Origin of the sequence: Streptomyces hazeniae, assembly GCF_031845485.1 — a bacterium.
Classification (GTDB): Bacteria; Actinomycetota; Actinomycetes; order Streptomycetales; family Streptomycetaceae; genus Streptomyces; species Streptomyces hazeniae.
Map to the genome: position 1 here is coordinate 56138 of NZ_JAVREQ010000015.1, position 56623 is coordinate 112760.

Sequence of the window (56623 nt, forward strand, 5' to 3'; positions counted from 1 at the left end):
CTGCCCGGCTCCGCGCTCGCCACCCGGATGGCCGAGCGAGCCCGCTCGTGCGTCGCCCCCGACGGCACGCGGGCGCGGGACGCGGACGGCCGGTCGGCGCCCGACGGCGCCGGGATCGCCGTCGAGGCGCCGCACGAATGCGACACGGCGATGCAGCGGGACGGCGTCGTGCCGAGACCGCCGTCCGGGCGGGGCGAGCGGTCCTGGTGGCTCGGCCAGGTCGTGGAGGCCACCCCGCTGGGCACCTGGACGGACCGCTTCGGCGGCCGTTCGGCGACGGAGATCGTCGCCCTGCCGGTGGCCGACGGCTGGCGTGAGGACCTGCACGCCGCCTGGTGCCGTGCGGCGGTGCGACAGCGGGACGTCGCGTGGGCCCGGGCCCTCGTCGGCGCGCCCGCCGCGCCGCCCGCACAGGGGCCGGGCGATCCGGCGAAGCTGCTCACCGTGCTGCCGGCCGACGAGCGGGCGGCCTGGGCGGCCGGCTTCATCGCGGCGCACGGACTCTCCGACGCCTTCCGGATACTCGGCGTGTGCGCGGTGCCGTGGTCGGGCGGTCTGGGCAGAGCGGTGATGGACGCCCTGGAGATCGCCCGCGACGCGGGCAGCTACCCGTGGAGCTTCAGCGGTGTGCTGGGGCTGGCGGAACGGTGCCTGGACCCGGCCGACGCGGAGCGGCTGGCTCCGCTTGCGGCGATACCGGACGAGCCGCGGGACGGCTCCCCGGGCGCCTGCGGCTACTGGGCGGAGGCGTTCCAGCGGCTCGTGGCGACCTTGCGGATGCGCGCGACGATGCTCGCCGAACTCAGCCCGGTGGAATCCCGCCCCGCGCCCTGATCCCGGGCCCCTCACGCCACGGGCAGGCCGGACTCCAGCCGTCCGGCTCACCGCCGGGCGGCGGCCAGCCGACGCGGCGCGACCGAGGGGGAAGCGCCACGGGCCACCGGAGGCGGGAGCCACCTGCGGGCGGGGCTGGCCTCCCGGGGCGAAGCGTCGGCGAGCAGGGGGCGGTGCTCGTCTCCGCGTGGCGAGCGGTGCGGCCGGAAGGGGCGCCCGGCTTCCGGGAAGCGCTACGCCGCGAGGTCGCGGACGTTGCCGCGGACCCAGGCGACGACGTCACCCGTGGGGGCGCCGGGCGTGAAGATCTCCGCGACGCCCTGCTCCTTCAGCGGCGCGATGTCGTCCTCGGGGATGATCCCGCCGCCGAACACCTTGATGTCCAGCGCGTCGCGCTCCCGCAGCAGCTCGAGGACCTTGGCGAAGAGCGTGTTGTGCGCGCCGGAGAGGATGGAGAGACCGATCGCGTCGGCGTCCTCCTGGATCGCCGTGTCGACGATCTGCTCGGGCGTCTGGTGCAGGCCCGTGTAGATGACCTCCATGCCCGCGTCGCGCAGCGCCCGCGCGATGACCTTCGCGCCGCGGTCATGGCCGTCGAGACCCGGCTTGGCGACCACCACGCGGATCGGACCCGACACACCCATCACTGCCTCCATACTCGCGACGCGCCCCGGGACGGCATCCGGCCCACCCAGGTGAACGAACGTTATCGCCCCTCTCACCCATCCTGGCAGTTTCGCGGCACGGAGGGAGGGGGAAATCACACCAAGGACCGCACAAGATCGCGTATCCGGGGCACTCGTCGTCTCCAGACGGCGCCGAGCCCGAGGGCGCGGATCGGGAGGTGGTTGGCCATGTCGGGAATGCCGTTCCTGCGCGCGGCGACACGCGAGGCGCTGGCACTGACCGGGCACCTGCTGCTCTACCCGACCGGCATATGCCCCGAGCGGGACCCCGACCTCGAGGAAGCACAACCCACCGCGACCCTCTCCACGCGGGGCGTGTCCGCCCCGCCCGTGCTGCTGCTGCACGGCTTCTGCGACAACCGTTCCACGTTCGTGATGCTTCGCCGGTCGCTCCTGGGGAACGGCTGGCCGCACGTGTACTGCCTGAACCACTCCCCGCTCACCTGGGACATCCACGAGGCCGTCGAGACCCTGGACGCACGGGTGAGGGAGATCTGCCGCCGCACCGGTCATGAGCGCGTGGACGTCGTGGGCCACAGCCTGGGCGGCCTCATCGGCCGCTGCTACGTGCAACTCCACGGCGGCGACGCCCACGTCCGCACCCTGGTCACCCTCGGCACGCCGCACACGGGCACCTACACCGCGGCGGCGCTCACCCCGCACCCGGTGGCGCGCCAGATGGTGCCGGGTTCGGGGCTGCTGGAGGAGCTGGCCGCGCCGGTGCCGGGCGGCAGTCGCACCCGTTTCGTGAGCGTGTGGGGCGACCACGACCTGTTCGTGGTGCCGGTGCGAAGCGGCAGGCTGGAGCACCCCGATCTCGCGGTGACCAACGTGCGGGTGCGGGGCGTCGGACACCTCATGCTCCCGGTGGACCGCACGGTCGCCGCCTGGATCCGGGACGAACTCGCCGACGGCCACGGGGCGGAGGCGGGCACCGCCCAGGGGGACGGCGCCGCGGCGGGCGCCGCCGAACCGGGTGGCACCGAACGGGGTGGCACGCACCTCGACACGCCCGCCACCGGAGCCGCCTGACGCCGAGCCCGCCGGGACGCCGCACACACACCGTGACGACCTGCCGGTCGCCGGACTTCGGCCCGTCTGATCCGCCGGGCGACCCCCTGAACTTGCGAGATTCGCGGCACGGGTGGGGCACAACGCCCCGGAACCCCTCCGTACGCTGGCCGAACGCTTCTCGAACGCCCCGCCGAGTACGGACTCCCAGCGCGGCGAAAGGCGAGCGAATGCCCGTTTCACGCCCGCCCGAAACCCGAGGAAGATTGTCGCCGCCGCATACCGCCGGGTACAGTCACCGCACTTGCTCCGCCCCTTGCTGTCGAGGCGAAAGAGAAGTTGGTGGTGAACGACCGTCACCCGGCGGGAGATTCCTTCCCGGCCGACCCCGGTGCCGATTACTCGTCCGCGGGCTACGACTCCGCGCACTACGAGCAGTCGGCATACGGCACCTACGGGACCGCGGCCTACGCCACCGCCACCCAGCACGATGCCTGGTCCACCGGCGCGTACGACACCCACGGCACCGGCTACGCGCCGGGCGCTGGTTACTACGGGGACCCCCTCTACGGGCCCGTCCCCGGCACGGACGACCCCCACGCGGGCGGCTATCCGGCCCCGTCCTACGACGGGACCGGCAACGCGTTCCACGGCGTGGACGGTTACGGCACCGCGTACGACACCTACGGCACCGCCGGCCACGGTCACACCACCGGCGGGTACGACACGCCCGCCTGGACCGACGGCTCCGGAACGGACTACTCCGGCGCGGGTTTCATCCCGCACCAGCCGGGGCCGGACCAGGCCGAATACGGCTGGTCGGTCCCCGCCGAGGGCTCGGTCCAGTGGGACGTCAGCGCGTTCGAGTCGACCGCCCCGGCCACCACCGGGCTCGACAACGCCGTGCTGGACCCCACCGCCTACGGCGCCGCCACCGGTTGGGACGGCAGCGCCTACGGCCACCAGGCCACCGACGCCTCGGGGTTCGAGGCCGGCTACGGCGCGGCCGGGTACGACCAGAACGGCTACCCCGGCGCGTACGACCAGAACACCCAGGCCGCGTACGACGCGACCGCGAACGACCCGACCGCCTACGGCACGGGTGCCTACGACGCCGTCGGGTGGACCGACGGCGCGGCCTACGGCACTCCCGTCGACGGCCACCGGGGCGAGGAGACCGGGCCCCACGCGGCGGAAGGCGCCGACGCGCAGGGCGCCACGGTGGTGGACTTCCACGAGCAGCCCACCGCCACCTTCGACGCGCACCAGACGGGCGAGGAGGCCCCGGCCGGTCACCCGGATCCGGCCGGCGAGCGCGCCCACGCCCCGGCGGACGCGTACGACCCCGTGGACCCGTACGACCCGGCCGACCCGTACGGCGAGCCCGTCGTCACCGTCGGCTCGGAGGCGGAGCCCGAACCCGGGGCGGTGATCGCCGGACCCCAGGGCCGCGGCCGCCGCCGTTCCCCGAAGCCGCGCCGCTCCGCGCTGCTCACCGTCGCCGCCCCGTCGGTCGCGGTGCTCGGCGTGGCGGGCATCGCCGCGGCCTCCGTGATTCCCGCCGGTGACGAGGAGACGGCGCAGGCCGCCCCGGACACCACCGAGGTGAAGGTCTCACCGGCGAACACCAAGCTCGACACGCAGCTCGCCGGACTCCGTGAGGCCGGCGACGACTTCGCCGACCGCGCGAGCCGTACCCAGGAGCGCATCGACCTCAAGAAGCGCCAGGAAGCGGAGCGCAAGCGGAAGGCCGCCGAGGCCGCGCGGCGCGAGGCGCTGCGGCCCAAGTTCGCCCTCCCGGTGGAGGGGTTCGGCGTCAGCGCCTACTTCGGCCAGGCGGGCATCAACTGGATGTCCGTGCACACCGGACTGGACTTCCCCGCCTCGTACGGCACGCCGGTCAAGGCGGCGACGGACGGCACGGTCAGCACCCAGTGGAACCCGGCCTACGGCAACATGATGATCGTCACGGCCGCCGACGGCACCGAGACCTGGTACTGCCACCTCAGCAGCACCCGCATCCGGTCCGGAGCGGTGCAGGCCGGGGACGTCATCGGCTACACGGGCAACTCCGGCAACTCCACCGGCCCGCACCTGCACTTCGAGGTGCGGCCGGGCGGCGGTTCCGCCGTCGACCCGCTCTCCTGGTTCCGCTCGCACGGCCTCGAGCCCAACTGACGCGCGGACACCGGCGCACACGCGCACACGCCGACGAGGTGGGGGCGCGCGGGATGAACCCGCGCGCCCCCACGCGTCGTTCCGGCGGCGCCGGGTCCCGGGCGTCCGGCGGCGCCTCAGAGCTTCTCGACCGGCGCGTACCGCAGCAGCAGCCGCTTCGGCTTCTCGTCGCCGAAGTCGATGGTGGCCTCCGCGTTGTCCCCGCCGCCGCGCACGGCCGTGACGGTGCCCAGCCCGAACGTGTCGTGGGTGACGCGGTCGCCCACGGACAGCGCCACCACCTGCCGTTCCTTCGCCCTACGCGTCGCGAACCCGGTCGGCGCCGCACGGCGGGCCGCCCCGAGAGCCGAGGTGATGCCGGACGTCGGCGACATCCGGCCGCCGCCCGCACCCGCACCGCTCGAGCCGTAGCCGCTCCCGGGCGCCGCCGCGGGTCCGGTGCGCTGCCACTCGACGAACGCCGGCGGGATCTCCTCCAGGAAGCGCGACGGCGGGTTGTACTGCGGCTGGCCCCAGGCGCTGCGCAGGGTGGCCCGCGTGAGGTAGAGCCGTTCACGGGCGCGCGTGATCCCCACGTACGCCAGGCGTCGCTCCTCCTCCAGTTCCTTGGTCTGGCCGAGTGCCCGCATGTGCGGGAAGACGCCGTCCTCCATGCCCGTGAGGAAGACGGTGGGGAACTCCAGGCCCTTTGCGGTGTGCAGCGTCATCAGGGTGATGACGCCGGGTGCGTCCTCGCCCTCCTCCGCGTCGGGGATCTGGTCGGAGTCGGCGACCAGCGCGACCTGCTCCAGGAACTCCGCCAGCGTCCCCGGGTCGTCCTCGTCCCGCTCCTGCTCGAACTCCAGCGCCACCGCGGCGAGCTCCTGGAGGTTCTCGATCCGCGTCTCGTCCTGCGGGTCCGTGGAGGCCTGGAGCTCGGCGAGGTAGCCGGTCTGTTCCAGCACGGCCTCCAGAACGGTGGCCGGGCCCGCGCCGGACTCGGCGACCGTGCGCAGCTCCTCCATCAGCGCGTTGAACCGGCGCACCGCGTTGGCCGACCGCGCCGCCATGCCGTACGCCTCGTCGACCCGGGCCATGGCCTGCGGGAAGGTGATCCTCTCGCGGGCGGCGAGCGCGTCCAGCATCGCCTCCGCACGGTCGCCGATCCCCCGCTTGGGCACGTTCATGATGCGGCGCAGCGGGACGGCGTCCTCCGGGTTCGCGAGCACGCGCAGGTAGGCCAGGATGTCCCGGACCTCCCGGCGCTCGTAGAACCGGACACCGCCGACGACCTTGTACGGCAGGCCGACGCGGATGAAGATCTCCTCGAAGACGCGGGACTGGGCGTTGGTGCGGTAGAAGACCGCGACCTCGCCCGCCTTCGCCTTCCCGGCGTCGGTCAGCCGGTCGATCTCCTCGGCGACGAACTGCGCCTCGTCGTGCTCGGTGTCGGCGACGTACCCGGTGATGGGGGTGCCGCTGCCGGCCTGCGTCCACAGGTTCTTCGGGCGGCGGTTCTCGTTCCGCTCGATGACGGCGTTCGCCGCGGACAGGATCGTCTGTGTGGAGCGGTAGTTCTGCTCGAGCAGAACGGTGGTCGCGTCCGGGTAGTCCTCCTCGAACTGGAGGATGTTGCGGATCGTCGCGCCCCGGAAGGCGTAGATGGACTGGTCGGCGTCGCCGACGACGCACAGCTCGGCCTTCGGGTGCGCGCCGTCGTCGGTCTCGTGGCCCGGCTCCGGATCCGTGCCGACCAGCTCCCGCACCAGGGTGTACTGCGCGTGGTTGGTGTCCTGGTACTCGTCGACCAGCACGTGCCGGAAGCGGCGGCGGTAGTGCTCGGCGACGTCCCCGAACGCCTGCAGCAGGTGCACGGTGGTCATGATGATGTCGTCGAAGTCCAGGGCGTTGGCCTCGCGGAGCCGCGCCTGGTACATCGTGTACGCCTCGGCGAGGGTCTTCTCGTAGCCCTCGCTCGCCCTGGCCGCGAAGTCCTCCTCGTCGACCAGTTCGTTCTTCAGGTTCGAGACCTTGGCGCTGAACGCCTTCGGCGGGTACCGCTTCGGATCCAGGTCGAGGTCCTTGCAGCACAGCGCCATCAGCCGCTTGGAGTCGGCCGCGTCGTAGATGGAGAAGCTGGAGGTGAAGCCGAGCTTCTTGCTCTCCCGGCGCAGGATGCGCACGCACGCGCTGTGGAACGTGGACACCCACATCCGCTCGGCGCGCGGCCCGACCAACTGCTCGACGCGCTCCTTCATCTCGCCCGCCGCCTTGTTGGTGAAGGTGATGGCGAGGATCTGCCCGGGGTGCACGTGCCGCGCAGCCAGCAGGTGCGCTATCCGGTGCGTCAGCACCCGGGTCTTGCCGGAGCCGGCGCCGGCGACGATGAGCAGCGGCGAACCGTGGTGCAGCACGGCGGCGCGCTGCTGTGCGTTCATCCCCTCCAGCAGCTGCTCCGGGTCGATCACCGGACGGTGCGCGCCGTCCCCGTAGTACGCGTCGCCGCCGCGCCCCTGGAACGATCCGGTGAAGAGGCCCTCGGGGACCTCCTCCGGCTCTGCGGGCCCACCGGACTCGGGCGGGGGCGGCGGCGCGTCGTCCGGGGCTCCGGCCGCCGGGTCCGTCGGCTCGAGGTCGGCCAGGAAGCTGTCGTCGAAGAGGCTGCTCATCGTCTACGGAGTCTAGAGCGCCCCACCGACACGTCGGATCCGCCTCCGTGAGGTCACGAAAAGATATCGGACGTTTCGGTCACCGCCTTCACACCGGTCCCACAACTTCGCTACCGTGCCGTGCCAAGCAGGCACCCCCACCCCGCCGGACGGGCCCCTCCGCCGGTGACCGGAAGGAGCCGTGGCCTTGGCGTCCCACCGCAAGCCGCGCACCCGCATCCTCCAGACCGCCGCGTCCCGCAACGGCGCGGTCTCCGTCACCACGGCGGCCCTGGCCTCCGTCACGCTGCTCTCCACGCAGAGCGCCGTCGCCGACCCCCGGGACGACGAACCGACGCTGGAGGAGGTGCGGCAGCGCGTCGACACCCTCTACCGGCAGGCGGGCGCCGAGACGCAGCGCTACAACGCGGCCAAGGAGAAGGCGGACGCGCAGCGCGACAAGGTCGACGGCCTCCTCGACCAGGTCGCCCGCCGGGCCGGCGAGGTCAACGACGCCCGTCGCGCGCTCGGGCAGTACGCGGCCGCGCAGTACCGCACCGGCGGCCTCTCGGGAACCGCGACACTGCTGCTCTCCGAGGACCCCCAGGGGTACTTCACGCAGAGGCACGTGATGAAGCGGATGACCGCGCGGCAGCAGCAGGCCGTGGAGACCTTCGCGGAGCGCAAGCAGGAGGCCGCGCGCAAGCGCGGCGAGGCGCAGCGGGAACTCTCCACGCTCACCACGTCGCAGGACAGGTTGCGGGAGAGCAAGAAGGACGTCCAGGGCAAGCTCTCCGACGCGCGCGACCTGCTGTCGGAACTGACCGCCGAGGAGAAGGCGCGGCTCGCCGCCGCCGAAAGGCGGCGGGAGGCCGAGGCGCGCCGCAAGGCCGAGGAGGCGGAACGGCGCCGCGAGGAGCAGCGGGAACGCGAGGAGGAGGCCGGGGACCCGGGCGGCGGCACCGACACCCCCGCGACGGGTACGGCGAAGGTGATCGCCTTCGCCGAGGCCCAGCTCGGCAAGCCGTACGTGTGGGGTGCCACCGGGCCCAACTCGTACGACTGCTCCGGACTCACCCAGGACGCCTGGGCCGCCGCCGGGGTGAGCCTGCCGCGCACCACCTACGACCAGGTCGAGGTCGGCACGACCGTGCCCCGGTCGCAGATGCAGCCCGGCGACCTCGTCTTCTTCTACGCGGACGTGACCCACGTCGGCATCTACGTGGGGAACGGCCAGATGATCCACGCCCCGAAGCCGGGCGACGTGATCAAGTACGAGTCGATCGACTACATGCCCTTCCACAGCGCGGTCCGCCCGGCCTGAACGGGCGTCCGTCCCGGAGCCGGGCTCCCACGGCCCGGGGCGGCGCGCGCGGCCTGCTACGTCCAGAGCACGGCGATGAACACGTTCGCCGTGGTCAGGGCACCGACGGCGCCGAAGAGCGGTCCCGGGAGCCGCTCCTCGTCCCGCTTGACGTAGACGAGCCCGAGGATCACCACCAGCAGCGCCAGCTTGAGGGCGATCTTCGGATTGTTGACGGTCATGTCGTCCCACTGCTTGAGGCCGATCATCACCATGCCGGTGACCAGCATCAGCAGGGCGCCGTGCAGCATGGCGGGCACCACCCGGGCCTCGCCCGCGGCCATCGCCTTCATCTGGACGAGGAACCCGCCGAGCAGCGCGGCGATCCCCAGAATGTGCAGCCCGACGCATACGTTGATCAGGGTCTCCATGGCCCCGGAGCCTAACGACGCCCCGCCGAGGCGCAGTCGGCGCCCTGTCGAGGGCCCGGGCGGCGCCCGGGCGGCCGGGGGTCCGGCACCCGCGTCTGAACGCCTCCCCTTCCCCTCACGTACTCCGCGGTGGTAGTCCGACGGCAGCAGCGGGCATGACCACAACAGCCGTACCCGGCACCGGCCGGAAGGCGGCGCGGCGGGAAGGCGGGATCGCGATGCCGATGACGACGGACCTGGAACGGGCCGAGGGCCCGACCGGTATACGCGGCGCCCTCGCGCGCTCCGCACTGCTGCCGCTGCGCCTCTTCCTCGGTGGCACGTTCGTCTACGCCGGCCTCGACAAGCTCACCGACCCCGGCTTCCTCTCCGGCACCGGACCCGGCTCGCTGACCGCCATGCTCGAGGGCGTCCGCGAGACGGCCGGCGCGGAGTGGATGGTCGACCTCGCGCTGAAGAGCCCGGAGGGCTTCGGCTACGCGATCGCCTTCGGCGAGATCGCCGTGGGCGCCGGAGCCCTGGTCGGCCTCCTCACCCGCCTCGCGGCGCTCGGCGGCGCGCTGATCTCCCTCTCCTTCTGGCTGACCGTGACCTGGTCGACGGAGCCGTACTACTACGGCAACGACCTGGCATACCTGATGGCCTGGACGCCGCTGCTGCTGGCGGGCGCGGGGCGGCTGTCCCTCGACTCGGCGCTCGCCGGCCGGCGCCGACGCCGGGGCCGCGCCCTCTACGGCTGACGCCCGCCTCGTCGGCCGGGCCCGCGCACCCCGCTGCACGCCCGCGACGGACGTGATCAGTCGGGGGCGGGCGCCCCGGCGCGGCGACGGCGGCGGGTCCGGGCGTGGCGGAGAAGGACGGTGGTCACCGCCAGCACGGCGCCGAGCATCAGCGTGGCGGGCACCATGAGGGCGAGCGGCGCGGGGTGGACGTCGATCACGCCGAGCCCGTCCAGCAGGTACACGACGGCCGCTCCGCACAGCAGAAGCCCCATGGCCAGCCGTGCCGGCTCGAAACGGTGCCGGGTCATCGCGCGCCCTCCTCGCCGGTCCGTGGTCGCTCCGTCCGTTCGACGACGACCTCGCCGACGCCGACGTCCAGGTCGAGTGTCAGCGTGCCCTGCGGCTCCGCGCCGTCCGGCGGCGGCAGCGTACGTGTGGCCGTCACGCCGAGGCCGCCGCCCGTCGCGTCGGCCGGCCCACCGGGGCGGCCGGGCTCCGGCGCGCCGTCCGCGCCGTCGGGGTCGTCGGGGTCGTCGGGGTCGGGGACGGGCGGGGCGGGGGCGGCGGACGCCGGCTCCAGCCGGTAGCCGCCGACCCCGACCTCGATGTCCGCCCGCACCACGACGTCGTCGGGCACCAGCACCCGCAGTTCGCCCGCGCCGAGCCGGGCCCGCGTCCGCAGGCCGTCGCCCTCGCCGGGACGCACCCGGCTCAGGTCGAGCGTCGCGCGACCGGTGCCCTGCTCGTAGTACGGGGCGACGGCGGCCGCCGAGACGGGCACCCAGCGGCGTTCCTCCCATTCGGCGGCGATGTCCTGCGGCAGCAGGGAGGCCGCCGCGAGGGCGAGCCCGGTGACCAGGACCATGAAGAGCGTGCCGCCGCCGACGCGCCCGGTGAAAGCGGTGACGGCCAGCGCGAGGCCGTACACCAGAAGCGCGCAGGAGAGGCCGATGACCAGGCTGTCCGCGAGGAGCCAGCGGCTGCCCAGGGCGATACCGAAGGCCGCCAGGCCGACGACCGAGGCCAGGGCGAAGACCGGCCCGCCGGACGACCGCCGTTCCCGCTGCCGTCGCCGGAAGGCCGCCTTGTCGGCGGCGGTGTACGCGCTCTCGGTGTCCGGTCCCCACAGGTAGCCGCTCTCCCTGGCAGGGGTGCCGTCCTTCGTGAGCGGCTCGCGCCACCACGAGGGCGTGGACGGCACCGGGGGCGCCTGCGTCTCCGGGGGCGCGTCCGCCACGGCATGCGCCGTGGCCGTATCCACGGGTGCCCCCTCCGCGCCCGCCGCCTCCGCCCGGCGCCGCCGCTGCGACCAGTACGCGGCACCACCCACCGCGCCTGCCACCAGCAGGGAGAACGAGGTGTAGCCGGCCCGCAGGGAGGCAAGGAACAGGCCGCAGCCCACCAGGGCGACGAGGATCGCCGACAGCGACGCCCCGTCCACCCGGGCGGACAGCAGGCGACGCAGCTCGTTCTCCCGCTCGCCCTCGGCGGGCACGATGAGCCAGGCGAAGCCGTAGAAGACCAGACCGAGGCCGCCGATCAGCGACAGCACGGCGACCGGCACCCGGAAGACGACCGGGTCGAGGTCGAAGTACCGGCCGAGGCCGCCGCAGACACCGCCGACCACCTTGTGGCGGCTGCTGCGCAGCAGCCGCCCCGGCCGCTCGGGTGCATCGGGCCGGTCCGGCCGCCGCGGAGCGCCCAGTCCGTCCGGGGCCGCCGTGCCGTCCGTCGCCGGCGCCTCCTTGCGCAGGCTCGGGCCCGGCGGGGAGGGCGGCTGCGGATCGTCGTTCATGCGCCCCATGCTCCCCCGCCGCCGCGCCCCGCGGCATCGGGGCCCGACCCGGAGGCGACCCTGAGATCGGCCGGTGCACCGGGGCCGGGCCGGCGCAGGGCCGGGCCCGAACCTCCGGGTCGCCTCAGGGCCGACCCTGATGTCCGGGCGGCCCCCGCGTGTGACCATCGAGGCATGACCTCCGCCGCCCCCTCCGCCCCGGCGCCGCCGCGTCCCGCCCCCGGCGACGACGACGAGCCGCCGCTGCGGAAGCTCTACCGGTCCGCGGAGGGACGGATGCTGGGCGGCGTCGCGCGCGGCCTGGCCGGCCACCTGGCCCTGCCGGTGTCGTGGGTCCGCATCGCGTTCGTCGTGCTCTGCTCGGTGAACGGCCTGGGCGTCGTGCTCTACGCGGCGTTCTGGGTGGTGGTGCCGCTGGGCACGGGAGGCGTCCAGGAGGCGTCCCGCAAGGCGGCCCGCCCGCGCCTGGTCCGGAAGATCGACAAGGGTCCCGTCCTCGCGCTGTGCGTGCTGCTCGCCGCCGTGGTGGTGGTGGGCGATCCGCTGCCGTTCGGCCCGGTGAACGCCTATCTGTGGCCGCTGATCCTCATCACGGTCGGCGTGGTGGTGGTGTGGCGGCAGGCGGACAACGCCCGCCGCTCCCACTGGGCCGAGGTCAGCCGCCGTACCCGCCTGATGCCGTTCGCGCGCAGCGCCGCCGGGGTGCTGCTGGTGCTGGCGGGCGTCACCGGCATCGTCGTGGTCCAGGGCTCGGTCGAGCATCTGGGCCAGGTGCTCCAGGCGTCGCTGGCCGTGGTGGTGGGCATCGCGCTGCTCGCGGGCCCGTACCTGGTGCGGATGATGCAGGACCTCTCCGAAGAGCGGCTGATGCGCATCCGCGCCCAGGAACGGGCCGAAGTCGCCGCGCACGTCCACGACTCGGTGCTCCACACCCTCACCCTCATCCAGCGGAACGCCGACGACCCGCGCGAGGTCGCCCGCCTGGCGCGCGCGCAGGAGCGCGAGTTGCGGGTGTGGCTCTACAAGCCGCAGGGCAACGGCAAGGACGAGTCCGACGAGCCGGACACCGTCGCCGAGGCGGTGAAGGCCACGGCCGCCGAGGTGGAGGACGACCACGGGGTGCCGGTCGAGGTGGTCTGCGTCGGCGACTGCGCCCTGGACGAGCGGCTGGGCGCCCAGGTCCAGGCGGCGCGGGAGGCCATGGTCAACGCCGCCAAGTACGGTGGCGAGGGCGGCGCCGTCCAGGTCTTCGCGGAGGTCGAGGGCCGTACGGTCTTCGTGTCCGTACGCGACCGCGGCCCGGGCTTCGACCTGGACGCGGTGCCGGCCGACCGGATGGGCGTCCGCGAGTCGATCATCGGCCGGATGGAACGCAACGGCGGCACGGCCCGCATCCGCCCCGCCGCGGGCGGCGGCACGGAGGTGGAGCTGGAGATGGAGAGGGCGGAAGCGTGAGCGAGCAGCAGACCACGGCACCCACGACGGAGGGCCGTCGCGCGCGCGTCGTGCTCGTCGACGACCACCGGATGTTCCGGGCGGGCGTGCAGGCGGAGATCGGCCGCACCGAGGCGACCGGGGTGGAGGTCGTCGGCGAGGCCGGCGACGTCGACCAGGCGATGACGGTCATCCAGGCCACCCGGCCGGACGTCGTCCTGCTGGACGTGCACCTGCCGGGCGGCGGCGGGGTGGAGGTGCTGCGGCGCAGCACCTCGCTGATGGGCGCGGCCGAGCAGCCCGTGCGGTTCCTCGCGCTGTCCGTCTCCGACGCCGCCGAGGACGTCATCGGCGTCATCCGAGGCGGCGCGCGCGGCTACGTCACCAAGACCATCACCGGCGCCGACCTGGTCGACGCGGTGTTCCGGGTCGCCGACGGCGACGCCGTCTTCTCCCCGCGCCTGGCGGGTTTCGTGCTGGACGCCTTCGCCTCCACCGACGCGCCGCCGGTCGACGAGGACCTGGACCGGCTCACCCAGCGCGAGCGCGAGGTGCTGCGGCTGATCGCGCGCGGCTACGCGTACAAGGAGATCGCCAAGCAGCTCTTCATCTCCGTCAAGACCGTCGAGTCGCACGTCTCCGCGGTGCTGCGCAAGCTCCAGCTCTCCAACCGCCACGAACTCACCCGCTGGGCCACCGCCCGCCGCCTGGTCTGACGCCCCCGTCCTCTCCGCCGGCCGGCGCGGGCGAGCGGCCTGCCGTCCGCCGAACGGGTCAGGCCGGGGAGCGGCCCGGGAGGGCCCGGCCTAGCGTGGAGGGGTGAGCGGGTCACGGGAGTCTGCGCGGGAGGGCCGGCGGGACGTGCTCGCGGTGAGCCCGATGTTCGCCGCCGAGCCGCCGGTGGTGCCGCGGGACGCGCTGCCCGCCGGGGAGATGGACCCGGAGCTGGCGTACCGGATCGTGCGGGACGAGCTGATGCTGGACGGGAACGCCCGGCTCAACCTCGCCACGTTCGTGACGACGTGGATGGAGCCGCAGGCCGACCGGCTGATGGCGGACTGCTTCGACAAGAACATGATCGACAAGGACGAGTACCCGCGCACCGCCGCCCTGGAGGAGCGGTGCGTGCGGATGCTCGCCGAACTGTGGCACGCACCGGAGCCGGGGGACGCGCCCGGCTGTTCGACGACCGGGTCGAGCGAGGCGTGCATGCTGGCCGGGCTCGCGCTGAAGCGCCGCTGGCAGCAGGCCCGTCGCGCCGCGGGGCTGCCCGCGGACCGCCCCAACCTGGTGATGGGCTCGAACGTCCAGGTGTGCTGGGAGAAGTTCGCGGCCTACTGGGACGTGGAGGCGCGTCTGGTGCCGATGGAGGGCGACGTCTACCACCTCACGCCCGACCGGGCCGTGGAGCGGTGCGACGAGAACACCATCGGCGTGGTGGCCGTGCTCGGATCGACGTACGACGGCTCGTACGAGCCCGTCGCGGACATCTGCACCGCGCTGGACGCGCTCCGGGACCGGGACGGTCTCGACATCCCCGTGCACGTGGACGGCGCCTCCGGCGCGATGATCGCGCCGTTCTGCGACCCGGACCTGCGGTGGGACTTCCGGCTGCCGCGCGTCGCGTCCGTCAACACCTCCGGTCACAAGTACGGGCTGGTCTATCCGGGCGTGGGCTGGGTCGTCTGGCGGGACCGGGACGGGCTCCCCGAGGACCTGGTGTTCCGGGTGAATTACCTGGGCGGCGACATGCCGACGTTCGCGCTCAACTTCTCCCGGCCGGGGGCCCAGGTCGCCGCGCAGTACTACACGTTCCTGCGGCTGGGCTTCGACGGGTACCGGCGGGTCCAGGGCTACTGCCGCGAGGTCGCCCGGGGGCTGGCCGACCGGATCGCCGCGCTGGGCCCCTTCGAACTGATCACGCACGGAGACCAACTACCCGTCTTCGCCTGCACGCTGCGGCCGGAAGCCACCGGCTACTCGGTCTTCGACGTCGCCGCCCACCTGCGGGAACGCGGCTGGCTGGTGCCCGCGTACACGTTCCCGGAGAACCGTGAGGACATCCAGGCGCTGCGGTTCGTGGTCCGGAACGGCATGACGCACGACCTGGCGGACCTGCTGGCCGGCGACCTGGACCGGTCGCTGCACGAACTCCGCCGTCAGGCCACGCCGTTGCGCGGCGCGGACTCCGCCTCGTTCGACCACGGCGCCCGCAGGCCGCACCGCCGCTGACGCCCCGCGGCCGGACAGGGGGCGAGGGGCGTCGAGCCCGGAGCCGGCCCGGGGAGTCCGGCGTCGTGCGACGCATCGTCCAGAGAATGCAGCGCCCCTCGCCGTCGTGAACTGCGCCGACGATGCGCACGACCCGCGTGCCGGGAAATTCCCGAACGGGGACCAATCCGCCCCCTGGGTCGTGGCGAATGAGGGGCACAGGTCGCCCTTCCACGGCCCGGTGGGACGTCGTGAGGGACCCGCCGGCTGCGAGCCGAGGAAGGGCGGCCGCCACACACGGCCCGACGGAAGGTGATCACCCGTGATACTCAGCCGCACCACCCGCATCGCCGTACTCGCCGCACTCCCAGCGGCCCTGACGCTCGGCGTCGCGGGCCCGGCCTCCGCCGCAGACGGCGACGCCCACCAGATCGACCTGAAGCAGCTCAGCGACTCCGGCGCCACCGGCACCGCGTTCCTCAGCGTCGAGGGCAACGAGCTGACCGTGAAGGTCGAGGCCGAGGGCATGACCCCGAACGCGCCGCACGCGCAGCACCTGCACGGCTCCACCGAGGGCAAGGACTTCGCCTGCCCCACTCCGGACGCCGACAAGAACGGCGACGGCATCGTCTCCACCCCGGAGGGCATCCCCTCCTACGGCGACATCATGATCTCGCTGACCACCAAGGGCGACACGTCCATGGACAGCGGTCTGGCCGTGGACCGGATGCCGAAGGCCGACGGCGACGGCAACCTGTCCTACGAGCGCACCATCGAGGTGTCGGACGACGTCGCCGAGCACATCAAGGACCTGCACCTCGTGCAGCACGGCATCGACGTCAACGACAACGGCAAGTACGACGCCGACGCCGGCAAGAGCGAACTCGACCCCAAGCTGCCGCTCGAGGCCACGGCCCCGGCGAACTGCGGCATGGTCAAGGGCGCCGCAATCGGCTCCATGCCGGTCGGCGGCGTGGAGACCGGCGGTGAGGGCACCGGTGGCATCGAGTCCCCCGGCCTGATCGCAGCCGGTGGCGTCGGCCTGGTGGGCGCGGCCGGTGCGCTGGTGATGATGCGCCGTCGGACACGCCTCGACGGCTGAGCCGATGACCGGCACGACGCGTACGCGCGGCTTCGTCGTGGCCGCGGTGGTCTTCGCCGCCGTGGCCGCGACGCTGCTCGTCCTGGGACTGTCCCGGCAGGAGCCGGAGCCGCCTCCGCCGCCCTCCCGGTCCCAGTCCGAACGTGACGTCCCCGCGCCCTCGGACGCGCCGTCCGGCGGTGGGAAGGAAGAGGGCGAGGACGGTGGCGAGGAGGCCCGCGGGCCGGTGCTGCCGGAGTCCGAGCCGGTCCGGATCTCGATCCCGTCGATCGACGTCTCCTCCCCGCTGGTCGACCTGGGACGGCAGAGCAACGGCGCGATGGAGACCCCGCAGGACCACGAGAAGGCCGGCTGGTACACGCCCGGTCCGACGCCCGGCGAACGGGGACCGGCGGTGATCGCCGGACATGTGACGTGGGACGGCGAGCAGTCGGTGTTCTTCGCACTCGGCAAGCTGGGCGCGGGCGACCGGGTGGACGTGCTCCGCGAGGACGGACGAAAGGCGACGTTCGAGGTCGAGCGCGTGGAGCGGTACCCGAAGAACGACTTCCCGACCCTCGAGGTGTACCGGAATCTCGACCACGCCGGCCTCCGTCTGATCACCTGCGGCGGAGCGTACGACGAGGAGGAGCGCTCCTACAGCGACAACGTGGTGGTCTTCGCCTCCCTGGCCGACGGCGCCGCGTAGCCACCCCGCACGGCATCCTGCCCGCGCGCCGCAGCAGGCGGTGCGCGGGCAGGCGGCGTTCAGGGGACGCCGAGCAGGCGCAGGCCCGCCGCCGTGGCCGCGGCCGCGAGGACCACGACCAGGAACGGCGCCCGGCGCCAGGCCAGCACGCCGCCGACGGCCACCCCCGCGGGCCGTGCCCACCCCGCGAACTCGTGTCCCTCCAGCAGGGCCGCCGTCGCGACCAGCGCGGCCAGCAGCACCACCGCCGAGGTGCCCATCAGCCGCTCCACCCGCGGCGAGAGTTCGACCCGCGCGCGCAGCACGGGCCCGGCGAGGCGGAACGCGAACGTGCCCGCGCCGAGTACGAACGCGGCGACCACCAGGGTCATGGACGTGTCGCTCATCGCACCGTCTCCTTCGAGGTCCGTGCCGTCCCGGCCGCGTCGTCGTCCTCGTCGTCCTGGTCGTCCTGGTCGTCCTCGTCACCCTCGTCACTCGGGTCACCGCCGCCCCGAGCACCGCCGCGCAGGGACACGAGCACCCCGAGCAGCGCCAGCAGCACCGGCAGTCCGGCCTGCAGGAACGGCGCCGTGGCCAGCGCGATCGCCACGCCCACCAGGACCGCCCGCAGGGTCGGCCGGTCCTTCAGCGAGGGCAGCACCAGCGCGAGCAGCACCGCGGGGAACGCGGCGTCGAGCCCGAAGGCGTCGGTGTCCGTGACCACCGTGCCGCCGAACGCCCCCGCCAGCACGCCCACGTTCCAGCAGACGAACAGTCCGACGCCGCACGTCCAGTACGCGGCCCGCCGCCGCTCGGGCTCCTTCTGCCCCAGCGCGAACGCCACCGTCTCGTCGATCATCAGGTGACTGCCGACCAGGCGCCGCAGCCACCCGTCGCCCAGCACGTCGCCGACCGCGAAGCCGAACGGCACGTGGCGGGCGTTGACGAGCAGACCGGCGACCACGGCGGCGATCGGGTTGCCGCCCGAGGCCACCAGCCCCACGAACAGGAACTGGGCCGCGCCCGCGAACACCACCAGGGACAGCAGCATCGGCAGCCACACGGGAAGCCCCGCGCTCACCGTGATGGCACCGAAGGACAGGCCGACGAAGCCGTCGGCGACACAGATCAACCCGATGTCGCGCGCCAGCCGCCGGTCGAGCTCGGAGAGAGAGTTCCGCCATATCGAACGCACGACGTCTAGAATGAACACACGAACGGCGGTACGTCAAACCGAACGATCGACCCCTGGAGCGAACGACCCATGTCCCGGAACGACCAGCAGCCCACCGGCGGTGCGCCGCTCGCCGTCATCGCCGGCTCCCTGCAGCGGGAACGCCGCCGCGCCGGGCTCTCCCTCGCCGAGACCGCCCGCCGCGCCGGCATCGCCAAGTCCACGCTCTCCCAACTGGAGTCCGCCACCGGCAATCCCAGCATCGAGACACTGTGGGCACTGAGCGTCACCCTGAACGTGCCGTTCGCCCGCCTGGTCGACCCGCCGCGCCCGAACGTCCAGCTCATCCGCGCCGGCGAGGGGCCCGCGCTCTCCTCCGAGCAGGCCGACTACGTCGCCACGCTGCTGTCCTCCTGCCCCCCGCACGCCCGCCGCGACGTCTACCGCATCTGCCACCAGCCCGGCGCGCCGCGCGCCTCCGACCCGCACATGCCCGGCACGGTCGAGCACGTCGTCCTCAGCACAGGACGCGCCCTCGTCGGCATCGCCGACGAGCCCCACGAACTCGCACCCGGCGACTACACCGCCTACCCGGGCGACGTCCCCCACCTCTTCGAGGCCCTCGAACCCGACACCACCGCGGTCCTCATCTCCGAACACGTCTAGAGCGCCACGTCTAGAGCGCCACGCCGGCCCCCGCGACCAGCGGCGGGTCGAGGCGGGCGAAGCCCTCCTGCCGCCGGTAGGGGAAGTACGGGTACGGCGCCTCCTTCTCGCTCGCCGCGTCCAGGAGCGCGGCGTGCTCCGGCTCCAGCGACCATCCGACGGCGCCGAGGTTCTGGCGCAGCTGCTCCTCGTTGCGCGCACCGACGAGGACGGAGGCGACCGTCGGGCGCTGCAGCAACCAGGCGATCGCGATCTGAGGGACCGTACGGCCGGTGCGCGCGGCGACCTCGTCGAGAGCGTCGACGACGCGGAAGAGGTGCGCGTCCTCGACAGGCGGCGCGAAGGAGGCCGTGTCGTGCAGCCGGCTGCCCGGCGGCAGCGGCTTCCCCCGGCGGACCTTCCCGGTCAGCCGACCCCAGGCGAGCGGACTCCACACGATCGCCCCCACCCCCTGGTCGGCACCCAGGGGCATGAGTTCCCACTCGTAGTCCCGTCCGGCCAGCGAGTAGTAGACCTGGTGCCCGACGTAGCGGGGGCGGGCGTCGCGCTCCGCGGCGGCGAGCGACTTCATCAGCTGCCAGCCGGAGAAGTTGGAGGCCCCCACGTAGCGGACCTTCCCGGCCCGCACCAGGTCGTCCAGCGTGGCGAGCACCTCCTCGACCGGCGTGCCCGCATCGAAGGCGTGCATCTGGAAGAGGTCGAGGTGGTCGGTTCCCAGCCGCCGGAGCGCGTCCTCGCAAGCCCTGATCAGACGCGAGCGGGAGGAGCCCGCCTCGGCGGGACCGTCTCCGGTCGGGAGGCTGGTCTTGGTGGAGATCAGCACCTCGTCCCGCCGCCCCTTGATCGCCTGGCCGAGCACCTCCTCCGAAGCGCCGTCGGAGTAGACGTCTGCGGTGTCGAAGAGCGTCACGCCGGCGTCGAGGCAGATGCCCACCAGCCGGCGCGCCTGCCGCGCGTCCGTCGTGCCCCACGCCCCGAAGAGCGGGCCCCGGCCGCCGAACGTCCCGGCACCGAAGCTCAGCGCAGGCACCTTCAGCCCCGACGCACCCAGCGACCTGTACTCCATGACGACCCCTCTCCTCGCCCCTCTTCACAACTAACGGGATTGTGATCCCATTAATGGCTCCGGGCTTAGAGTAACAGTCGTCCTACCATTAAAGGAACCGGAGTACCGTTATGGCCGCCGATGCTGGAGCCCCGGGGACCGTCCGCCCGGGCGGACGCACCGCTCAGGTCAGGGCAGCGGTGCTGCGGGCGGCGGGAGACCTGCTGTCCGAGTCCGGCTTCGCCGGCCTGGACCTCGCCGACGTCGCGCGCCGGGCGGACGTGGGGCGCACGACCGTGTACCGGCGCTGGGGAACGCCCACCGGCCTGGTGGCCGACCTGCTGCGGGACATGGCGGAGCAGTCACTCCCCCGTACCGAGACGGGTTCGCTCCGAGGCGATCTGCGGGAGAACGCCCTGCTGGTGCAGCGCACGCTGTCGGACCCGCGCCAGGGGCCCCTCTTCCGCGCGGTGATCGCGGCCGCGGCGTGCGATCGGCGCACCTCGGCGGCGCTGCACCGCTTCTACGCGACCCGGATCGCGGAGTGGGCGCCGTGCGTGGTGGCGGCCGTCGCTCGCGGCGAGGCTCCGGAGGGCACCGACCCCGCAGAAGTGATCCGCGCCGTCTCCGCACCCCTGTACTACCGGATGCTCGCCTCCGGGGACCCGGTGGACGAGGCCGCCGCCGTCCGCGCCGCCGAAGCCGCTGCGGCGGCCGCCCGCGCAGGCGCCTACGCGGACCCGACCGGGGAGGGCCAGGACAGGCCCTAGAGGCGGTCGATCTCCGTGAGGTCGATGTCGATCGTGAACGGCACCGACAGCTTGAGCTGGTCGTGGTGGATGCCGGTCGGAACGTAGGCGCGCGTCGCCGGATCCAGTTCGTAGACGTAGACCACCGGGCGACGCCCCTCGCCCTTCTCCACCCGCCAGAAGTGGGGGATGCCCGCCTCGGCGTACAGCTGCGGCTTCCGCTTGCGGTCCCGCTCCTCGGAGTCCGGAGACACGATCTCCACCGCCAGGACCACGTCCTCCGGCACGTGACCCGTTTCCTCGGCCTCCGCGGTGACCGCCTCGGCGCGGACGACCGTGATGTCGGGCTCCGGGCGGTTGCGCCTGCCCAGCACGACGGACATCTCGCGACAGAAGGCCAGTTCCGGTGGGGCCGTCCGGCGCAGGCCCGACTCGAACAGGTACATCGCGAGCGTGCGGAAGTACTTCTGCGGGCTCACGAAGACGAGGCTCCCGTCGATCAGCTCGGTGTGCGGCGGGAGGTCGGGGATTCGGTCGAGGTCGTCCGCGGTGAACCCCCCAGGGGGCGGGTAGGCCCACGAAGGCAGCGGTTCGGCGGTCATGGTTCCTCCCATGGACGGGATTCTCGGCCGTACGCCTCAGAGTAGCGGCGGAAACGCCCGCGCCACCGCTCGAACGAGTGAGCGGTGGCGCGACGGTTTGACCGGGGAGAGGGCGGGCGGCGGCCCGGTCACTCCCACTCGATGGTGCCCGGGGGCTTGCTGGTGACGTCGAGGACGACGCGGTTGACGTCGCGGACCTCGTTCGTGATGCGGGTGGAGATGCGGCCCAGCACGTCGTACGGGAGGCGGGACCAGTCGGCGGTCATCGCGTCCTCGGAGGAGACGGGCCGCAGCACGACCGGGTGACCGTAGGTGCGGCCGTCGCCCTGGACGCCGACGGAGCGGACGTCGGCGAGCAGCACGACCGGGCACTGCCAGATCTCGCGGTCCAGGCCGGCGGCGGTCAGCTCCTCGCGGGCGATGGCGTCGGCGGCGCGCAGGACGTCCAGGCGCTCGCGGGTGACCTCGCCGACGATGCGGATGCCCAGGCCGGGGCCGGGGAACGGCTGGCGCTGGACGATCTCCTCCGGCAGCCCGAGCTCCTGGCCGACCATCCGGACCTCGTCCTTGAACAGCTTCCGCAGCGGCTCGACCAGCTCGAACTCCAGGTCCTCGGGGAGCCCGCCCACGTTGTGGTGGGACTTGATGTTGGCGGTGCCGGTGCCGCCGCCGGACTCGACGACGTCCGGGTAGAGCGTGCCCTGGACGAGGAACGCGTATTCTCCCGCGGCCCCGCTCTGCCCGCCGGCCTCCGCGACGAGTTCGGCCTGGGCCTGTTCGAAGACGCGGATGAACTCGCGGCCGATGATCTTCCGCTTCTGTTCCGGGTCGGAGACCCCGGCGAGCGCGCCGAGGAAGCGGTCGGCGGCGTCGACGACCTTGAGCTGGACGCCGGTGGCCGCGACGAAGTCCTTCTCCACCTGCTCGGTCTCACCCTGGCGCATCAGGCCGTGGTCGACGTAGACGCAGGTGAGCTGCGAGCCGATGGCCTTCTGCACGAGCGCCGCGGCGACGGCGGAGTCGACGCCGCCGGAGAGTCCGCACAGGGCGCGCTTGCTGCCGACCTGTGTCCGGATGGCCTCGACCTGCTCGTCGACGATGCTGCTGGTCGTCCAGGACGGGGTCAGGCCCGCGCCCCGGTAGAGGAAGTGCTCCAGCACCTGCTGGCCGTGCGTGGAGTGCATCACCTCGGGGTGGTACTGCACGCCGTAGAGCTGCCGCTCGTCGTTCTCGAACGCGGCCACCGGCACCATGTCGGTGGACGCGGTGACCGCGAAGCCCTCCGGCGCGGCGGAGCAGGCGTCGCCGTGCGACATCCACACCTGCTGCTCGTCCGGGGTGCCCTCGAAGAGGGTCGAGCCGGACCGGGAGACGTGCAGGTCGGTGCGCCCGTACTCGCGGCTGCCGGTGTTGTCGACGGTGCCGCCGAGCGCCTGCGCCATCAGCTGGAAGCCGTAGCACATGCCGAAGACGGGGACGCCCGCCTCGAAGAGCGCGCGGTCCAGGGAGGGTGCGCCCTCGGCGTAGACGGAGGAGGGGCCGCCGGAGAGGATGATCGCCTTCGGGTCCTTGGCGAGCATCTCCGCCACCGGCATGGTGGACGGGACGACCTCGCTGTAGACCCGGGCCTCGCGCACCCGGCGGGCGATGAGCTGGGCGTACTGCGCGCCGAAGTCGACGACCAGCACGGTGTCCGGGGCGGCGGTCTGGGCGGTGTCGCGCACGGGTGGCCTTTCGGCGGTGGAGCGGGGGTGTGCGGCCCAGTCTAGCGGGGTGGGGACGCGCCCCCGGCCGCCCCGGTGCGGGCCCCGGCGCCGCTCGTACGCGCCCTGCCGTCGCCCCCGGGCATCCCGCAGAGTGAGACGTCCGGTGGGCACGACGCGGGGCGGTGGCATACTGGGGCGCATGCACACGCACACGACCTTCTGGTTTACCTATGGCACCGGCCCGTCCGGCTGCCAAGGTCGCCGCGTGAGCTGATACGCGAACCTGTAGGCGCCCCGGGCCGGCCACGGCCCGGGGCGCCTCGCGTTTCCCGTCCCGGGCCGTGGCGGACGGGGCTCCTCCCCCCGACCGATCCGGGCGCGGGCCCGGAGCGAGGAGCCACCTCGGATGAGCACGACCACCGCCACGACGGCGACCACCACGACCAGGGCGACCGGCACCGCGCACGGGACCGAGCCGCCCGCCGGGGAGATCGACGACGGTCGGCGCCGCATCGACGCCCTGGACGAACAGATCATCGCCCTGGTACGCGAACGGATGACGGTCTCGGCCGGCATCCAGCGCGCGCGCATCGCCTCCGGCGGTCGCCGCGTCCACCTCGCCCGCGAGATGGAGATCCTCGCCCGCTACCGCGACGAACTGGGCAGGCCCGGCACGACCATGGCGATGACACTGCTCGAACTCAGCCGCGGACGCGCCTGATCGCACCGTCCGCTCCCGGCCCGGCGTACACACCGCGCCCCGCGACTCACCCGTACGGTGCGTGACCGGCCCGCGCGGGCTTCGTTGGGCCGGGTGTCCTTGTGCCGACTGGGCCCGGCGGCAGAGGGGCGGTGCCACCGGAGCGATGAGACGCCCGTGCACCCCTGCGGGGGAACGCGCGTCGTGGGACCTCGCTCCGGTGACGTGACCGGACAGCAGGGGACAGCAGCCCGGTCGCGATCCCCCTGCTGCGGCAGGGGTGAAGCGGTCGGTCCCGGGGACGCCCTGGGCCGACCGCTCCGCGGACGACGCTCCGCACACGCCGGTCCGAGAAGCCGGCGGCGCCTCCCCCTCCCCGGCGCCGCCTCCGGCGTCGGCGCCGCCCTGACGCCGGCGCACACCCCAGGGCCCCGCGACAACGGCCACCCCACCCCCCGGCCGTCGCCGCGGGGCCCTGGCAGCTCCCGGCCGGGCGGCCGGCGCGCCGCGGCGGAGGGGGCCGCATCCCGTCGAAGGGGACGACGGCGACGTGACATGAATCACAGGAGAATGCACGGGATCGAGGGCAACCGTCCCGAGTCTCCCGTAATGCCGGGTGCCCGCTCGCACGCACGACGGACCGGGTGCGTCAGGCGGGCTGACAGGGGCGTCAGCGGCCCTTACCGTACTGCGCACCGGGACGAGCCGGGCGCCTCCTCGCGCCGCGCCCAACTCCCTTCCACGAACGGGACGAGGACATCATGCAGTTGCGCCGCGTGCTCCTGTCCGCCGTCGCAACCTGCGTTCTCGCGTGCCTCGCAATGACGGCACCGGCCGGGTCCGCGACGGCCGACGCCACACCCACGGGGGACGGTTCGCCCACCCGGTCCGCCACGGCCGGACCGCCCGGCACGCGCACGACGTCCCCGACGCCCACTCCGTCGCGGAGCACCACGGCGCCGGAGCCGGATACCCCGACGGAGACGCCCCCGGCCTCCCCCGACGCGACGACGACGCCCAGCGTGCCGCCCACACCGCCGAGTTCGAGCCCTCCGCCCAGCGGCCCCTTCCCGAGCGGAAGCGCCACCCCGAGCGGAAGCCCTACCCCGAGCGGAAGCCGAGAGCCGAGCCGGAGCCCCGGCGCGGACGCCGACGAGGACCTGCCCGGCGGGGTCTGCGACGTGGCGGACTTCGACGTGAGCGTGTCGGGGCTCCCCGCCGTCGTGCGCGCGGGCTCCACCACCGAGCCGTTCACGGTGACCCTCGACAACACCGAGGGCGCCGACGCGACCCGGGTGCAGTTCGGCCTGGCCGTCGCCTTCCGCGACGGTCTGTACGCGAGCGACTGGCTCGCCGCCCAACGCCACGTCGTCGTCCAGTACTTCGACTGGGGCGCCGGCACCTGGCAGGACGCCTCGTCCGGAGGCGGCGTGTACGCGTACACGGACGTCGAGGCGGGCCACACCTACGAGATGCGGCTGCGCCTTCGCCTCGCGCCGGACACTCCTCCCGGTGCGGCCGGCGCCCTGGCGTTCAGCACCCGCTGGGTCTCGGACGGTCCACCCGGCAGCCCGCTCTGCCGGCAGGACGACGAGTGGTACCGCTTCGAGATCACCTCCACGCACGCGGCCGCCACCACCGCGGAGGTACGTCCGCAGGGCGGCCGTGCCCCGGCCGTGCTGCGCCCGGCGTCCCGTACGGACGCGGGCACGGAGGCCGCCCTCCCCGACGGCGCGCTGGCGGAGACCGGCGCCGGACAGGGTCTCCCGCTGGTCGCCCTGGCGAGCCTGACGGCCGTCGCCCTCGGGGCCACCGCACTCCGCCTCGCCGCCCGCCGCCGCCGGCTCTGAGGGGGTGGACGGGCGGTCAGGTCCCGTCCGCAGGTGCGGACTTCGGTGGAACGGAGGGGACCGGGAGCAGCGGCAGCCGGAGCGCGCCGAAGGCGTCCTCGGGCACGGCGGGGGCGGACGGCTGCACCGGCGCCAGCCGCACGTAGTCCGTGCCCTGTTCGGGACGTGGGTCGGCGTCACCGTTGTTCGGCCAGAGCGACATGGCGCGCTCGGCCTGCGCCGTGATGGTCAGCGACGGGTTGACGCCCAGGTTCGCGGAGACGGCGGCGCCGTCGACGACGGAGATGCCGGGGTGGCCGTACAGGCGGTGGTAGGGGTCGATGACGCCGCTGTCGGCGTCCGCGCCGATGGGGCAGCCGCCGAGAAAGTGCGCGGTGAGCGGAGTTCCCATGACCTCGCCGATGTTGCTGCCGGGGAAGCCGTTGATCTCGTCGGCCAGTCGCCGGGCGGCCTCCGCGCCCTCCGGGATGAAGAGCGGGTTGGGCGCGCCGTGGCCCTGCCGGGCGGTGAGCAGGCCCTTGCCCGGGCCCTTCGTCTTCCGGTACGTGGTCAGCGAGTTGTCCAGGGTCTGCATGACCAGGCCGATGATGATGCGCTCGGACCACTTCCACTTGGACAGCAGGCGCAGTGTCTGCACCGGGTGCCGCAGGTGGGTGACCACGTGCGCGAGGGCGCGCGGCAGGCGGGTGCCGTGCCGCACCTGGAGGGTGGTGAGGGCGCCCATCGCGTTGGAGCCCTTGCCGTAGCGGACCGGCTCGATGTGGGTGTTCTCGTTCGGGTGGACGGAGGAGGTGATGGCGACACCGCGGGTGAAGTCGAGCTTCGCCTCCTTGCCGTACTTCTTCCGGTAGCGGCGGCCCGCGGTCTGCGCGCCGACGAGGGCCTCGGAGTTGGTGCGGGTCAACTCACCCAGCCGCTGCGACAGATGGGGCAGGGCTCCGGTGTCGCGCATGCGGTGCAGCAGCGTCTGCGTGCCGTAGGTGCCGGCCGCGATCACCACCCGGCGGGCGCGCAGCACGGTGGGCTTCGCCTTCCGCCGGTCCGTGGGCACGGTGCCCACCTCGAAGCCGCCGTTCCCGTCCTCCCGCAGTTCGGTGACGGTGGTCATCGGGTGGATGACGGCCCCGGCCTTCTCGGCGAGGTGCAGGTAGTTCTCGTTGAGGGTGTTCTTGGCGCCGTGCCGGCAGCCGGTCATGCACTCGCCGCACTCGTTGCAGGCACGGCGGTCGGGTCCGGCACCGCCGAAGTACGGGTCCGGGACCACGGTTCCGGCGTCCGCGCGCACGGAGCCGTCGGCGTCCTCGCCGTCGCCGAAGAAGACCCCGACCGGCGCCAGGTGGAAGCTGTCGCCGCAGCCCATCTTCTCGGCCGCCGCCTTCAGGTGGACGTCGGACGGCGTCATCGTCGGGTTGAGACGGACGCCGAGCATGCGCTGCGCCTGGTCGTAGTACGGCTTCAGCTCCTCCTGCCAGTCGGTGATCGCGCCCCACTGGCGGTCCTGGAAGAACGCGGGCGGTGGCACGTAGAGGGTGTTGGCGTAGTTGAGGGAACCGCCGCCGACCCCGGCGCCGGCCAGGATCATCACGTTGTCCATCAGGTGGATGCGCTGGATCCCGTACAGGCCGAGGGCCGGGGCCCACAGGTAGTTCTTCACGTCCCAGGAGTTCTTCGGCAGGCTCTCCCGGGTGAAGCGGCGGCCCGCCTCCAGGACGCCCACCGCGTAGCCCTTCTCGGTGAGCCGGAGCGCGGAGACCGAACCGCCGAAGCCGGAGCCGACGACGAGGACGTCGTAGTCGTACGCATGCTGGGGAGCTGGCTGGGAGGCTGACACTGGGCACGTCTCCTTCGGGTCAGCGGAAGCGGAGCAGTTTGAGGGCCTTCAGGGACACGTTCATGAACGCGGCGTACGAGGCGTCGCTCATCCCCATCGACGGCGCCATCGGCAGCACGCGCTGGTGGGCGACGGTCTGCGGCTCGGTGAACTTGAGGATGCCCTCGGAGCCGTGGCGCCGCCCGATGCCGGACTCCCCCATGCCTCCCATGGGGGCCTGCACGCTGCCGTACGCGGGCGCGTAGCCCTCGTTGACATTGACGGTGCCGGTGCGCAGCCGGGCGGCCACGCGGCGGGCGCGGCGCCCGTCACGGCTCCAGACGCTGGAGTTCAGGCCGTACGGGGTGGCGTTGGCGCGGCGGACGGCCTCGTCCTCGTCGGAGACGCGGTAGACGGAGACCACCGGGCCGAAGGTCTCCTGGGTGCACAGCGTCATCGACGGCTCCACTCCGTCGAGCACGGTCGGTTCGAAGAACAGCGGGCCGACGTCGGGGCGGGCGCGGCCGCCGGTCAGCACGGTGGCGCCCTTGGCGACGGCCTCCCCGACGTGTTCGGTGACCAGCTCGAACTGCCGCTGCGAGACCAGCGAGCCCATCTCGGCGCCGAACGCGAGGTGCCGGCCGAGCCGTACGGCCTTCGTGCGGGCGACGAACTTCTCCAGGAAGGCGTCCGCGACGGACTCGTGGACGTAGAGCCGTTCGACGGAGATGCACAGCTGGCCCGCGGAGGAGAAGGCGGCACGGACGGCGCCCTCGGCGGCCTTGTCGAGGTCGGCGTCCTCCAGCACCAGCATGGCGTTCTTGCCGCCGAGTTCGAGGGAGCAGCCGATCAGCCGGGCGGCCGCGTTCTGCGCGACCTCGCGGCCGGTGCGGGTGGAGCCGGTGAACGACACGTAGTCGGCCTGGGCGACGACGACCGGCCCGACGACCGGGCCGTCACCGATCACCATCTGCCACACCTCGGGCGGCAGCCCCGCCTCGACCAGCAGCTCCCGCGCCCACAGGGCGGTCAGTGCGGTCTCGGTGTCCGGCTTCATGACGAGCGCGTTGCCGGAGACGAGGGCCGGGAGGGCGTCGCCGACGGACAGTTCCAGCGGGTAGTTCCACGGCGCGATCTGGCCGACGACGCCGCGGGGGTGGCGGTGCTCGGTGACCTTGGTGAGCACCGGGATGGCGCCGGTGTGGCCCTTCGGCCGCAGGTACGCCGGAGCCTTGCGGCCGTAGTGGCGGGCCGCGACGGCGACGGCGAGCACCTCCTCGTGCGCGTGCAGCCGCACCTTGCCGGTCTCCAGCTGGATCAGGTCCAGCACCTCGTCCTGGCGGGCGAGGAGGAGATCGTGGAAGCGCAGCAGGACGGCCGCGCGCTCCCGTACGCTGCGGGCCGCCCACGCCGTCTGGGCGGCGCGCGCCCGCTCGAAGGCGGTGAGCACGTCGTCGGGTGTGGACTCCGGCAGCCGAGCGAGCACCTCGCCGGTGAGCGGGCAGTGGTTCACGGTGCGCTGGGAGCCGACGACGGCGCGGGTGAGGCGTGCGACGACGTCGGGCGTGACGACGTCGGCGGCAGTCCGCCCGCTCGCGTCCCCGTCCGGCGCCTCGGCGACCGGATTGCCGCGGTCCGGTTCGGCCGGGGCGGGGTCGGCGGCGGGGGGCGGGCTGACCGTGTCCTGCGAGTCCGTCATGCGCGCAGAGTACGGTCGCGGGTGTCACGTGTATACCCGTCGGTAACCGTCTTCACCGGAGCTTTACCATCACGCCAGTGGACACTGGCGCGGTCTCGCCGCCGCGACGGAGAGCGGCCGGATACGGGGGTGCCGCCCGCCCCGGGCCCGGACGCCGCCGGGCCGGCGCACGCCGTCGCGACCGAGGAACCGGGAGTGGCGGACGCGGGGCGACCAACGGCCGTCGGCCCTCGTACGGGCCTCCGCATGCCGGCACTCGGACCAGACGCGGGTCGAGGACCGCCGGCCGGCGGACGGGGCGCCCGGGCGCCGAGGCGCGCAGAGGTCCCGGAGGGGCTACCGCAGGACGCGGTAGGTGTCGGCGGCGCCCTCGAACCAGCGGTCGACCGCGTCACGCTCGTCGTCCGGGCCGATGACCAGCACCAGGTGGTACCGGCCGTCGAGGATCATCGCCCGGTTCCGCACGTAGACGTCGCGCCCGCTGGCGTCCTGCCAGGTGTACGTACCCTCGGCCATCGCCGTGTCGCCCACGTCGATGCGCCGCAGACCAGAGGCCGACGACCAGTCGGAGGTGCGGAACGGCTCCAGCTCGCGCTCGCCGTCGCTCTGGTACGCCATCGGGTCGCTGCCGAACTTCTCCGTCGAGTCACGGCCCTTGACGACCACCATCTCGAACTCGCCGCTGTCGAACCGCACCTGGCCGCGCCCGTTCGGGGCGTTGCGGTCCCAGCCCTCGGGCACCGCGATGCGGAAACCCGTCGGATCCTCGTGCAGGCGGAAGCCGTCCGCGGGGGCGGCCGGTTCGGAGGTCTGCGGCGCGGTCTCCCCCGACGGCTCCCGCTCGTCGTCCTGCTGCCCCGCCGTCTCCTCGGGCGCCGGCCCGCCGGACGCGGGCGGCGCCTCGGGCTGCTCCAGCGAGCTGCGGCGGCTGCCGTCGTCCACGGTGTCCTGCTTCGGCATGAACCACATCGCGTACAGCACGGCCGCAGTGAGCAGCAACAGCACGCCCCCGAGGAGCAGCCGGCCCAGGCTCTTCGGGCTGCTGCCCGTGCCGCCGGCCCTCGGCGCCCGGGCGGGGCGCGGCGGGCGCGGCTCCTGCGGCTGCCGCGGCGCGGGTTCGGGACGCGCCGCGCGTTGGGGAGCGGGGCGCGGCGCGGCCGGCGCGTGGCGCTGCGTACGCCGCGCGCCGCCGCGCGGTCCGCGGCCGGTGCGCCTCCTGCGGACCAGTTCGCCGCGGCGCCGCTTGACGGGCAGCCGGCGCGGGTCGGAGGGGCGGCCGGGCTCCAGGGACGGCGGCGCGGTGAGCGTGTAGCGGCCGACGTCCGGCTCCGGTGCGGAGCGGATCAGCGACCGCAGCCAGCCGCGCAGCACCTCGAAGTCGGGCCGCTCGGTGGGGTCCTGGCGCATCAGTGACTCGACGACCGGACGCAGCGGGCCGCATTCCTCGGCGAACGCGGGCGGTTCGGCGCACACCATCTGCACCAGTTCGGCGACGTCGTCCTCCGGGTAGGGCGCGTGGCCCTGGACGGCGCGGAAGAGCAGAACGCCGAGGGCCCACAGGTCGGCCGACGGGCCGACGGGCGGTGCAAGGCGCCAGTTCTCGTGGACCGGTCCGGCTTGTTCGGGCGCCCAGCGTTCGGTCGTCGCACCGACCATCGTCATCCGCGCCTGGCGGGCCCGTTCGGCGGCGAGCGAGGTGGTGGGGCCGCGGTGGCGTTCGGCGTGCTCCGTCCCGGCGGCCGCCTCCTCGTCGCCCGGGGCGTCCGGCACGGGGTCCCGCTGCTCGGGCGCCCACGGTGTCGGCACGGAACGGCCGGGGATCCGGCGCGGGCCGGGCAGCGCGGCCGGACCGTGCGGGTCCGTACCGTGCGCCTCCGGGCCCCGGTCGGCCGGGGCGTACGGGCTGCCGTGCGGGCCGTACGGGTCATACGGGTCGTGCGGTCCGCTGCCGGGATCGTCCGCCGAGGGCCCGGAGTCCTTGGTCCACCAGTCGGCGCCCCGGCGCTGCTGCGCCTCGGCGGCGACCCGGGCGGTGGCCGCCTGCGCGCCGGCCCGGTAGGCCGCGATGGCCCCGCGCCGGGCGGCACGGGCGGCGGGCCCGCCGCCGGAGTCGGCGCCCTCGAACCCGAAGATCCCCTCCCGGCCGGGCACCGGCACCGCGTCCGCCGAGCCGTCCCCGGTCTCCGCCGTGCCCGGCGCATCCGGGCCGGCGAACGTCGCGGGCAGCGACCCTTGCTGGTGCTGCTCCTGCTCCTGGTGCTGGTGCTGGTGCGCGGCGAGGGCGTGCGGCGCGTCGCGGTGGAAGCCCGCGGGAAGGGGACTCTGCGCCGCGCTGGGAAGACCCGGCACGGCGCGGGCCGGCGCGGCGGCGTCCGCTGCGGCCGGGCGGCCGGGCTGGGCGGCGGGCGGTATCCCGCCGCGCGGTTCGGCGGTGGTGCGCGACGGGTCGGGGAGCGGGTCGTGGCCGCACAGCGCCTCCTCCGCCGCCCCGGCGGCCAGGCCGGTGAGGACGGCGCGCCCGTCGTCGCAGACCAGCACCGTGCGGGCGGTGACGTTGCGGTGCACCCACCCGTGGGCGTGCACCGTGCGCAGCGCGGCGAGCACGTCGGCGGCGATCTCGGCCGCCCGGTGGGCGGCGAGCGGACGGGCGGCGATCAGCTCGGACAGCGGCCGTGCGGGCAGGAGTTCACTGATCACCCACAGCGCGTCGCCCTCCACGAAGGCGTCGAAAACCTGGTCCAGCCGTGGATGGTCGGGTATGCGGGACGCGGCGAGGGCCGCCTCGACGGCGCGGCGCACCGCCCGGTCGGAGGGCTGCCGGGTCGCCCCCGCACTCCCCCCGTTCGCGCCCGCCCGGCCGGGAGGCGCGTCGTCCAGGAACTCGGCCTCGACGACTTCGGGCAGCAGGACCCGGCGGGCCAGCACCTCCTGGCCGCTGGCCGTGTCGTACGCCGGGGTGCCGGCCGGTTCGGCGAAGTCGTCGGCCACGTACGGCAGTCGGTAGCGTCCGGCGAGGAGCCGTCCCGCGTACTCCACGTCGTCGTCCACAGCGCCTCCCCACCGTGCCGAGCAGAGCCTGTCGAAACCGTTCGGCTTCCGTCGTGTTGCGGATGCGTACGGTCCACGACCTCTCACGATACGTGCTGTCGCGGCGTCACGCCGCCGCCCGCGCACGGATCGTGACGTCTGTACCGGACCGGACGGACCTCAGCGCGGCCGGAAGGTCTCGAAGGCGGTCTCGCGCAGGGTGGTGCAGGCCTCGCCGTCCCACGCGTCGGCCTTGCAGGTCACCAGAATGGCGTGGCCCTGGCCGTCGTCCACCTTGAAACCCCGGTTGATCACCCGTACCCGTTCGCCGCCCTCGGTGCGCTCGAAGACCCAGTCCGCGACGGTCGGGTAGTCGCGCCACTCGACCTCTTCCATGCTCACGCGCTTGTAGTCGGTGCTCTGACTGCGGGTCGCCCCCTCGAGCCCCTGCCAGGCCGCCAGCGCGTCGTCGCCGGGGCTGCCCGTGTAGTCGACCTGTATGCGCGGGTAACCGCCGTCCGCCGGACGGTACTTGGCGCCCGAACCGCGGCCCGCCGTGCCGTACATCTCGAAGCCCTCGGGCATCGCCACGGAGAAGTGGAAGCCGGAGTTCTCCACGGTGGTGTATCCCTCGGGGAGGCCGCCGCCGTCCTGGTCCGCGCCGTCGTCGCCGCCCTCGCCGTCGTCCTGCTCGTCGTCACCGCTCGGTGTGGGGTCCGGCGCCGGCTTGTCGCCGCCCTCGCCCGTGCCGGAGGTGCCGTTCTCGGCGCTCTCGTCCTTCTTACCGGGGTCCTTGCCGGCGCTGTTGCCGCCGTCGCCGGTGCCCGAACCGCTGCCGCTGCCGCCGTCGTCGCCGTTGGCGATCACCGCGCCGATGATCACCAGTACGGTCACGAGGACGCCGGCCACGATCAGGGCCCGCTTGCCGCCGGGGCTCTTGAGCGTGGCGAGCAGGTCGCCCCCGGAGCGTGCGGGAGCGGGGCCTCCGGCCCGGCTCGCGACCGATCCGGTGGCGTCGCCCGGGCCGGAGGCGTGGGCCGGGCCGGAGGCGTGGGCCGCGACGACGCCCCCGCCGGACTTCTCGTCCGTGCCGTCCTTCTTCTCCGGGGTGGTCGCGCCCTCGTCCGCCGCTCCCGTCGAGGCGGAGCCCGACGCCGCGTCGGCCGCGGCGGCGGCGCGTACGGACTTCCAAGCGCCGCGCAGCCGCTCGCCGGAACGCGTACTGCCGCCGCGGGGCGCGCTGCGCCCGCCGGTGGTGCCGCTCGACCACGGCGACGCGGCGGAGCCCTTCGCGTCCTCGCCGGTCTTCCCGTCGCCGGTGTCCCCGTCCTCGGGAGCGGGCGGCAGCATGACCGCGCGGGTGGCGTCGGGCACCTCGGGCACGGCGGCGGCGCCGGACGCCACGGCGTCCAGCAGGGTGTACGCGCCGTCGACGTCCAGCCGCTTCTCAGGGTCCTTCTCCAGCAACCCGTAGAGCACGTCGGTGAGTTCGCCGGCCTTCGTCGGCGGCGGCACGGGCTCGGTCATCACCGCGGTGAGCGTGGAGAGCGCGGAGCCCTTGTCGTAGGGCGGGCGCCCCTCGACCGCCGCGTACAGCAGTCCACCCAGGGACCACAGATCGGCGGGCGGACCCGGCGGCTTGCCGCGGGCGCGTTCGGGCGAGATGTAGGAGGGGGCGCCGACGAGCATGCCGGTCGAGGTGATGGAGGGGTCGCCCTCGACCTTGGCGATGCCGAAGTCGGTGAGCACGACGCGGTCGGTGCCCTCCTCCATCAGCACGTTGGACGGCTTCACGTCGCGGTGCAGGATGCCCTCGCGGTGTGCGGCGCGCAGCACGTCGAGGACCGCGAGACCCACCTCGGCCGCCCGGCGCGGGGTCAGCGGGCCCTCCTTGCGGATGCGGTCGGCCAGCGAGCCGCCCTCGACCAGCTCCATGACGATCCACGGGCGGTCGTCCTCGTCCACGACGTCGAACACGGTGACGGCGCTGCCGCTGCGGATGCGGGCGATGGCCTTCGCCTCGCGCCGGGTGCGGGTGATGAGGCGCTGCTTCTCGTCCTCGTCCACGCTCGACGGGAACCGCAGTTCCTTCACCGCGACCGTGCGGCCCAGGGTTTCGTCCGTGCCGCGCCACACCGTTCCCATGCCGCCGCGGCCCAGCACACCCTCGAGCCGGTAACGACCGCCGACGAGGCGGCCCTCCTCAACGTCCTGGCCCATGAAACCCCTTGCTTCCCCTCAAGCGGCCGACTCCTCGGCGGATACCCATTGTGGCCTACCTCAAGGGACCGCGTGCACGCGGGCAGGTGCTCAACGGGCCCCCGCGCGGCGGGCACACGACCGTCCGCACGTCGTGCCCTCCGCCCCGGCGGGCACCGGGGCGGCTACCGCAGCACGCCCTCCAGGAAGTCCGCGCCCAGGCGCACCACGACCCGCAGGTCGAGCTGGTGCAGCACGTACCGGCCGCGGCGGCGCGTGGTCATCAGGCCGACCTTGCGCATCTGCGTCAGATGCCGCGACACCTCCGGCGCGCTGATGCCCATCGACTCGGCCAACTCCCCCGTCGTGTACGGCGCGCGGGCGAGGAAGCGGGCGAGCCGCATCCTCGCGGGGTGGGCGAGCACCTCGAGCCGCTGCTGGACGAGGCGCACGGACACCCCCGACCGCGCCTCCGGCGCGTCCGCGGCCGGACGGCCGGCCGGCGGTGGCTCCGGTCCCCGTTGCGGCGTCGGGGCGCCGGGCGGCGGGAGTGCGGCGCGGCGTCCTGAAGGGCGGGACGGCTGCCGCACCAGGGCGGGCGGGAGGTGCGTGCCGTCTTCCGCCCGCGTCCTTCTACTCCTGGTGCACGACGTGTACAAGTGTCATGTTCGCATCACCCAGATGCGGCACCGCGACCCCCACGCTCTCGTGAAAGCGAGCCCCACATGACACCGTCCCCCTCCTCCCGCCCGAGACGCGCCCCGCGCGACGGCGCACGGCGGTTCCGCCTCCGCGCCGGCGTCGCCGCGCTGGCGGCGACCCTCTCCGTCCTCGTCGGCACCGCCGCCCCCGCCGGGGCGGAGCCCGCCGAGGCCCCGCCCGCGGGCACACTGCGCACCGCCGTCGCCGAGGCGACGCTCGGCCGCGCCGACGCCACCACGGCACGGCTGGCGGCAGCCTCCCGCGAGAGCCAGGTCGCCGTCGAACGGCGGGCCGGCGACGGCCGGTGGGCCTTCGGCTCGACCGTCCTGACCGCGCCGCCGGACGAGCACGCCTCGCCGGAGGGCTGGTTGTACGTCGCGCGGGCCGACGGTGGCGCGTGGGACGTCGCGCTCGAGGGCAGTGCGGAGTTCCGCACGCTGGTCGAGCGCGCGCCCGGCACGCTGCTCTCCGCGAAGGAGCGGTCGGTCCTCGGCAAGGTCGGCACCCGTGAGCCGCAGGGCGCCGCCGGGTTCGCCAACACCGGGCTGACACTGCCGTGGGCGGTGGGACAGACCTGGACCTGGACCGGCGGGCCGCACCCGTTCGGCGTCGGGGCGGGCGGCGCGTGGAGCTCCCTGGACTTCTCCGGCGGCGACGGCATCGCCCGCGCGGCCCGCGGGGGCGTGGCGTACGCGATGTGCGCCTCCGGCGGCTACCGCGGCTGGATCCGGATCTACCACGACAACGGCCTGTCCACGGACTACTACCACCTGGTCAACAACATCACGCCGCAGGGCGCCTCGGTGGGCGCCGGCACCGCGCTCGGCCACATCGGCAACGACGTCTCCTGCGGCGGCGCGTCCAGCGGCCCGCACGTGCACTTCTCGCTGCTCAGCGGCGACAGCTACATCAACGTGCACGGCGCCGTGATCGGCGGCTGGCAGTTCGCCAACGGCGGTGCCCCGTACCAGGGCACCGCGTACAACGGGAGCGTGACGGTCGGCGTGGGCGCCAACATCCCCAACTACGGCCCGTCGCTGGCGAAGCAGCACGAAGGGCACTGACCGGCGGCCGGTCGCACGCGGCCCGGGTCCCGAGGGGCTCGCAGGACCCGGGACCCGGGCGCCGGGACCCGGGACCCGGGCGCCGGCGTCAGAGCGGCACGATGTCCGGCGCGCCCAGGCGGGCGGCGTCGGCGGTGAGGTCGTCGGGCTGGCGCTGCGACTCCCGTTCGGCCTCCACCCGCTTCCGGTAGTGCTGGACCTCGCGGTCGATCTGCTCGGCGTCCCAGCCGAGCACCGGAGCCATCAGCTCCGCGCACTCGTGGGCGCTGCGCGTCCCGCGGTCGAAGGTCTCGATGGAGATCCGCGTGCGGCGGGTGAGCACGTCGTCCAGGTGGCGGGCGCCCTCGTGGGTGCAGGCGTAGACGATCTCCGCCTTGAGGTAGTCGTCGGCCGCGGGCAGCGGTTCGCCCAGCTTCGGATCTCCGGCGATCAGCTCCAGCACCTCCTCGGTGAGCGAGCCGTAACGACCCAGCAGGTGCTCGACCCGGGCCACGTGCAGGCCGGTGCGGGCGGCGATGCGGGCGCGGGCGTTGAACATCGCGCGGTACCCCTCGGCGCCGACCAGCCGCACGTCCTCGGTGCAGCAGTCCGCGACCCGGTGGTCCAGGCCGTGCACGACCTCGTCCACCGCGTCCTTGGCCATCACCCGGTACGTCGTGTACTTGCCGCCCGCCACCACGACCATCCCCGGCACGGGGTGGGCGACGGTGTGCTCCCGGGAGAGCTTGCTGGTGGCCTCCGACTCGCCGGCGAGCAGGGGCCGCAGGCCCGCGTACACGCCCTCCACGTCGTCCCGGGTCAGTGGAGTGGCGAGCACCGAGTTGACGTGTTCGAGCAGGTAGTCGATGTCCGCGCTCGATGCGGCGGGGTGGGCCTTGTCCAGGTCCCAGTCCGTGTCCGTGGTGCCGACGACCCAGTGCCGGCCCCACGGGATGACGAAGAGGACGCTCTTCTCGGTCCGCAGGATCAGGCCGGTGGTGGAGTTGATGCGGTCCTTGGGCACCACCAGGTGGATGCCCTTGGACGCGCGGACGTGGAACTTGCCGCGCTCGGCGATCAGCGCCTGCGTGTCGTCCGTCCACACGCCGGTCGCGTTGACGACCTGCTTGGCGCGGACCTCGTACTCGCCGCCCTGTTCCAGGTCCTGCACGCGGGCGCCGACGACGCGTTCGCCCTCGCGCAGGAAGCCGGTCACCCGGGCCCGGTTGGCGGCGTGCGCGCCGTAGCGGGCGGCCGTACGGACGAGCGTGGCGACGTAGCGGGCGTCGTCCATCTGCGCGTCGTAGTACTGCAGAGCGCCGACGAGGGCGTCCTTCTTCAGGCAGGGGGCGACGCGCAGCGCGCGCCGGCGGGAGAGGTGACGGTGCATCGGCAGTCCGCGGCCGTGCCCGGAGGACAGCGACATCGCGTCGTAGAGCGCCACGCCCGAACCGGCGTAGAACCGCTCCCAGCCCTTGTGCTGCAACGGGTAGAGGAACGGCACCGGCTTCACCAGGTGGGGCGCGATCCGCTCCAGCAGCAGCCCGCGTTCCTTCAGCGCCTCACGGACCAGCGCGAAGTCCAGCATCTCCAGGTAGCGCAGGCCGCCGTGGATCAGCTTGCTGGAACGGCTGGACGTACCGGAGGCCCAGTCCCGAGCCTCCACGATGCCGGTGGACAGGCCGCGGGTCGCCGCGTCCAGAACGGTGCCCGCGCCGACCACGCCCGCGCCGACGACGAGCACGTCCAGCTCGCGCTCGGCCATCCTCGCCAGCGCCTCGGTGCGCTGCTCCGGTCCCAGTGTCGCTGTCCTCACCGCGTCCTCCTCGGGGTTCGGTCCGGTCGTCCTCGGCCGCTGTCGTTGCGGTGTCTCGGTGTCGCTACCCGCGTCACATCGGGTGACGCTGTCGTATCCCTTCCCCGTCACTGTCGATGGTCCCCCATTCGCGCCACTTCGGCTGTTCACCGGGGCTGCCACGCGGAGCAATACCACATATCTGTCATATAGGCCCTTAACCTGACAGAGCTGTCTTCGCCACCCGGCTCCGCGCCGGGCCGGTCAGCGCCGGTCCGCACGCGTCGCCACCGATCACCGGGGAAGGGGATGCCCGCAACCATGCGCGCAGATCTCGCCGTACTCGGTCTGGGCCATTCGGGTCTCCCGCTGGCCCGGGCCGCGACCGCCGCAGGTATCGGCACCATCGGCTACGACCCGGACCCGCGCACCGTCGCCGACCTGGCCGCCGGCCGGGCCCCCGCCGACGGCTCGCTCACCGCGCCCGCACTGCGGCGGATGCTCTCCCAGGGCTTCCGCACCACCGGCGACCCCGCCGTCCTCGGCGGCGTCCGCACCGTCGTGATCTGCGTCGACACCCCACTCGGCGCCGACCGCACGCTCGACCTGCGCCCGGTACGGGAGGCCGCCCGCACGCTGGCACCGGTACTCCGGCCGCGCACCACCGTGGTGCTCCAGTCCACGGTCTACCCCGGCAGCACGGAGGAGTTCCTGCGCACCGTGCTGGAGGACGGCTCCGGGCTCGGCGCCGGTCGCGACTTCCACCTCGCCTACGCCCCCGACCGTCTCGACCCCGGGGACGGGGCGGGGACCGACCTCGCCCGCATCCCCCAGGTGATCGGCGGCCTCACCCCCGCCTGCACCGAGGCCGCCGCGGCCTTCTACGGCCGGCTCACCGAGAAGGTCGTCCGCGCGCGCGGGCCGCGCGAGGCGGAGACGGCCGCGCTGCTGGAGACCAACTACCGGCAGATCAACATCGCGCTGATCAACGAGATGGCGGTCTTCTGCCACGACATCGGTGTCGACCTGTGGGACGTGATCCGCTGCGCGGAGACCAAGCCGTTCGGCTTCCAGGCCTTCCGGCCGGGGCCGGGGGTGGGCGGCCACAGCGTGCCCATCGACCCCAACCACCTGTCGTACCCGAGCCGTTCCCTCGGCTACCCGCTGCGGATGGTGGAACTGGCACAGGAGGTGAACGCCCGCATGCCGCGCTATGTGACGCAGCGCGCCGCCGCGCTCCTCAACGAACACGGCAAGTCCGCGCGCGGCGCGCGGGTGCTGCTGCTGGGCGTCACCTACAAGGTCGACCTGGCGGACCGGGCCGGCTCACCCGCCGAGGAGATCGCGAGCCGGCTGCGCGACCTGGGCGCGGAGGTCGGCTTCCACGACCCGTACGTGCAGCGCTGGGAGGCGGGAGGAATCGCCGTCCCCCGCGCCGACTCGCTGTACGAGGCCGCGGGGGCGGCGGACCTGACGGTGCTGCTGCAGAACCACCGCGTCTACGACCTCCAGGGTCTGGCGGCCAAGTCCCAGCTCCTGCTGGACACCCGCGGCGTCAGCCCGACGGGCGCGGCGCACCGGCTCTGAGCCGCGACGACGGCACCGGGGTCAGCGCGAGCGCGCGACCGTGACCTCGACGCGCTGGAACTCCTTGAGGTCGGAGTAGCCGGTCGTCGCCATCGCACGCCGCAGGGCGCCGAAGAAGTTCATCGACCCGTCCGGCGTGTGGGAGGGCCCGAGGAGGATCTCCTCCGTCGTGCCGACGGTGCCCAGGTCCATCCGCTTGCCGCGCGGCACGTCCTCGTGGACGGCCTCCATGCCCCAGTGGTGGCCGCGGCCGGGCGCGTCCGTGGCGCGCGCGAGCGGGGAGCCCATCATCACCGCGTCCGCGCCGCAGGCGACCGCCTTCGGGAGGTCGCCGGACCAGCCGACGCCCCCGTCGGCGATCACGTGCACGTACCGGCCGCCGGACTCGTCGAGGTAGTCGCGCCGCGCGGCGGCGACGTCGGCGACGGCCGTGGCCATCGGCACCTGGATGCCCAGCACGTTCCGCGTGGTGTGCGCGGCACCGCCGCCGAAGCCGACCAGCACGCCCGCCGCACCGGTCCGCATCAGGTGCAGCGCCGCGGTGTAGGTGGCGCAGCCGCCGACGATCACCGGGACGTCCAGCTCGTAGATGAACTGCTTGAGGTTCAGCGGCTCGGCCCGCCCCGACACGTGCTCGGCGGAGACGGTGGTGCCGCGGATGACGAAGAGGTCGACGCCGGCGTCCACCACGGCCTTGGAGAACTGCGCGGTGCGCTGCGGCGACAGCGCGGCGGCGGTGACGACGCCCGCGTCGCGCACCTCCTTGATGCGGCGACCGATCAGCTCCTCCTTGATCGGCTCGGCGTAGACCTCCTGCATGCGGCGGTTGGCGTCGGCGTCGTCCAGTTCCGCGATCTCCGCGAGCAGCGGCTCGGGGTCCTCGTAACGGGTCCACAGGCCCTCGAGGTTGAGCACGCCGAGGCCGCCGAGTTCGCCGATGCGGATGGCGGCCTGCGGGGAGACGACGGAGTCCATGGGGGCCGCCAGGAAGGGCAGCTCGAAGCGGTAGGCGTCGATCTGCCAGGCGATCGAGACCTCCTTCGGGTCGCGCGTGCGCCGGCTCGGGACGACGGCGATGTCGTCGAACGCGTACGCCTTGCGGCCGCGCTTCCCGCGTCCGATCTCGATCTCAGTCACGTGTGGGCCCTTCCGTCTGCGAGTGCGGTGCCAGTATCCCCGACGCGCCGCAGCCCGCGGCCGGACGGCCGCGGGCTGGGACGAGCCGGTACCGGCGGCTCAGCGCCGCGAGTAGTTCGGCGCCTCGGTGGTCATCTGGATGTCGTGCGGGTGGCTCTCCTTGAGGCCCGCCGCGGTGATGCGGACGAAGCGGCCGTGCTCCTTCATGTCCGGCACGGTCCGGCCGCCGACGTAGAACATGGACTGCTTCAGACCGCCGACGAGCTGGTGGACGACGGCACCCAGCGGGCCGCGGTAGGGCACCTGGCCCTCGACGCCCTCGGGGATCAGCTTGTCGTCGGCGCCGACCTCCTCCTGGAAGTAGCGGTCCTTGGAGAAGGAACGCTGGTCGCCGCGGGTCTGCATGGCGCCGAGCGAGCCCATGCCGCGGTAGGACTTGAACTGCTTGCCGTTGATGAAGAGCAGCTCGCCCGGGGACTCCTCGCAGCCGGCCAGCAGGCTGCCGAGCATCACCGTGTCGGCGCCGGCGACCAGCGCCTTGGCGATGTCGCCGCTGTACTGCAGGCCGCCGTCGCCGATGACGGGGACACCGGCCTCCTTGGCGGCGAGCGCGGCCTCGTGGATCGCGGTGACCTGCGGGACGCCGATGCCGGCGACCACGCGGGTGGTGCAGATGGAGCCGGGCCCGACACCGACCTTGATGCCGTCGACGCCCGCGTCGATCAGCGCCTGCGCACCCTCGCGGGTGGCGACGTTGCCGCCGACCACGTCGACCGACGAGTCGGCCTTGATCTTGGCGACCATGTCGCCGACCAGCCGGGAGTGGCCGTGCGCGGTGTCCACGACGACGAAGTCGACGCCCGCCTCGATCAGGGCCTGCGCGCGGTCGTACGCGTCGCCGGCGACGCCGACCGCCGCGCCGACGAGCAGACGGCCCTCGGCGTCCTTGGCGGCGTCCGGGTACTTCTCCGCCTTGACGAAGTCCTTGACGGTGATGAGGCCCTTGAGCACGCCCTCGCCGTCGACCAGCGGCAGCTTCTCGATCTTGTGCCGGCGCAGCAGCTCCATGGCGTCGCCGCGGGAGATGCCGACCTTGCCGGTGACCAGCGGCATCGGCGTCATGACCTCACGGACCTGACGGCTGCGGTCCAGCTCGAAGGCCATGTCGCGGTTGGTCACGATGCCGAGCAGCTTGCCCGTGCCGTCGGTCACCGGCACTCCGCTGATCCGGAAGCGGCCGCACAGCGCGTCCGCCTCCCGCAGGTCCGCGTCGGGCCCGATGGTGATCGGGTCGGTGACCATGCCCGACTCCGACCGCTTGACCCGGTCGACCTGGGCGGCCTGGTCCTCGATCGACAGGTTGCGGTGCAGCACGCCGACGCCGCCCTGGCGGGCCATGGCGATGGCCATGCGGTCCTCGGTGACCTTGTCCATCGCGGCGGACAGCAGCGGCACGTTCACCCGGACGTTGCGGGAGACCTGCGAGGAGGTGTCGATGTCCTGCGGGGCCATGTCCGACTCGCCCGGCAGCAGGAGCACATCGTCGTAGGTCAGCCCGAGCATGGCGAACTTGGCGGGCACTCCGTCGATGTTGCCTGTCATGACACCTTCCCAATGCTTGCGCGGCGCGGACGTCCATGCTAGCGGGCCGGGCGGGTGATCCTCACCGGACCCGGCACGGGGCCGGCAGCGGCGACGGGCCTACTGCTCGGCCAGCGCGCGCAGTCTGCTGAGCGCCCGGTGCTGGGCGACGCGTACGGCCCCCGGTGACATGCCGAGCATCTGGCCGGTCTCCTCGGCCGAGAGCCCTACGGCGACCCGGAGCAGCACCAGTTCGCGCTGGTGCTCCGGGAGGTTGGCGAGGAGCTTCTTCGCCCACTCGGCGTCACTGCTGAGCAGGGCGCGTTCCTCCGGGCCGAGCGAGTCGTCGGGCCACTCGGGCATCTCGTCGGAGGGGAAGGCCGTGCTGCCGGGGTGGCGCATGGCGGCCCGCTGAAGGTCGGCGACCTTGTGCTGGGCGATGGCGACCACGAAGGCGTCGAAGGGCTTGCCGGTGTCGCGGTAGCGGGGCAGCGCGCAGAGCACCGCCAGGCACACCTCCTGCGCCAGGTCGTCCACGAAGTGGCGGGCGTCGCCGGGCAGCCGGGTCAGCCGGGTGCGGCAGTAGCGCAGAGCGAGAGGGTGCACGTGGGCGAGAAGGTCGTGCGTGGCCTGGTCGTCCCCCTCGACGGCGCGCTGGACGAGGGCGCCGATCGGCGAGTTCTCGTCGTCGCGCATCGGTCCATGGTGCACCGGGCCCCTGGCTTTCGCCGCATCGCGGCCCTGGTTCTGCACAGAAGCGTTATGCGCACTGTGAGCGGTCGCACTCGCGGTCACTTCCCGTGCCCTCCCCTCACGCCTGTCCGGCCGGTTCCGAGGAACTCCATACCTCAAGCATGCGGCACGCGCGAGCGTTCCGGCCCGGCCCGGCGCCGGTCGGCCCTCCGGGCCGACGGGTGCGGGAGGGTTTCCCGCACCCGTCGGGGAGACCGGGCGACGTACGCGACCTGCGAGAAGTTGCCGGGCTGGGGCGCGTGGTGACCTGGGACAGGTCTAGCGGACGAGACCCCAGCGGAAGCCGAGGGCGACGGCGTGCGCGCGGTCGGAGGCGCCGAGCTTCTTGAACAGCCGGCGGGCGTGGGTCTTGACCGTGTCCTCGGAGAGGAACAGCTCGCGGCCGATCTCGGCGTTCGAACGGCCGTGACTCATGCCCTCCAGCACCTGGATCTCCCGGGCGGTGAGGGTGGGAGCCGCGCCCATCTCCGCCGAACGCAGCCGCCGCGGGGCGAGCCGCCAGGTCGGGTCGGCCAGGGCCTGTGTGACGGTGGCCCGCAGTTCGGCGCGTGAGGCGTCCTTGTGCAGGTAGCCGCGGGCACCGGCGGCCACCGCGAGGGCGACGCCGTCCAGGTCCTCGGCCACGGTCAGCATGATGATGCGGGCGCCGGGGTCGGCGGACAGCAGCCGCCGGACGGTCTCCACACCTCCCAGGCCGGGCATCCGGACATCCATGAGGATGAGGTCGGAGCGGTCGGCACCCCAGCGGCGGAGAACTTCCTCACCGTTGGCGGCCGTCGTCACTCGCTCGACGCCGGGCACGGTCGCGACCGCGCGGCGGAGCGCCTCTCGGGCAAGCGGGGAGTCGTCGCAGACGAGGACGGACGTCATGACCACCCTCCGCCACTGATGCGCATCACCTTGAGCCTCCAGGCTGTTGCAGAACGTCACCTGTGTGCGGCCGACGACTCCGGGAACCCGCGGTTCCCGACGGTTCTCGTCGACCACCTCCGCACTCTCAACGACGGTCACCCAAAAGAGTTACGGGCTGCCGCGGCCGCCTCCGGCACTCTACGTGAGTGTACGGACACGGTCGGGTGAGATCACGCAGCCGCGCTGCTCGTTCATGAATGCCCTGTTTGGTCGGGATTCCTTCCGTTTCGGTTGGGTAATAGCTAGATTCGGCAAGGGATCATATTTACCGATGAGTGACACATCAGTCGCACTACGCCACTGAGGGGACACGCAATGGCAGATTTCTCCCGCCTCCCGGGCCCGAACGCCGATCTGTGGGACTGGCAGCTACTGGCCGCCTGCCGGGGCGTCGACAGTTCCCTGTTCTTCCACCCCGAAGGTGAGCGCGGAGCGGCCCGAAGTGCGCGTGAGGCATCCGCGAAAGAGGTCTGCATGCGCTGCCCCGTCCGCTCCGAGTGTGCGGCGCACGCGCTCACGGTCCGCGAACCGTACGGCGTGTGGGGCGGCCTGACCGAGGACGAGCGCGAGGAGCTGATGGGCCGGGCACGCCACCGTCTGATTGCGACGTCGTCCGGCTCCGGCGGCTGAGCAGAAACGATTCATCATCCGCACGGCCGGGTGACCCGCCTCGCGCGGAACAGGGCCTGTGCGGTCGCCTCGGCGACGGCCCCGGGGCTAGCGTGCGTCCATGATGCAGCTGCTGTCCGTGAACCTCGCCCGGCCGCGCACCGCGGACTACACCGACTCGCCCACCCACGTCACCGGCATCGACAAGCGCCCGGCCGACGGCCTCGTCTCCGTCACCGCACCGGGAGCCAAGGGGGTCGGCGGCAGCGGGCTGACCGGCGACACCATCGGCGACCTGCGCCACCACGGCGGCGACCACCAGGCCGTGTACGCCTACGCGCGCGAGGACCTCGACGTCTGGGCACGCGAGCTGGGCCGCGAGCTGACCGGCGGCGTCTTCGGCGAGAACCTCACCACCTCGGGCGTCGACGTGAACGGCGCACGGATCGGCGAACGCTGGCGGATCGGTGCCGACCTGCTGCTGGAGGTCAGCAGCGCCCGCATCCCGTGCCGCACGTTCGCCGGCTGGCTCGGGGAGAAGGGCTGGGTGAAGACCTTCACGCAGCGCGCCACCCCCGGCGCCTACCTGCGGGTGATCGAACCGGGCGAGATCCGCGCCGGGGACCCGATCGACCTCGTGCACCGGCCCGGCCACGACGTCACCGTCTCGCTGCTGTTCCGGGCGGTCACCACCGAGCCCGACCTGCTGCCGAAACTGCTCGACGCGGGCGAGGCCCTGCACCCCGAGGCGCGGAACAAGGCGCTGCGCCGGACGGCGTCCTCCTGACGGCGCCTTCCTGACGGCCGATACCGTGCCCGCATGACGACTGCACTGATCACCGGGGCCACCGCGGGCCTCGGCGCCGCGTTCGCCGAACGGCTCGCCCGGGACGGGCACCACCTGGTGCTGCTCGCCCGCGACACCGAACGGCTGCACGAGCGGGCCACCGACCTGCACGACCGGCACGGCGTCGAGGTCTCCGTCCTCACGGCCGACCTCGCCACCGAGAAGGGCATCGTCGCGCTGGAGGAGCGCGTCGGCGACCGCGACCGCCCGGTGGACCTGCTGGTGAACAACGCGGGCTTCGGCAACAAGGGGCGCTTCCTCGACGTGCCGATGGCCGACGAGCTGACGATGCTGCGGGTGCACTGCGAGGCGGTGCTGCGCTCCACGGCGGCGGCCGCGGAGGCCATGCGGGAGCGCGGGCGCGGCGGCGTGGTCAACGTCGCCTCGGTCGCCGCGTTCCTGCCGCGCGGCACCTACGGCGCGTCCAAGGCCTGGATCACGCAGTTCACCCAGGGCGTCGCGGCCGACCTGGCGGGGTCCGGGGTACGGCTGATGGCACTGTGCCCAGGTTTCGTGCGCACCGAGTTCCACCAGCGGGCGGGCATGGACGCCGGGAACGTGCCGGGATGGATGTGGCTGGACGCGGGGCGCGTCGTGGACGCCGCGCTCGCCGACCTGGCCCGGGGCCGCACCCTGTCCGTCCCGGACCCCCGGTACAAGGCGCTGGCGGGACTCATGCGGCTCGCCCCACGCGGCGCGCTGGCCCGCGCGAGCACCGGCACGGGCCGGAGGTACGGGCCGAAGTGACCGCGTGAGACCTGCGGCGAACCGCCCTAAGCTGGAAGGGAAAGGGCCGCCGCCGGCGTCCGTCGGTACCCTCCTCGGCACCGGGACGACCTCCGACCAGCGAGGCCCCGACGGCTGACGGGACCTCCGCCAGCGCGGGAGGCGCCATGACTTTCCTCCAGCTCATCGACTGCCGGACCGACAGGTTCGAGGAGATGAACCGGCTCATGGACACGTGGGCCGAGCAGACCCGGGGCAAGCGGACGGCGACGCACGAGGTGGTGGGCCGGGACCGTTCGGACGGCGCGCACTTCGTCGAGATCGTCGAGTTCCCGTCGTACGAGGAGGCGATGCGCAACTCCCGGCTCCCGGAGACCGACCGGGTGTTCCGGGAGATGGTGGCGCTCTGCGACGGCATGCCCACCTTCACCGACCTCGACGTGGTGCGGGACGAGACCTTCAACGCGGAGACCATGCGCCGCTTCTACGAGGAGGTCGCCGTCGGCGGCGACATCGACGTCATCGACGAGCTGTACATCCCGGACCACATCGACCACGACGTGGCCAAGGAGGCGAACACGACCGTCGGCAGGGACGTGCTGAAGGCCGACGTCACCCGCTGGCGGCAGGCGTTCGACTTCGACTTCACCCTCGACCGGCAGGTGGCCGAGGGGGACACGGTGGTGACCCTCTGGACGTGGCGGGGCCGGCACCGCGGCGACTTCATGGGCATCGCGCCCACCGGCCGGGAGTGCACCATGACCGGCACGACCGTGTGCCGGTTCCAGGACGGGAAGATCCACGAGAGCTGGTGGCACTACGACATCCCGCGGCTGATGCGCGAACTCGGCGCGGAGGCGTCCGCCTGAGCCGGCTTCCGGACACGGACGCGGCCCGGCGCACCTCGCGAGGGGTGCGCCGGCCCTGCTGCGTCGTTTCCGGTCAGGAGAAGCAGGTCGTCGGCGTTGCGTGTTCGGGGTCGAGGGCGTTGGTGACCTCGTGGAACGTCACCCGGTCGACAGTCCCCACGGCGAGGTGCTCGGAGACGTCCAGCGGGCAGAGGTCCTGCACCAGCACGTTGTGCACGTTCGGGCCCTCCAGGAACGAGGAGGTGTGAGGGGTGACCACCTGGTCGTGCCGGGTGGCGATCACCGTGTACCGCACCCCGGGGACGGTGTCGCCGCCGGCGTTGAGCCTTTCCATGAACTCCGAGCCCGCCCGGAGGTCCGCGAGAGCGGGCACCGTCCCGTCGAAGACCTGCCTCGCCCTGGGGAACAGGTCGAGCAAGGCGTCCACACCGCCGGGACGGAGGCCGTCGTTGGGCGGCGCGATGCCGACGAACGCACCCACTTCCGCCGCTCCGCCCAGGAACTGCACGTAGTGGCGCGGCATCGTGGCGCCCTGCGAATGGCCCACGAGGTCCACCTCGGTCGCGCCCGTGGCCTTCAGCACCCTCTCCACATACGCGGACAGTTCACGGGCGGACGCGGCGACCGGTCCCACGCCGTGGAAGAGCGGGACGCCCGGCACACGGCCGTAGTCCAGGGCGAAGACGCAGTACCCGCGCTCGACGAGATGGGGCGCCAACGCGAACCAGTTGTCCGCTGAGTTCGCGAACGTCCCGTGCACCAGCACGACCGGCCGGGGATGTTCCGGGGACGGCTCGCAGGAGAAGTCGTTCCAGCCTCCCTCCACCGCGCCGGCGTCCGGCGTGGCGGCGGACGCACCGGGGACGTGCAGGGCGGCGGTGAGGGCCAGCGTCGCGGCGACGGCCGCGGCGAGTCTTCCGACGGCGTTCCGGCGTGAGGGCATGCGTTCCTCCCGAAGTCGGGGTGTACGGACATCCACTCGCTTCTACGCCCGGGGACCGCCGACCCCCTCGTCGTGGCCCGCGGCGGTTGGGCCGATCGGCCGGTCCGTCCGCCCTCCGGGCGGGAGCCCGCATCACCGTCGAGGGGTCGCCCCCGCCACGGCGTAAAGCAGGGTGAACGACACCTGCCTCCTGGAGACCCAGCCCGTGGACGCCAAGAACAGATTCGAGACCCGGACCACCTTCCTCCTCTCGAGGGCCGAGTGGTTCGCCTTTCTGGTCACCTCTCTGGTCCTCGCCTACCAGCATCTCTCCGAGATCCGCTGGCCGGTGTTCATCGCGATGTTCACCGTGATCGACCTCATCGGCTACCTTCCCGGCGCCCTCGCCCACAGACGCCGCGGCGCGGGCCGGGTACCCCGGGGCTACTACGTCGCCTATAACACGATGCACAGCCTCGTGACGGCCGGAGCCGTCGCCGGGCTGTGGGCCCTGCTGGTACGCCCGGAGTGGGCGCTGCTCGCACTCCCCATCCACCTCATGGGCGACCGGGCCCTGTTCGGGAACACCTTCAAACCGTTCGGGGTCTCCTTCGAGCCCAGCGAGCACCCCGCGCATTTCCGTTTCCAGCGTCAGTACGGGGAGGCGGAGCATGTCGTCGGTGCTTGAGGCGCTCGCCTCCCACAGCGACAACCCCAGCGCCTTCCTGGCGCTGAACGAAGGCAACGAGCACTTTCACGATCCGGTCTCCGGAGGAGTGTGCGCCTACCGCAGGGCGGGCCGCCACGTCTTCCAGTTCGGCGGGCCGTTCGCGCCGCCGGACCGCCGCGCGGACGTGCTGGAGTCCTTCCTCAGGGAAGCGGGCCCCCGCGTGGTGGCGGTGCAGCTGCAGCACGCCGACGCCCAGCTCTACGCGCGGCACAACTTCACCGTGAACCAGCTCGGCGCCTCCTACGCCGTCGACCTCGCACGCTTCACCCTGCGCGGATCGCGCTTCGTGCGCCTGCGCAACAAGATCTCCCGAGCACGCCGCGCGGGTCTGGAGGTCGCCGAAGTACGCGTCGGAGAGGACACGACGCAGCTCGACGCCATCGACGAGTCCTGGCTGCAGGGCAAGGGCCGGCATGCGAAGGAACTGCGGTTCCTGGTCGGTCAGCGCACCGGCGCGGCGCAGTGTCATCGACGGCTGTTCGCGGGACGCATCGAAGGCCGGGTCGTGGGCTATCTCAACTACTCCCCGGTGTACGGCAGCCGGCCCGGATGGCTGCACGATCTGAGCCGGCGGCATCCCGACGCACCGCCCGGCGTGATGGAGGCGCTGAACGCGACCGTCATGGAGTCGTTCGCGTCCGAAGGCGCCGGTTGGCTGCACTTCGGCTTCACCCCCTTCACCGGCCTCGCAGCACGCCACGAGGTTTCCGGCGCGAGCCCGGTCTTCGCCCACGCCGTGCGCCTTCTCGCCCGGTACGGCGAGCAGATCTACCCGGCCGCCAGCCAGCTCGAATACAAGGAGAAGTGGGCGCCGCACGCCGTTCTCCCCGAGTACATCGCCTTCCGCGGCGGGCCCGGCCCGGTCTCCGTGTGGCGGTTGCTGCGCGCCACCAACTCCCTGTGACCACCGATCACCCGCACACCGTCGTCCGGACCACCACACCCCCTGGGAACGGCTCACCATGCGCTATCTCGACCGTGAACGCACCACCCTCGCCAAGCTGCTGCCCGACCTCGACGCCGCGCTCGAGGCCATCCCGCTGGCGAACCTGGAACACCGGCGAAGTCCCGGCATCCGGCTGTTCTGTGAGTCCGGCGGACCCGGGCTGGTGGTGCCCGAGAAGCACCGGGGCCGGGGCGCGAGGGCCCTCGACGCCGTACGGGTACAGCGAGCCCTCGGCAGCCGGTCCCCGTCACTGGCGGTCGCGACCACCATGCACCACTTCTCCATGGCGACCCTCGTCGCTCTCGCCGCGGCCGGGGCCGGGGGCGGGGGCCTGGAATGGCTGCTGATCGAGGGCGTCGCCGCCGACGGCCGCCTCATCGCCTCCGGGTTCGCCGAAGGCCGCCCCGGCAGAGGCGTGCTGGAGCCGACGATGACGGCGCAGGTGACCGACGGGGGAGTCCGCCTCACCGGTGTGAAACGCCCCTGTTCACTGGCCCGTTCGATGCATCTGCTCACCGCGAGCGTCCTGGTACCACGGGAGAACGGCGGCGGCGACGAACTGGCCGTCGCACTCGTGCCGGCCGAGAGCGAGGGCCTCCAGGTGGGCCCGTTCTGGTCGAGCAGCTTCCTCGCCGGAGCCGAGAGCGACCAGGTCACGCTCGACGGCGTCCTCGTTCCACCGGAACTGCTGGTGCGCACCGGCAGTGCCGTCGGCGATCACCTCGACGAGGTGCAGACCGCCGGCCTGGTCTGGTTCGAGCTGCTGATGACGGGCAGCTACCTCGGGGCCGCGTCAGCCCTGGTCGAGCGGGTGCTACGGAACGACTCCGTGCCGGCTCACGAACGGGTCCGGCTGCTGACCGAGACGGAAGGCGCGATGGCGGCCGTGGAGGGTGTCGCCCTCAAGGTCGACAGCGGCGTCGTCGACGAATCCGTTCTCGCCGACGCGCTGTTCGTGCGGTACGGCGTGCAGGACACGCTCGCCCGCGTCGTTCCCCGCGCCGTGGAGCTGCTCGGGGGCCTGGCTTTCGTCACCTCCGACGAGGTCGGCTATCTCGCCGCCTGCACGAACGGCCTCGCGCTGCACCCCCCGACCCGATCCCGCATGACCGCCCCACTCGCGGCCCACCTTGCCGACGGCCCTCTCACCATCGCCTGACCGTGTGCTCCCCGCGCCCGGCGTTCTGTACCCCGTAAAGGAGAAACCGCAGCATGTCCCCCCACGCCCCACGCTCCTCCCCCGCCCCGGCGCCCTCGCCCGCCGTACGGCCACGGCGCCGTTCCTCCCGTGACCGCCCCACCGTCCTCCTCACCGGTGCGGCCGGCGTGCTCGGCCGAGCGCTGCTCGAAGAACTGCTGGTGGACCACGATGTCGTCTGCATGCGTCACCGCACGCCGCTGGGCGACCCGCGGGTCCGCGAGGTCAAGGGCAACCTGCTGGAACCCCGGCTCGGCATGACACGGGCCGAGCGCTTCACCCTCGCCTCGGAGGTGGACCTCGTGGTGCACTCCGCGGCCGCGACGAGCTGGCAGCTGTCCCCCGAGAACATCCACCGGACGAACGTCCAGGGCACCGAGGCCGTCATCGACATCGCCGAACGCGCCGAAGCCCCCGTCTACTACATGTCCACCGCATTCGTCGCCAACCCGCTGAGCGCGGCGGACAGGGAGCGCTTTCCGGGCGCCGCCGCGTACCTGGCGTCCAAGACCGAAGCGGAACGCCGGCTGCGCGACGCCCGGGTTCCCGGGGTGATCCTCCGGCCCTCGGTCGTGATGGGCGACTCCTGCACCGGACAGATCGCCGGAGCGCAGGGGCTCACCACGGCGCTCGCCGCGATCGTACTGGGGCAGGTGCCCGTCGTGCCCGGTGCGCCGGGCACCAGGATCGACTGCGTTCCCCAGGACTACCTGGCGCGCGCGACCGTCGACCTCATGCGCTCCGGCGTCACCGAGGGCGAGTTCTGGCTCACCGCCGGGAAGCGCGCCCTCGTGCTGCACGACATCGTCCGTACCTGTGCCGACTTCGCCGAACACCTCGGGCTGCCCCGTCCGACGCCGCCGCGGCTCCTGCCCGTGGAGTCCGTGCACCGCCTGCTGATGCCGCTGCTGGACGGCACGGCGCTGCCCGCGCGGACCCGCAAGCAGTTCCGCAACTACGCGGAACTCCTCCTGGTGTTCCAGCGTGCACTCCCCTTCGAGACCGACCTGGGCCGGTCCTGCGGCACGGAGGTCACCGAGGGCGTGCTGCAGGACGCGCTGCTGCGCAACCTGGAGAGCTGGGCGGACGACCGCTCGGGCATGATCAGCCGCATCCGGCGGCAGAGCCGCTCCACGGCACGGAACGCCCCCCGTTTCCATCCCCAGTCCGGTGGCCGCGTGCGGGAGCGTGCGTCATGACGGTCCTCTCCACCCGCCCGTCCCGGTCCTCGAACACCCTCGCCCTGTACCGCAGGCATTTCGGCTCCGGCCGGGCAGCCGTCGGCGCGTTCCTCGGCGGCATGGCCGAGACGGAGTCGCAGGGCCCCTGGGTGCACACCGACGACGGCCGACGCTTCCTCGACTTCGGCGGCTACGGGGTCTTCATCCTCGGCCACCGGCATCCGGACGTGGTCCGGGCCGTGCGACGGCAGATCGACACCCATCCGCTGGCCACCCGCGTATTCCTGGAACCGGTCGCCGCCCGCGCCGCCGCAGCCCTGGCACGGCACACCCCACCCGGACTGAACCACGTCCACTTCGTCAACTCCGGCACCGAGGCGACCGAGGCGGCGCTGAAGCTGGCCAGAGCTCACGGGCACGACCGGCTGGTCACGACGCGGAACGGATACCACGGCAAGACGCTCGGCGCGCTCAGCGTCACCGCCAACCCCACGTACCAGGATCCCTTCCGGCCGCTGCTGCCGGACACGACGCAGGTCGAGTTCGGTGACGCGGCGGCCCTGCGGAAGGTGCTCGAGGAGCACGGCAAGAGGTGCTGCGTCATCCTCGAACCGGTGCAGGGCGAGGGTGGCGTCCGGGTCCCGCCGGACGGCTACCTGCGGGAGGTGGGAGCCCTGTGCCGGGAGCACGGCGCGTTCCTCGTCGTCGACGAGGTACAGACAGGGCTCGGTCGGCTCGGCGCATGGTGGGGCGTGGACGGGCAGTGTGTCGCCCCGGACGCGTTGCTCGCCGGCAAGGGTCTGAGCGGCGGCGTCGTCCCGGTCGCCGCCATGGTGGCCGGCGCCGACGCCTACCGCCCCTTCGGGCGCGATCCCTACCTGCACACCTCCACCTTCGGGGCCTCGCCCATCGCATGCTCCGCGGCGCTGGCCGCCGTCGAGGTCATTGAGCGCGACGACGTTCCCGGCACGGCGGCCCGGCTCGGGGCACACCTCCTCGCAGGCGTGCGGGAGGCCTGCGCACCGTACCTCGGCGAGCTGGTGACCGAGGTGCGCGGCCGCGGCCTGCTGCTGGGCATCGAGTTCGCCCGTGAACAGGCCGTCGGTGAACTCGTCCTGTCCCTGACGGCCCGTGGCGTGCTCGTCAACCACTCCCTCAACTCCACGCGGGTGCTGCGCCTGACACCGCCCGCGGTGGTGGGCGAGGACGAGATCGCCTTCTTCCTCACCGAGTTGACCGGCGCGTTGCGCGACGCCGCGGCCCGCCTCCGTTCCCCCTCCTCCTGACAGAAAGGCTCTTCGATGCCCCAGGTAACCGTCCACGCGCTCGCGCCCGGCCTGACGCCCGACGTCGCTTACGACCGCCTCCGGGACTTCGGCAGCTATCCGAAGCTGACGGACACGGTCCAGGAGGTCACCGTGCACCAGGAACCGGGCGGTTCGCAGCTGTCCGACTGGACCGTCCACTTCCGCGACGGCCTGATGGCCTGGCAGGAACGCGACCACTTCGACCCCGGAGAGCGCACCATCGCCTTCCGGCAGGTGAAGGGCGACTTCGAGACCTTCGAGGGGAGCTGGACCTGCACCCCCGGACAGCACGGCGACGGCACTCTGGTCACCTTCGAGGCCGACTTCGATCTGGGCATCCCCACTCTGGCAGCCCTGCTCGACCCGGTGGCCGAGTCCGCGCTGCGGGAGAACATCGCCCTGATCCTCAAGGGCCTCGTCGGGGCGGAGTCCGTCGGGGAACCGGTGGGTGCCACCCATGAGTGACCTCACCACCGCCGTGCCTCCGCGCGAGGCCCGGCAGACGCCCGCCCCGCCTGACGTCCGTCCGCCCGAAGATGCCGACTGCCTGGAGATGTACGCCAAGCTCAGCTCCGGCGTGTGCGTGGTCGCCGCGTGCGGTGACGACGGGCCGCACGGCATGACGGTCTCGACCGCCACCTCGCTGTCCGCCCACCCGCCCCTGCTGCTGGTGTGTCTGCGCAGCGGCTCCCGCACACTCACAGCCGTCGGTGTGCACCGCACGTTCGCCGTCAACGTGCTGCGCCGGGAACAGGTGCGCCGGGCGACCGTCTTCGCCGACCCCCGGACCACCCGCGCCCAGCGGTTCGCCGGCTCCGAGACCCGGACGGTGTGCGGCGCACCGGTGTTCCCGGACGCCCTGGCGTGGGCCGCGTGCCTGGTGGAGGAGATCCACGAGTACGGCGACCACCATCTCGTGGTGGGACGTGTGAGGGACGTGCACACAAGCCCGGGGGAACCCCTGCTCTGGCACGACCGGGACTTCCGCGTCCTGGACGGTGTGGGGGCCGCGTGCGAGTCCGGATGAACCCGTCGCGGGCCGCCGCCCCTCCGGGAGGCGGCCACGCCGCGGCACCGGCCGGTGTGCCCTGCTGGGCCCCGCCGGGCGCGGCCCCCCGCCACCAGCCGGTGAGCGGCCGCCTCACCGCGGATGTCGCGGTCGTCGGCGCGGGGCTCGCCGGGCTCGCCACGGCGTTCCGGCTCGTCCGGGAACGGCCGGGCCTGGACGTCGTGGTCGTGGACGCCAGGCAGCCGGCTGCGGGGGCCAGCGGGCGGGGAACCGGCCTGCTCGGTCCTCGCGTCGGGCCGCCGCTGGACCGGGCCGTCCGCCGGTTCGGGCCGCAGACGGCGCGGCGGATGTACCGGGCGAGCGAGAACGCCGTCCAGCAGGTCCTCGACCTCTGCGAGGACCTGGGGCTGCGCTGCACGCTGTCGCGCGGTGAGCAGTTGCTGGCCGCACGCTCGAGTGCTGGTCTTTCGATGCTGCTCCGACAGGCGGCGGCTTTTCGCGCGTTGGACCTGGGCGAGGTGCGGCTGCTCGGTGCCACGGCGCTGCGCGACCACATCGACGCGCCCTACACCGCCGCGCTGAGGTTCCCGACGGCCGCGACCCTCGATCCCGCCGCACTCACCTCCGCCCTGGCACGTGCGTGTGCCGACAAGGGCGTGCGCTTCTACGGTGACAGCCCGCTGCGTGACCTTCCCGGCACCGGCGCGGGGCGAGCGGTGGAACTGGCCTTCCCGGAGGGAAGCGTCCGGTGCGACCGTGCAGTCCTCGCCCTGGGAGCCGAGGCGGCCGCGCTCGGACTGCCGGTGGGAACGGTGCTGCCGCTGGAGGTGTACGCCGTCGCCACCGCCCGGCTGCCTCCGCCGGCTCACCAGGCGCTGGGCGGCCCCCTCGGCAGCTCCGTCGTGGACGCGGTCCCGCTCGCGCCGTACTTCCGGCTGTCGCCCGACGGTCGCGTGATCGCCGGGGGCGGGACCGCCGTGCTGCCGGACGGGCTCTCGCCCCGGCGGCTGGCCGCCGCCCGGGCGAGGTCCTGGCAGCGGCTGGAGCGTTGGCTGCGCCTGCTCCACCCGGACCTGGCAGCGGTTCCCTTGACACACAGGTGGTCGGGCCGCATCGGCGTCACCGGCGACGGGCTGCCCGTGGTCGGGGAGATCCACGGGCACCCCGGAGTCTGGTACGTGGGCGGCTGCGGCGGCCACGGTCTGGCCATGTCGGTGGACCACGGCGGCTACGTCGCGGAGGCGCTCCTCGGGGGGATGCCATCGCGGGGGCCGTTGCCCTGGCACCGCCCCCGAGCTCCACGGTTCCCCGTCCGCGGCCCCGCCAGGCCGCTGATCCGCGCCCACGTGGGGGCTCTGGGCGCTGCAGCCCGTCGCACCCGGTGAGCCCGGCCTCAGCTCGCGCCCCGGGAGGGGCCGCCGGGCCTGCTCGAGCCGCCACGCACCTCCCCGCACCGCATCCGACCGAGGAGTCGACCCACATGATCTCTCTTTCCCGCCGCCGGCGTGCGGAGACCCCACCTCCCATGGGGCCGGTGGACCTCGCCTATTTCCGGGCCGCCCGAGGGGTACCGCTGCCCACTGGTTTCCTGTTCGGGTTCCGGGGGGCGCCTCCTCCGCTGGACGCGCTCAGGGCACGGGTCGGCGGGCGCGGCCGCAGGCTGCCGGTCCTGCACCACCGCATCGCCACCCACCGCCCGGTCGTGGAGCGGGCGGACCGGTTCACGGTGGAGGAGCACGTCCACGAGGCGGAACTTCCCGACGGCGGTGGCATGGCCGAGGCGGGGCGGCTGATGCTCGACCGTCCCCTTCCGTCCGACGGCCGGCCGCCCTGGGAGGTGTGGCTGTTCCACGGTCCCGGGGACGGCTACGCCCTGTGCTACCGGGGAGATCACACCCTGCAGGACGGCGCGGGCGCGGCGCACACCGCCCGGTTCCTGCTGGGAGACCACCCCGCAGGCGGGCCCGCAGGCCGGCGCCCCGCGTGGCCCACGCCCATCGGTGCCGCCGACGCGCTCGGTGACATGCTGTCCGCCTACCGGCCGCCTCGCGATCCCCTGCCGCAAGCCTTCACCGTACGGCCGGCCGGCCGCAGCGGCATGTGCGTGGCCGACGCCCCGATGGCCCGGTTGCGCGCCATCGGCAGGGCTGCCGGCGGTACCGTGAACGACGTCTATCTCGCGGCCCTGGCCCACGCCTTCCGCAGCTGGCACCTGAAGACGACGGGCACCCCACCGCCGCCTCTCCCGGTCGCCATGCCGATGTCGGTCCGTGCTCCCGGCGAGGAGCTGCTGCCGGGGAACCACATGATCATGACCCGGCTGCTCCTTCCCACCGACGAAGGTTCCCCGGCCGGGGCACTGGAACGGGTCATCGCCTGGACGGGCGAGATCCGGCGGACGCGACGACGGGACGCGACCCGGCTGCTGCTCGCGGCGGGCCCGGCGGCTGTCGGAGCAGCCGTGGGCGTGCGGATGGTCAACGGCCGTCGCATCGCGGGCCCGGTGAGCGGCATGGACCTCGGTGGTCCTCTGGTGCA

At 73.3% G+C, this 56623-nt stretch carries 49 protein-coding genes and 1 pseudogene (2 of these 50 cut by a window edge); 29 read left to right on the forward strand and 21 right to left on the reverse strand.

Annotated elements, in window-relative coordinates:
* On the forward strand, window positions 1-834 hold the 3' portion of the coding sequence (locus tag RM572_RS17255) for a DUF5691 domain-containing protein (protein WP_394813630.1). The gene continues 870 nt to the left of window position 1, outside the view; 834 of the gene's 1704 nt are visible here — the last part of the coding sequence; the start codon falls outside the window, past its left edge; it ends in the stop codon at window positions 832-834.
* A gap of 233 nt (window positions 835-1067) precedes the next feature.
* On the opposite strand, the gene RM572_RS17260 is transcribed toward RM572_RS17255, so the two are convergent.
* Complete coding sequence (locus RM572_RS17260; RefSeq protein ID WP_027763304.1) at window positions 1068-1478, reverse strand: cobalamin B12-binding domain-containing protein; 411 nt, start codon at window positions 1476-1478, stop codon at window positions 1068-1070.
* A gap of 210 nt (window positions 1479-1688) precedes the next feature.
* Here RM572_RS17260 and RM572_RS17265 point away from each other — a divergent pair, with 210 nt between their 5' ends.
* Window positions 1689-2552: an alpha/beta fold hydrolase gene (locus RM572_RS17265; protein ID WP_311674258.1), complete on the forward strand. Its 864-nt coding sequence runs from the start codon at window positions 1689-1691 to the stop codon at window positions 2550-2552.
* A gap of 324 nt (window positions 2553-2876) precedes the next feature.
* Window positions 2877-4709 carry a M23 family metallopeptidase gene (locus RM572_RS17270; RefSeq protein ID WP_311674259.1) on the forward strand — a complete coding sequence of 611 codons (1833 nt, stop codon included), beginning with the start codon at window positions 2877-2879 and terminating at the stop codon, window positions 4707-4709.
* A 116-nt stretch (window positions 4710-4825) separates the two neighbouring features.
* Here RM572_RS17270 and pcrA read toward each other — a convergent pair whose 3' ends face one another.
* The gene (gene pcrA / locus RM572_RS17275) at window positions 4826-7357 is read right to left on the reverse strand and encodes a DNA helicase PcrA (RefSeq protein WP_311674260.1); all 2532 of its coding nucleotides are present in this window, start codon (window positions 7355-7357) and stop codon (window positions 4826-4828) included.
* Window positions 7358-7544: 187 nt separating this feature from the next.
* On the opposite strand from pcrA, the gene RM572_RS17280 reads away from it, so the two are divergent.
* On the forward strand, window positions 7545-8660 hold the full coding sequence (locus tag RM572_RS17280) for a C40 family peptidase (protein ID WP_311674261.1): 1116 nt from the start codon (window positions 7545-7547) through the stop codon (window positions 8658-8660).
* Between the two features lie 56 nt (window positions 8661-8716).
* Here the strand turns inward: RM572_RS17280 and RM572_RS17285 are convergent, their stop codons facing one another.
* Window positions 8717-9070, reverse strand: coding sequence for a hypothetical protein (locus tag RM572_RS17285; protein WP_311674262.1), 354 nt, complete (start codon window positions 9068-9070; stop codon window positions 8717-8719).
* 224 nt (window positions 9071-9294) lie between these two features.
* On the opposite strand from RM572_RS17285, the gene RM572_RS17290 reads away from it, so the two are divergent.
* Complete coding sequence (locus tag RM572_RS17290) at window positions 9295-9810, forward strand: DoxX family protein (RefSeq protein ID WP_027763309.1); 516 nt, start codon at window positions 9295-9297, stop codon at window positions 9808-9810.
* Window positions 9811-9866: 56 nt separating this feature from the next.
* Here RM572_RS17290 and RM572_RS17295 read toward each other — a convergent pair whose 3' ends face one another.
* Window positions 9867-10100, reverse strand: coding sequence for a hypothetical protein (locus tag RM572_RS17295; RefSeq protein ID WP_311674263.1), 234 nt, complete (start codon window positions 10098-10100; stop codon window positions 9867-9869).
* On the reverse strand, window positions 10097-11587 hold the full coding sequence (locus RM572_RS17300) for a PspC domain-containing protein (protein WP_311674264.1): 1491 nt from the start codon (window positions 11585-11587) through the stop codon (window positions 10097-10099). Before RM572_RS17300 ends, RM572_RS17295 begins: the two co-directional genes overlap by 4 nt.
* A 174-nt stretch (window positions 11588-11761) precedes the next feature.
* Here RM572_RS17300 and RM572_RS17305 point away from each other — a divergent pair, with 174 nt between their 5' ends.
* The 5 genes from RM572_RS17305 (at window position 11762) to RM572_RS17325 (ending at window position 17022) form a co-directional block, all read left to right on the forward strand.
* Entirely contained in the window at window positions 11762-13042 is a 1281-nt protein-coding gene (locus RM572_RS17305; RefSeq protein WP_311674265.1) for a PspC domain-containing protein, read from the forward strand.
* Window positions 13043-13113: 71 nt separating this feature from the next.
* Window positions 13114-13737 (forward strand): LuxR C-terminal-related transcriptional regulator, encoded by a 624-nt coding sequence (locus RM572_RS17310; RefSeq protein WP_394813631.1) that lies wholly within the window; start codon window positions 13114-13116, stop codon window positions 13735-13737.
* Window positions 13738-13900: 163 nt separating this feature from the next.
* Complete coding sequence (locus tag RM572_RS17315; protein WP_311674337.1) at window positions 13901-15253, forward strand: glutamate decarboxylase; 1353 nt, start codon at window positions 13901-13903, stop codon at window positions 15251-15253.
* A 301-nt stretch (window positions 15254-15554) separates the two neighbouring features.
* Window positions 15555-16334 carry a hypothetical protein gene (locus RM572_RS17320; RefSeq protein WP_311674266.1) on the forward strand — a complete coding sequence of 260 codons (780 nt, stop codon included), beginning with the start codon at window positions 15555-15557 and terminating at the stop codon, window positions 16332-16334.
* A 4-nt stretch (window positions 16335-16338) separates the two neighbouring features.
* Window positions 16339-17022 carry a class F sortase gene (locus tag RM572_RS17325; protein ID WP_311674267.1) on the forward strand — a complete coding sequence of 228 codons (684 nt, stop codon included), beginning with the start codon at window positions 16339-16341 and terminating at the stop codon, window positions 17020-17022.
* A 59-nt stretch (window positions 17023-17081) separates the two neighbouring features.
* Here the strand turns inward: RM572_RS17325 and RM572_RS17330 are convergent, their stop codons facing one another.
* Together RM572_RS17330 and RM572_RS17335 are read right to left on the reverse strand one after the other, a co-directional pair.
* Window positions 17082-17408, reverse strand: a complete 327-nt coding sequence (locus RM572_RS17330) for an AzlD domain-containing protein (protein ID WP_027763316.1) — start codon at window positions 17406-17408, stop codon at window positions 17082-17084.
* Window positions 17405-18199 carry an AzlC family ABC transporter permease gene (locus RM572_RS17335; RefSeq protein ID WP_311674268.1) on the reverse strand — a complete coding sequence of 265 codons (795 nt, stop codon included), beginning with the start codon at window positions 18197-18199 and terminating at the stop codon, window positions 17405-17407. The genes RM572_RS17330 and RM572_RS17335 overlap by 4 nt, the downstream gene beginning before the upstream one ends.
* A gap of 69 nt (window positions 18200-18268) precedes the next feature.
* Between RM572_RS17335 and RM572_RS17340 the strand changes: the two genes are divergently transcribed.
* Complete coding sequence (locus RM572_RS17340; RefSeq protein WP_027763317.1) at window positions 18269-18844, forward strand: helix-turn-helix domain-containing protein; 576 nt, start codon at window positions 18269-18271, stop codon at window positions 18842-18844.
* A gap of 10 nt (window positions 18845-18854) precedes the next feature.
* Here the strand turns inward: RM572_RS17340 and RM572_RS17345 are convergent, their stop codons facing one another.
* Window positions 18855-19910: an aldo/keto reductase gene (locus tag RM572_RS17345; protein WP_311674269.1), complete on the reverse strand. Its 1056-nt coding sequence runs from the start codon at window positions 19908-19910 to the stop codon at window positions 18855-18857.
* 110 nt (window positions 19911-20020) lie between these two features.
* Between RM572_RS17345 and RM572_RS17350 the strand changes: the two genes are divergently transcribed.
* Window positions 20021-20659 (forward strand): TetR/AcrR family transcriptional regulator, encoded by a 639-nt coding sequence (locus RM572_RS17350; protein WP_311674271.1) that lies wholly within the window; start codon window positions 20021-20023, stop codon window positions 20657-20659.
* On the opposite strand, the gene RM572_RS17355 is transcribed toward RM572_RS17350, so the two are convergent.
* Window positions 20656-21240: a Uma2 family endonuclease gene (locus tag RM572_RS17355; RefSeq protein WP_311674338.1), complete on the reverse strand. Its 585-nt coding sequence runs from the start codon at window positions 21238-21240 to the stop codon at window positions 20656-20658. The two genes, RM572_RS17350 and RM572_RS17355, sit on opposite strands and share 4 nt — an antisense overlap.
* A 128-nt stretch (window positions 21241-21368) precedes the next feature.
* Entirely contained in the window at window positions 21369-22964 is a 1596-nt protein-coding gene (gene guaA / locus RM572_RS17360) for a glutamine-hydrolyzing GMP synthase (RefSeq protein WP_311674273.1), read from the reverse strand.
* Between the two features lie 388 nt (window positions 22965-23352).
* Here guaA and RM572_RS17365 point away from each other — a divergent pair, with 388 nt between their 5' ends.
* Together RM572_RS17365 and RM572_RS17370 are read left to right on the forward strand one after the other, a co-directional pair.
* On the forward strand, window positions 23353-23667 hold the full coding sequence (locus RM572_RS17365) for a chorismate mutase (RefSeq protein ID WP_311674274.1): 315 nt from the start codon (window positions 23353-23355) through the stop codon (window positions 23665-23667).
* A 1160-nt stretch (window positions 23668-24827) separates the two neighbouring features.
* On the forward strand, window positions 24828-25496 hold the full coding sequence (locus RM572_RS17370; RefSeq protein WP_311674275.1) for a hypothetical protein: 669 nt from the start codon (window positions 24828-24830) through the stop codon (window positions 25494-25496).
* A 16-nt stretch (window positions 25497-25512) separates the two neighbouring features.
* On the opposite strand, the gene RM572_RS17375 is transcribed toward RM572_RS17370, so the two are convergent.
* The 5 genes and pseudogenes from RM572_RS17375 to RM572_RS17395 form a co-directional block, all read right to left on the reverse strand.
* On the reverse strand, window positions 25513-27327 hold the full coding sequence (locus RM572_RS17375; protein WP_311674276.1) for a GMC family oxidoreductase: 1815 nt from the start codon (window positions 27325-27327) through the stop codon (window positions 25513-25515).
* Window positions 27328-27346: 19 nt separating this feature from the next.
* A complete protein-coding gene (locus RM572_RS17380) occupies window positions 27347-29005 on the reverse strand; it encodes a succinic semialdehyde dehydrogenase (protein ID WP_311674278.1) in 1659 nt (552 codons plus the stop codon).
* A 336-nt stretch (window positions 29006-29341) separates the two neighbouring features.
* Window positions 29342-32053, reverse strand: a complete 2712-nt coding sequence (locus RM572_RS17385) for a protein kinase (protein ID WP_311674279.1) — start codon at window positions 32051-32053, stop codon at window positions 29342-29344.
* A gap of 159 nt (window positions 32054-32212) precedes the next feature.
* Window positions 32213-34252 carry a serine/threonine-protein kinase gene (locus tag RM572_RS17390; protein WP_311674280.1) on the reverse strand — a complete coding sequence of 680 codons (2040 nt, stop codon included), beginning with the start codon at window positions 34250-34252 and terminating at the stop codon, window positions 32213-32215.
* Window positions 34253-34416: 164 nt separating this feature from the next.
* Window positions 34417-34686 (reverse strand): annotated as a pseudogene (locus tag RM572_RS17395) (ArsR/SmtB family transcription factor); the annotation flags it as partial.
* A 270-nt stretch (window positions 34687-34956) separates the two neighbouring features.
* On the opposite strand from RM572_RS17395, the gene RM572_RS17400 reads away from it, so the two are divergent.
* The gene (locus RM572_RS17400) at window positions 34957-35997 is read left to right on the forward strand and encodes a M23 family metallopeptidase (RefSeq protein WP_311674281.1); all 1041 of its coding nucleotides are present in this window, start codon (window positions 34957-34959) and stop codon (window positions 35995-35997) included.
* Window positions 35998-36085: 88 nt separating this feature from the next.
* On the opposite strand, the gene RM572_RS17405 is transcribed toward RM572_RS17400, so the two are convergent.
* A complete protein-coding gene (locus tag RM572_RS17405; protein WP_027763328.1) occupies window positions 36086-37792 on the reverse strand; it encodes a glycerol-3-phosphate dehydrogenase/oxidase in 1707 nt (568 codons plus the stop codon).
* A 300-nt stretch (window positions 37793-38092) separates the two neighbouring features.
* Here RM572_RS17405 and RM572_RS17410 point away from each other — a divergent pair, with 300 nt between their 5' ends.
* Window positions 38093-39358: a nucleotide sugar dehydrogenase gene (locus RM572_RS17410; protein WP_311674282.1), complete on the forward strand. Its 1266-nt coding sequence runs from the start codon at window positions 38093-38095 to the stop codon at window positions 39356-39358.
* A gap of 21 nt (window positions 39359-39379) precedes the next feature.
* On the opposite strand, the gene RM572_RS17415 is transcribed toward RM572_RS17410, so the two are convergent.
* The 4 genes from RM572_RS17415 to RM572_RS17430 form a co-directional block, all read right to left on the reverse strand.
* Window positions 39380-40495, reverse strand: a complete 1116-nt coding sequence (locus RM572_RS17415) for a GuaB3 family IMP dehydrogenase-related protein (protein WP_311674283.1) — start codon at window positions 40493-40495, stop codon at window positions 39380-39382.
* A gap of 99 nt (window positions 40496-40594) precedes the next feature.
* The gene (gene guaB / locus RM572_RS17420; protein ID WP_311674284.1) at window positions 40595-42097 is read right to left on the reverse strand and encodes an IMP dehydrogenase; all 1503 of its coding nucleotides are present in this window, start codon (window positions 42095-42097) and stop codon (window positions 40595-40597) included.
* Window positions 42098-42196: 99 nt separating this feature from the next.
* The gene (locus RM572_RS17425) at window positions 42197-42772 is read right to left on the reverse strand and encodes a sigma-70 family RNA polymerase sigma factor (protein WP_311674285.1); all 576 of its coding nucleotides are present in this window, start codon (window positions 42770-42772) and stop codon (window positions 42197-42199) included.
* A 315-nt stretch (window positions 42773-43087) separates the two neighbouring features.
* A complete protein-coding gene (locus RM572_RS17430; RefSeq protein ID WP_003948568.1) occupies window positions 43088-43699 on the reverse strand; it encodes a response regulator transcription factor in 612 nt (203 codons plus the stop codon).
* Window positions 43700-44056: 357 nt separating this feature from the next.
* On the opposite strand from RM572_RS17430, the gene RM572_RS17435 reads away from it, so the two are divergent.
* The 4 genes from RM572_RS17435 (at window position 44057) to RM572_RS17450 (ending at window position 46792) form a co-directional block, all read left to right on the forward strand.
* Window positions 44057-44371 carry a WhiB family transcriptional regulator gene (locus RM572_RS17435; protein WP_027763333.1) on the forward strand — a complete coding sequence of 105 codons (315 nt, stop codon included), beginning with the start codon at window positions 44057-44059 and terminating at the stop codon, window positions 44369-44371.
* A 103-nt stretch (window positions 44372-44474) separates the two neighbouring features.
* Window positions 44475-45137, forward strand: coding sequence for an MOSC domain-containing protein (locus RM572_RS17440; RefSeq protein ID WP_311674339.1), 663 nt, complete (start codon window positions 44475-44477; stop codon window positions 45135-45137).
* A 33-nt stretch (window positions 45138-45170) separates the two neighbouring features.
* A complete protein-coding gene (locus RM572_RS17445) occupies window positions 45171-45944 on the forward strand; it encodes an SDR family NAD(P)-dependent oxidoreductase (RefSeq protein ID WP_311674286.1) in 774 nt (257 codons plus the stop codon).
* A gap of 146 nt (window positions 45945-46090) precedes the next feature.
* Window positions 46091-46792 (forward strand): ester cyclase, encoded by a 702-nt coding sequence (locus RM572_RS17450; protein ID WP_311674287.1) that lies wholly within the window; start codon window positions 46091-46093, stop codon window positions 46790-46792.
* A gap of 73 nt (window positions 46793-46865) precedes the next feature.
* Here the strand turns inward: RM572_RS17450 and RM572_RS17455 are convergent, their stop codons facing one another.
* Window positions 46866-47735 (reverse strand): esterase/lipase family protein, encoded by an 870-nt coding sequence (locus RM572_RS17455; RefSeq protein WP_311674288.1) that lies wholly within the window; start codon window positions 47733-47735, stop codon window positions 46866-46868.
* Window positions 47736-47940: 205 nt separating this feature from the next.
* Here RM572_RS17455 and RM572_RS17460 point away from each other — a divergent pair, with 205 nt between their 5' ends.
* The 9 genes from RM572_RS17460 to RM572_RS17500 all read left to right on the forward strand — a co-directional run.
* On the forward strand, window positions 47941-48402 hold the full coding sequence (locus tag RM572_RS17460; RefSeq protein ID WP_311674340.1) for a hypothetical protein: 462 nt from the start codon (window positions 47941-47943) through the stop codon (window positions 48400-48402).
* The gene (locus tag RM572_RS17465; protein ID WP_311674289.1) at window positions 48386-49348 is read left to right on the forward strand and encodes a bifunctional lysylphosphatidylglycerol flippase/synthetase MprF; all 963 of its coding nucleotides are present in this window, start codon (window positions 48386-48388) and stop codon (window positions 49346-49348) included. The genes RM572_RS17460 and RM572_RS17465 overlap by 17 nt, the downstream gene beginning before the upstream one ends.
* Window positions 49349-49406: 58 nt before the next feature.
* Window positions 49407-50549: an acyl-CoA dehydrogenase family protein gene (locus RM572_RS17470; protein ID WP_311674290.1), complete on the forward strand. Its 1143-nt coding sequence runs from the start codon at window positions 49407-49409 to the stop codon at window positions 50547-50549.
* Between the two features lie 53 nt (window positions 50550-50602).
* On the forward strand, window positions 50603-51787 hold the full coding sequence (locus RM572_RS17475) for an SDR family oxidoreductase (RefSeq protein WP_311674291.1): 1185 nt from the start codon (window positions 50603-50605) through the stop codon (window positions 51785-51787).
* The gene (locus RM572_RS17480; RefSeq protein ID WP_311674293.1) at window positions 51784-53055 is read left to right on the forward strand and encodes an aspartate aminotransferase family protein; all 1272 of its coding nucleotides are present in this window, start codon (window positions 51784-51786) and stop codon (window positions 53053-53055) included. The genes RM572_RS17475 and RM572_RS17480 overlap by 4 nt, the downstream gene beginning before the upstream one ends.
* A 15-nt stretch (window positions 53056-53070) precedes the next feature.
* Window positions 53071-53541, forward strand: a complete 471-nt coding sequence (locus RM572_RS17485) for a type II toxin-antitoxin system RatA family toxin (protein WP_311674294.1) — start codon at window positions 53071-53073, stop codon at window positions 53539-53541.
* Window positions 53534-54103 carry a flavin reductase family protein gene (locus RM572_RS17490; RefSeq protein WP_311674295.1) on the forward strand — a complete coding sequence of 190 codons (570 nt, stop codon included), beginning with the start codon at window positions 53534-53536 and terminating at the stop codon, window positions 54101-54103. Before RM572_RS17485 ends, RM572_RS17490 begins: the two co-directional genes overlap by 8 nt.
* Window positions 54100-55470, forward strand: a complete 1371-nt coding sequence (locus RM572_RS17495) for an NAD(P)/FAD-dependent oxidoreductase (protein WP_311674296.1) — start codon at window positions 54100-54102, stop codon at window positions 55468-55470. Before RM572_RS17490 ends, RM572_RS17495 begins: the two co-directional genes overlap by 4 nt.
* Window positions 55471-55565: 95 nt before the next feature.
* Window positions 55566-56623 carry the 5' portion of a wax ester/triacylglycerol synthase domain-containing protein gene (locus RM572_RS17500; protein WP_311674297.1) on the forward strand. It continues 202 nt past the right edge of the window, so 1058 of the gene's 1260 nt are visible here — the first part of the coding sequence; the start codon lies at window positions 55566-55568; the stop codon falls past the right edge of the window.

What these genes read in the sequence shown, in the direction of transcription:
- RM572_RS17435 (WP_027763333.1), top strand. Translation starts at nt 44,057, where the DNA reads ATGGCAGATTTCTCCCGCCTCCCGGGCCCGAACGCCGATCTGTGGGAC.
- guaB (WP_311674284.1), bottom strand. Translation starts at nt 42,097, where the DNA reads ATGACAGGCAACATCGACGGAGTGCCCGCCAAGTTCGCCATGCTCGGG.
- RM572_RS17380 (WP_311674278.1), bottom strand. Translation starts at nt 29,005, where the DNA reads ATGACGGACTCGCAGGACACGGTCAGCCCGCCCCCCGCCGCCGACCCC.
- RM572_RS17355 (WP_311674338.1), bottom strand. Translation starts at nt 21,240, where the DNA reads ATGACCGCCGAACCGCTGCCTTCGTGGGCCTACCCGCCCCCTGGGGGG.
- RM572_RS17475 (WP_311674291.1), top strand. Translation starts at nt 50,603, where the DNA reads ATGTCCCCCCACGCCCCACGCTCCTCCCCCGCCCCGGCGCCCTCGCCC.
- RM572_RS17445 (WP_311674286.1), top strand. Translation starts at nt 45,171, where the DNA reads ATGACGACTGCACTGATCACCGGGGCCACCGCGGGCCTCGGCGCCGCG.
- RM572_RS17400 (WP_311674281.1), top strand. Translation starts at nt 34,957, where the DNA reads ATGACACCGTCCCCCTCCTCCCGCCCGAGACGCGCCCCGCGCGACGGC.
- RM572_RS17260 (WP_027763304.1), bottom strand. Translation starts at nt 1,478, where the DNA reads ATGGGTGTGTCGGGTCCGATCCGCGTGGTGGTCGCCAAGCCGGGTCTC.
- RM572_RS17470 (WP_311674290.1), top strand. Translation starts at nt 49,407, where the DNA reads ATGCGCTATCTCGACCGTGAACGCACCACCCTCGCCAAGCTGCTGCCC.
- RM572_RS17440 (WP_311674339.1), top strand. Translation starts at nt 44,475, where the DNA reads ATGCAGCTGCTGTCCGTGAACCTCGCCCGGCCGCGCACCGCGGACTAC.
- pcrA (WP_311674260.1), bottom strand. Translation starts at nt 7,357, where the DNA reads ATGAGCAGCCTCTTCGACGACAGCTTCCTGGCCGACCTCGAGCCGACG.
- RM572_RS17455 (WP_311674288.1), bottom strand. Translation starts at nt 47,735, where the DNA reads ATGCCCTCACGCCGGAACGCCGTCGGAAGACTCGCCGCGGCCGTCGCC.
- RM572_RS17390 (WP_311674280.1), bottom strand. Translation starts at nt 34,252, where the DNA reads ATGGGCCAGGACGTTGAGGAGGGCCGCCTCGTCGGCGGTCGTTACCGG.
- RM572_RS17330 (WP_027763316.1), bottom strand. Translation starts at nt 17,408, where the DNA reads ATGAGCGACACGTCCATGACCCTGGTGGTCGCCGCGTTCGTACTCGGC.
- RM572_RS17465 (WP_311674289.1), top strand. Translation starts at nt 48,386, where the DNA reads ATGTCGTCGGTGCTTGAGGCGCTCGCCTCCCACAGCGACAACCCCAGC.
- RM572_RS17485 (WP_311674294.1), top strand. Translation starts at nt 53,071, where the DNA reads ATGCCCCAGGTAACCGTCCACGCGCTCGCGCCCGGCCTGACGCCCGAC.
- RM572_RS17295 (WP_311674263.1), bottom strand. Translation starts at nt 10,100, where the DNA reads ATGACCCGGCACCGTTTCGAGCCGGCACGGCTGGCCATGGGGCTTCTG.
- RM572_RS17340 (WP_027763317.1), top strand. Translation starts at nt 18,269, where the DNA reads ATGTCCCGGAACGACCAGCAGCCCACCGGCGGTGCGCCGCTCGCCGTC.
- RM572_RS17265 (WP_311674258.1), top strand. Translation starts at nt 1,689, where the DNA reads ATGTCGGGAATGCCGTTCCTGCGCGCGGCGACACGCGAGGCGCTGGCA.
- RM572_RS17350 (WP_311674271.1), top strand. Translation starts at nt 20,021, where the DNA reads ATGGCCGCCGATGCTGGAGCCCCGGGGACCGTCCGCCCGGGCGGACGC.
- RM572_RS17345 (WP_311674269.1), bottom strand. Translation starts at nt 19,910, where the DNA reads ATGGAGTACAGGTCGCTGGGTGCGTCGGGGCTGAAGGTGCCTGCGCTG.
- RM572_RS17495 (WP_311674296.1), top strand. Translation starts at nt 54,100, where the DNA reads ATGAACCCGTCGCGGGCCGCCGCCCCTCCGGGAGGCGGCCACGCCGCG.
- RM572_RS17305 (WP_311674265.1), top strand. Translation starts at nt 11,762, where the DNA reads ATGACCTCCGCCGCCCCCTCCGCCCCGGCGCCGCCGCGTCCCGCCCCC.
- RM572_RS17300 (WP_311674264.1), bottom strand. Translation starts at nt 11,587, where the DNA reads ATGAACGACGATCCGCAGCCGCCCTCCCCGCCGGGCCCGAGCCTGCGC.
- RM572_RS17315 (WP_311674337.1), top strand. Translation starts at nt 13,901, where the DNA reads ATGTTCGCCGCCGAGCCGCCGGTGGTGCCGCGGGACGCGCTGCCCGCC.
- RM572_RS17290 (WP_027763309.1), top strand. Translation starts at nt 9,295, where the DNA reads ATGACGACGGACCTGGAACGGGCCGAGGGCCCGACCGGTATACGCGGC.
- RM572_RS17480 (WP_311674293.1), top strand. Translation starts at nt 51,784, where the DNA reads ATGACGGTCCTCTCCACCCGCCCGTCCCGGTCCTCGAACACCCTCGCC.
- RM572_RS17310 (WP_394813631.1), top strand. Translation starts at nt 13,114, where the DNA reads ATGTTCCGGGCGGGCGTGCAGGCGGAGATCGGCCGCACCGAGGCGACC.
- RM572_RS17325 (WP_311674267.1), top strand. Translation starts at nt 16,339, where the DNA reads ATGACCGGCACGACGCGTACGCGCGGCTTCGTCGTGGCCGCGGTGGTC.
- RM572_RS17425 (WP_311674285.1), bottom strand. Translation starts at nt 42,772, where the DNA reads ATGCGCGACGACGAGAACTCGCCGATCGGCGCCCTCGTCCAGCGCGCC.
- RM572_RS17490 (WP_311674295.1), top strand. Translation starts at nt 53,534, where the DNA reads ATGAGTGACCTCACCACCGCCGTGCCTCCGCGCGAGGCCCGGCAGACG.
- RM572_RS17410 (WP_311674282.1), top strand. Translation starts at nt 38,093, where the DNA reads ATGCGCGCAGATCTCGCCGTACTCGGTCTGGGCCATTCGGGTCTCCCG.
- RM572_RS17450 (WP_311674287.1), top strand. Translation starts at nt 46,091, where the DNA reads ATGACTTTCCTCCAGCTCATCGACTGCCGGACCGACAGGTTCGAGGAG.
- RM572_RS17365 (WP_311674274.1), top strand. Translation starts at nt 23,353, where the DNA reads ATGAGCACGACCACCGCCACGACGGCGACCACCACGACCAGGGCGACC.
- RM572_RS17285 (WP_311674262.1), bottom strand. Translation starts at nt 9,070, where the DNA reads ATGGAGACCCTGATCAACGTATGCGTCGGGCTGCACATTCTGGGGATC.
- RM572_RS17430 (WP_003948568.1), bottom strand. Translation starts at nt 43,699, where the DNA reads ATGACGTCCGTCCTCGTCTGCGACGACTCCCCGCTTGCCCGAGAGGCG.